This is a genomic window from Bradyrhizobium sp. SRS-191, assembly GCF_024586915.1.
Lineage (GTDB): Bacteria > Pseudomonadota > Alphaproteobacteria > Rhizobiales > Xanthobacteraceae > Bradyrhizobium.
Genome location: NZ_JANBVS010000027.1, coordinates 1 through 56,062, shown reverse-complemented (window position 1 = coordinate 56,062; position 56,062 = coordinate 1). Strand labels below are relative to the sequence as shown.

The window sequence follows — 56,062 nt, the reverse complement described above, 5'->3', positions numbered from 1 at the left end:
CGAGCGACATGAGTTCGAAGGGGGCGGGCCACAAGGCCGAGCTGAGGCAGGCGCTGCGCGTCGGCGTGATCGGAGCCGGCGTGATGGGCAGCAATCATGCCCGCGTGCTGGCCGGACTGCCGGACGTGCACCTCGTCGGCGTGGTCGATCCGCTGCCGGCGCATCGCAGCCGCGTCACCGAACTTGCGAACTGCCCGACCTTCGAGAGCCTCGATCAGCTCGCCGCCGAGGGCGTCGACGCCGTGACGATCGCGGCACCCACCCATCTGCATCACGAGCTCGCGCTCGCCTGCATCGCGCGCAAGGTGCATCTGCTCGTCGAGAAGCCGATCGCCTCCACGGTGGAGGAGGGCAAGGAGATCGTCGCGGCCGCGCATCGCGCCGGCGTCACCCTGATGATCGGCCATGTCGAGCGCTTCAATCCGGCCGTGGCCGCGATCAAGAAGGCGATCGCCGGCGAGGACCTTCTGTCGATCGCGATCACCCGCGTCGGCCCGTTCCCGCCGCGCATGTCCAATGTCGGTGTGGTCATCGATCTCGCCGTGCACGACATCGACCTGATCCGCTGGTTCACCGAGTCCGACATCATCGAGGTGCAGCCGCAGCTGTCGAGCGCGGTGGCCGAGCGCGAGGACATCGCGCTGTTGCAGTTCCGCACCGCCTCCGGCGTGCTCGCCCACATCAACACCAACTGGCTGACGCCGTTCAAGGCGCGCAACGTCACGGTGGCGACGCGCGGCAAGTACATCATGGGCGACCTGCTCACCCGCCAGGTCACCGAATGCTTCGGCTTCAAGCCTGACGGCAGCTACTCGATGCGCCATCTCCCCGTCGGCCACGACGAGCCGCTGCGCGCCGAGCTGATCGCGTTCCTGCACGCGGTGCGCTCGGGCACGTCGCCCGCCGTCACCGGCGACGAGGGCGTCGCGAGTCTCGCGATCGCCACGCAGTGCCTGGAGACCTCCAGCCATCGCCCGGCCGAGGCCGCCACCAAGCGCCGCGCCGCTGCCGGCTAGTCGCATCCCTGCTTTCCCCCATTCCCGTCTTTCGAAAAGTCGTCAGAGCTCATGAACCAGCATTTGCGTCGTCAGCCCATTCCGTTCATCGACACCGCCGCGCAGCGCCAGCGGCTCGGCAAGTCCCTCGATGAGGCCGTCGCCCGCGTGCTCGCGCACTGTCAGTTTCTCGGTGGTCCCGAGGTCATCCAGCTCGAGAAGGAGCTGGCCGAGTTCTGCGGCGCCAAATATGCAGTGAGCTGCTCCAGCGGCACCGACGCACTGCTGATGGTGCTGATGGCGCAGGGCATCGGCCCGGGCGACGCCTTGCTGTGCCCGTCCTTCACCTTCTGCGCGACCGGCGAGTCGGTCGCGCTGACCGGCGCCACGCCCGTCTTCGTCGACGTGCTGGAGGACACCTTCAACATCGATCCGGCCTCGCTCCGCCGCGGCATCGCCACCGCGAAGCGGCTCGGCCTGAAGCCGAAGGCGGTGATTCCGGTCGATCTGTTCGGTCAGGCCGCGGACCATGATGCGGTCGCCGCGATCGCTGCGGACGAGGGGATGTTCGTACTCGACGACGCAGCCCAAGGCTTTGGCGCCAGCTACAAGGGCCGTCGCATCGGCACCTTCGGGCTCGCGACCGCCACCAGCTTCTATCCGGCCAAGCCGCTCGGGTGCTTCGGCGACGGCGGCGCCATCCTCACCGACGATGCCGGCTTGGTCGAGCGCCTGCGCAGCGTGCGCGCCCATGGCGGCGGCAGCGACAAATACGACAACGTCCGCCTCGGCCTGACCGCGCGGCTCGACACCATTCAGGCCGCGGTTCTGATCGAGAAGCTCAGGATCTTCGAGGACGAGATTCGTGCGCGCAACGAGGTGGCGGAGCGCTACACCGCGGCGCTGGCCGACATCGTCAAGGTGCCGCGCCTCGTCGAGGGCTGCACCTCGGTCTGGGCGCAATACACCATCCGCCTGCCGCGCGGCGTCGACCGCGACACCTTCGCCGCCGCGCTGAAGGCGCAGGGCATCCCGACCGCGATCTACTATCCGAAGTCGATGCACCAGCAGACGGCGTATCGCATCTTCCCAAGCGCCGATGGCGGCCTGCCGGTGAGCGAGCAGCTCTCGGCGGATGTCATCAGCCTGCCGATGCACGCGTATCTGGATGAAGCGACGCAGGCCCGCATCATCGAGGTGGTGCGCGGCGCGCTGGCGGCGTAAGGCTCTACGCATTGCTCGGCTGATTGCTCACTCGGCCGCTCGTCTCGCTCGCGCTGTGACGAAGGCGTAGCTATACGTGATCGCCCCGCTGCGCGCCCCAACTAACAGTGTCGTCCCGGCGAACGCCGGGACCCATACCTCCAGGGAGCGAATTGAGGCACGCTGGTCATTGGCCTTTTGCCCAATACGTCCGCCGCAGCGTATGGATCCCGGATCGGCGCCACGCTACGCTTCGCGCGTCGTGGCTTGTCCGGGACGACAGCGGTGGGTGTGCTTGCGACAGTCCGTAGGTGGGCAAAGGCTCGCACACCCGCGTGCTTGTTTCGCTGATCCATCGCGCGCCGTGCCCACCATTGCCACCGCCGATGCGGATGCACGGTGGGCACGCGACCGCCCTGCGGGCGGCTGCTTTGCCCACCCTACGGCAGCGTGGATCTCTTTCCGATTTACATTTCAAACAGCAAACGACATGGGAACGCGTTCTCGCGGCATGTGACGCCCGAGGTCTGCGATCAGTCCACCCTCGCCAACAGTGCAGAGGGCGCAGGGAATGCCGGGTGAAGGCCTCACCCATGGCCCGCCTGCGGAAGAAATGCAGGCGGCAGGTACCACAGGTTCAGCCGACATTCCGGCATTCCCTGCGCGATGGGTTTACGGCTGCTCCGCGATCTCCCCGGTGCACCGGCTTGTTGGCCACCGTATCGCGACAATGCGCTTGCGCGCATTGCGCGGACCTCAGCTTCGGGAGGCCAGGACCACGCGACTTGACCGTCCGTGACAGCCCGTTCGTCCGCACGCCACGAGGACATGCTGCGAGCTCTCCCGGCCATCGCATCCCCGCCTCGCGTGTCGTGACGATCGCGCGCAACGCCCCTTCTGCATGAGGCGGGATGGCGAGAGATAATCACTTGTTCTGCAAAATAGCAAGATGATTATTTTTATCGGAATTAAGACCACGTCCGCCCGCTTGCTACGGGCTTGCGTCATCCCGGGGAACGCCGGGGGAACGCCGGGACCTATACCGCGTGGGGGCCCATGGTCCCGAATCAGCGCCCGCCGCCGCTTCGCGCCGGCAGGCTCGTCCGCGGTGACAGCGGTGGGGCCGTTCTCGCGTGCCTTGTCGGCGAGGACGATCGGCATCAGCTGAACGCCCATTTCAAAATGCAAAGTTGCGTCTTGATTTTGCAGGCGCATCGTGACCATGCAGCCATTGGCTCGCGTGAAAGTTGTGTGACAGGCCGAAGAAACAAAGGAAAATAATGGCTTACTTGAGGACACAATTCCCCGGTACAACCAAGGGGCATCATTTACAAAACCAGATCCGCTCACGATAGTCGCTGCCCGGCAGAAGCCAGACCTTAGGCACACGAATGAATCTCGTCCTCCAATACGAAAGTTCCGCCCTCGCGGCTCCTCAGAGCTTCAGGGACGCTATGCAGACCGCGGCCAACATTCTGGATGCGGAAGTCCTCGACAACATCACAGTCACGCTTCTTGTCGGGTACGGCGATTGGAACAACGGGGCGGTGAAAACCAAAACGGGCCAAGCGCTCGGCGGATCCTTGAACGACCTTTTCGTTTATTATCCGGATCTGAGGTCGGCGCTCGCAGCCCACGAGACCTCGTCGCTCGATCAGTCGGTCGTGAACGCACTGCCGAACACATCGACCATCGATAATAGCTATGCTTTTGGCGTAAGCCCCGCGGTTGCGAAAGCCTTGGGTCTGATGTCGCCAACGACCTCCGAGATCGACGGAGCCGTCGGCTTTGACCCGTCGATTCCGACCAATCTGCTGGTCGGCGCCGCTCTGCACGAGTTCACCCATGCGATGGGACGGGAGCCCGTTTCCGGCGTATCCGGTGTCGGCGCCGCAAGGGCCGCAGGCACATTTGATTTCGTACGTTACACGAGTGCGGGCAACCACCTGTACACGACCGGCGACACGGCGGTCCCGGCCTATTTCTCGGTCGACGGCGGCACCACGAAGCTGGCCGATTTCGGTCAGACCTCCGATCCAAGCGATTTTCTGAATAGCGGCGTGCAGGGGGCGAACGATCCCTTCAACGAGTTTGGCAATACGAAGACAATCCAGTCGCTCACAACGGTCGACAGGCAAGTGCTCGATGCCATCGGCTTCAACACGACGCCCGCTATCCTTCAGACCGATGGATCCACCAGCCTTGCTCAAGGTGGCAACCACTACCTGCTGATCAATGGCAACACCGGGCTCGAGTTCGGGCTCATGTACGGCGGCGGTCTGGTGACTGCGGGTCAGTTCGGCAGCATCAGTCCGATCGGTGCCGTTCAGACCGCGAACGGCTACGACGTGGCCTGGAAGATTCCCGGCACCAACCAGTTCACGTTCTGGTCGACGGATGTCAACGGCAACTACAACTCGAACCTTTCGGGCTTGGTGTCGGGCAACAGTTTCGCAGCCGAGCAGTTCGAGACCGTCTTCGGCCAGGACCTGAACGGCGACGGCACAGTCGGCGTCACGTCATCGCTGATCCAGACCGCGGGATCAACCAGCCTGCTGGCCATCGCGGACAATTACTATATCTACACAAATGGTTCGGGGCCCGAGCTGAAATACGGCGGTGCTCCGGTGGTTGCCGGCGAGTTCGGCAACATCAATCCCGTTGGGGCGATCGCGACCTCCAACGGCTATGAGATCGTCTGGCAGATTCCCGGCACCACGCAGTTCACATTCTGGACGGTCGACACGAACGGCAACTACGCCGGAAACATCACGGGCCTGGTGCACGGGACCGACTTCCTGGTCGAGTCGGCGGAATCTGCGTTCGGCCGGGACCTGAATGGCGATGGCAGCATTGGTGTCACGGCGTCGGTCATTCAGACCAATGTCACGACAAGCCTGCTGGCGATCGCCGACAACTACTACATGTACATCAACGGATCAGGGCCCGAGTTGAAATATTCCGGCGCTCCCGTGGTCGTCGGCGAGTTCGGCAGTATTGCGCCAGTTGGAGCGATTCAGACCGCGACCGGGTACGACATTGCCTGGAAGATCCCGGGCACCAGCGAGTTCACGTTCTGGTCGACGGACAGCAACGGCAACTATACCGGCAATTTGACGGGCCTCGTGTCCGGGACGAGCGCCGCCGCCGAACAATTCGAGACGATCTTCCACCAGGACCTCAACGGCGACGGCGTGATCGGCGTGCCGAGCAGTTCTGGCGTCGCAAGCTCGGCGACCTTCACGCTTGTTGCAGCGACATCGGCGGACGTGACGATCGAAGGAACGACTCCGGTTACGCCGTCTGCGTTGAGCGCTGTTATCGTCGCAAGCGGCAACGCGGGGGCCGATCAGATCGAGCTTCACGGCGTCGATTTCAGCAAGGCTCACGCCACCTTCGACAATGCCTCCGGGACGCTTTCCGTGACCGACGGCTCAATCACGGCGTCTCTCCATATCCTCGGCCAGTACTCGCAGGACAGCTTCCATTTCGCGAGTGACGGCAACGGCGGGACGCTGATCTCTGTCGCGCCATCTCCAGGGCAGGGAGCCGCAAGTCAGGTCGCCAACTCGACCGCGCACGACACGTTCGTGTTCGCCCCGAATTTTGGTCAGGTCATCCTCGCGAACTTTGCGCCCGCGACGGATACTCTTCAATTCAGCAAGACCGTATTTTCGGACGTCACCGCGCTGCTGGCGGCAACGCATGATGATGCATCCGGCAACGCCGTGGTGACGGACGCCGCGCACGATACGATCACGCTGCAGCATGTCACGACCGCGCAGTTGCTCGCGCACCAGAGCGACTTTTATTTTGCATAGATGTCGGGCGCATCTCGCCACGCTCGCGCTTCTCATCATTGCCGCAAGCCCTGTGCGCGTGGAGACCACACCCGTGCAATGCACGCTCGTCGTCGATGGGACGTCCTATATCGACGGTGTCTGCGAATTCACGCGTGACAACCACGAGGGCTCGTTCTCGATCTACGGCGAGCAATATTGGGCGATGGTCGATGTTGGACGCGGTTATTGCGCTCCGCTCATCGACTTTCCATATCGGTCTAAATCAAATCATCGACCGTGATGCGCAGCACGTCGGCGATCTTCTTCAACGTCGCTGCGGTGCCGGGCTTCTGGCCGCTTTCGATCTCGGATAAAAATGCCTGGGAAATGCCCGCGGCATCGGCAAGCGCTGCTTGCGTCAGATCCCGTTTCTTGCGCCAGAAGGCGAGGGGAGTCTTTGCGGCCAGGAGTTCGTCGGCCTCGGCCGAGGTCAGCATCTCCTCCTCGCCGCTCTCGATCTCACGGAGCACGCGCCGCGCCGACAGACTGTCGCGGAGGTCTTCGAGTTCCTCGATCATGCGGTCGTAGTCGGCCTCCGGAACGATCACGATCCCGTCGCCATTGGGAGCTTTGGTTCTGACGTGGGTCATTGGGCTCTCTCAGCTATAGACGTCGCCGCGCGGGCCGACGTTGAGGACGTTGATCGTGTCGGTTGTCTCGGTGAACACGACCCTGAAATCTCCTACGCGCAGGCGCAGCGCATCGACACCAGTCAGCTGTTTCACATTGTTCGCTTGGGTTGTGGGATCGTGGGCGTATTGCTCGATCTTCTCCCGGATCAACGCAGCGCGGTTCGCGTGCTGGCGCAAAGCGCGAAGTGCTTTTCTGCTGTAGATCACAGCCTTCATGTCCGATAATCGCACTTTGCGATAAATGCGTCAATCGCAAACGGCGATGCCCTTGCGGCGGCCTCGCTTAGGCCACCGGGATTTCAGCATCAGCCGTCGGCACCCGTCGTTGTGACGGATTTGACCACGTTCTCTTCGTTTTTGAACGCTGCGGTTCGGCACACACTGCTTCAACATGGGCTCTTCATGCTCTAGAAGCCCCCCATGCTCGGACGTATCTTCACCGTCGGCGGCTATACGCTGCTGTCGCGACTCACCGGTTTTGCCCGTGACATCATGCTGGCGGCGATTCTTGGCGCCGGGCCGATCGCCGATGCGTTCTTCATTGCGTTCCGGCTGCCGAACCATTTCCGGGCGATCTTTGCGGAAGGCGCGTTCAACGCGGCCTTTGTTCCCGCCTACGCGCATGTGCATGGCGAGAAGGGCCCGGCCTCCGCGAGCCTGTTTGCGGACCGCATCTTCACGCTGCTGTTGGCCTCGCAGGTCGTTCTGCTGATTCTGGCCTGGGTGTTCATGCCGCAGGCGATGACGATCCTGGCGCCGGGCTTCACAGATGATCCGGCGCAGCGCGAGATGGCGATCACGCTGACGCGGATCACCTTTCCGTATCTGCTGCTGATCACGCTGGTGACGCTGTACGGTGGCATGCTCAACGTGATGCAGCGCTTCGCGAGCGCCGCGGCGGCCTCGATCTTCCTCAATCTCGCGATGATGGTGACGCTCGCGCTCGCGGCGTTCTTTCCGAACGCCGGACATGCCGCGGCGTGGGGCGTGCTGATCTCCGGCTTCCTGCAATATGTCCTGCTCGCCGGTGATCTCGCGCGTCACGGCGGCCTGCCGCGGTTTGCGCCGCTCAAGCTCGACGACGACATCCGCGCCTTCTTCAAGGCGCTGGGGCCCGCGACGTTGGGATCGATGGGCACCCAGGTCGCGATGTTCGCCGACACGATCATCGCGACGTTTCTCCCCGCGGGTGCGATCTCGGCGCTGTATTATGCCGACCGTCTCAATCAGCTGCCGATCGGCGTGATCGGCATCGCCATCGGCACCGTACTGCTGCCGGAGATGTCGCGGCGGCTGACGGCAGGCGACCACCAGGGCGCGATGGAGCAGCAGCGTCGGGCCTTCGAGTTCACCTTGCTGTTCTCGGTGCCGTTCGTCGCCGCCTTCCTTGCCGTGCCCGACGTCATCACGCGGGCGATGTTCGCGCGCGGCGCCTTCACCAAGGGTGATGCGGCGGCCGCCGGCGCGACGCTCGCGGCCTACGCCGTCGGGCTCATTCCGTTCGTGATGATCCGCAGCGCCGTCTCGACCTTCTACGCCCGCAAGGACACGGCGACACCGGTGAAGGCCTCGCTGACCGGGCTGGCCGTGAACGTCGTGCTGAAGGTGCTGCTGATGGGCTCGCTGGCGCAGGTCGGCCTCGCGCTGGCCACCGCCGTCGGCGCCTGGATCAATCTGCTGCTGGTGCTCGGCTTCGCCGTGCACAAGCGCTACCTCGTCGTCGATCGCCGTCTCACATTGTCATTGTTGAAGTTCGCCGCGACCGGCGTGCTGCTCGCTGCGGCACTCTGGCTGACGGTTTTCGTGGTTTCGCCGCATTTCGCCGCGCTCGGCCGCTTGCGGGACGAGGCGATGCTGGGCCTGCTGATCATGATCGGCGCGGTGATCTATGCGGCGGCCATTCTCGGGCTGTTCGGCCTGCGCTGGCTCAAGGCGCTCGTGCGCCGCTGAGGCCGGCGCGTTGCATGAGACGCGACTGCGCGAACTGATGAGATCATGCGTGCGCGTCTGTTATGCCTTGCGCCACCAGGGCACCGCGAATATTGTCGCGCGCGGGGAGATCATTCGTGGCGCGACGGCGGCAAACTGCAAACTGGGCGCGGAGGGCGGTCGGCATTCTGGCCGCCTATCTGATCGCGTTGCAGATGGTGCTCGCTGGCGCAATGTCGGCGCAGATGGCGGCCGCAGCCGCCAACGATCTCGGCGTGATCTGCACCGACGCTGATGGCACCGTCCACGGCACCAGCGCGCCGGACTCCGCCGTTCTGCACAAGGACTTCTGCGCGGTCTGCGCCTTCTCCGCCCATGCCGCGCCGGTGCCGACACCGGTCGTCGCCATGCTCGTGCGCAGCGCCGGCGAACTGCGGCTTGCGAGCTTCGCCGCCTGGGCTGCGCGCGATTCCCGCCTCCGTGAACCCCGTCTGTCGCAAGGACCTCCCGCGTACGCCTGATCGAAGTTTGTCGTCAGCTTTCGTTCGTCCAGAGGTTCATCATGTCCCGTTCCGTAACCGCGCTTTGCGCGGCGACGTGCCTTGTCACGTTGTCGTCTCCCTGTTTCTCCCAAGCCCGCGCTCCAAGCAATCTGCCGACGGTCACCGTCGATCCGGCCAGGCCCGCAGCGGCGCGTCCGGCGAGGCCCGCCGGCAACGATCAGTCCGCGCGGAGGGCGCGCGCTGCCCGATCAACAGCCGCACCGCAGACGGCCGCCACGGCCCCTGTCGGTCCGGCCCCGAGCCGGACCGCGCCGAACACGCAAACGGCGACCCAGCGCATCCAGCAGACGCCGGGCGCCGTTGCCGTCGTGCCGGACACCGCGTTCAAGAACGGCTCGGCACAGACCATCAAGGACATGCTCGACTACGTGCCCGGCGTGTTCGCGCAGCCGAAATGGGGCGACGACACCAGGCTGTCGATTCGCGGCTCCGGCCTGTCGCGCAACTTCCATCTGCGCGGCACCCAGCTCTATCTCGACGGCATTCCGATCAACACCGCCGACGGCTATGGCGATTTCCAGGAGATCGATCCGACCGCCTACCGCTATGTCGAAGTCTACAAGGGCGCCAATGCGCTGCGCTATGGCGCCAACTCGCTGGGGGGCGCCGTCAACTTCGTCACGCCGACCGGCCGCGATGCCTCCGCGTTCGAGAGCCGGCTGGATGGCGGCGCCTTCGGCTTCCTGCGCGGCCAGGCCTCGACCGGCGGCGCTTACGGCGCGGCCGATTACTTCGTGACCGGCTCGGCGTCGCGCGTCGACGGCTATCGCGATCACAGCTGGGGACAGTCCGAGCGCGGCAGCGCCAATCTCGGCTACCAGGTCTCGCCTGACTTCGAGACCCGCTTCTATCTCAACGCCAATACGGTGCGGCAGCGCATCCCCGGCGAGGTCAGCAAGACCAGCGCGCTCAACTCGCCGCAGGCCGCGGCGGCCAACAACGTGCTGAACGACTGGCAGCGCAACATCGACACGGTGCGAATCGCCAACAAGTCGACGCTTCATCTCGACAACACCGATGTCGAGTTCGGCGTGTTCGCGGTCGACCGCCATCTGATGCATCCGATCTTCCAGTGGCTCGACTATCGCTATCACGACTATGGCGGCTTCGTGCGCGCCGTCGACGATCGCGAGCTCGGCGGCCATCGCAACCGCTTCACCGTCGGGCTCAACATCCAGAACGGCACGACGGACGCGAACCAGTTCGTCAACACCGGCGGCAACAAGGGCATGCAGATGTCCTCGCTGACGCAGAATCCGGAGAACTACACGCTCTATGCCGAGAATGCCTGGTACGCGGTGCCGAGCGTCTCGCTGATCGCCGGCGCGCAGTTTCTGCACGCGGTGCGCAGCCAGCAGGTCAATTTCACGCTCAACGGCGACGCGGCCGGCACCGCCACCTATGATCTCGCCAGCCCGAAGGTGGGCGTGCTCTGGGACGTCGATCCGGCCTGGCAGGTGTTCGCCAACATCTCGCGCAGCGGCGAGGCGCCGAGCTTCGGCGAAGGCAGGGGCGCGCTCGTCCGCTTCTACGACATCAAGGCGCAGACCGCGACGACCTACGAGATCGGCACCCGCGGCCGGCGGCCTGATGTCACCTGGGACTTCGCGCTCTACCACGCCGACATCCGCAACGAGCTGCAATGCTTCTACTCGTCGTTCGGCAATTGCAACGTCACCAATGCCGACAAGACCATGCACCAGGGCGTCGAGGCGGGCCTCGGCTTGAGCCTGCTGAAGGGGCTCGCGGTGAAGAGCGATGCGCCCGACCGCGTCTGGCTGAATGTCGCCTATACCTATAACGACTTCCGCTACAGCAACGATGCGACCTGGGGCAACAACCGCCTGCCTGGCGCGCCGCCGCACTTTTTGCGCGCGGAGCTGCTGTACAAGCATCCGGCGGGCTTTGCCGTCGGTCCCAACGTCGAGTGGGTGCCGCAATCCTATTTCGTCGACAGCGCCAATACGCTCAGCACGGACTCCTATCTGCTGTGGGGCCTGAAGGCGACCTATGACGACGGCCGGAATTTCTCCGCCTATCTCGAAGGCCGCAATCTCGCCAACAAGGCCTATATCGCGACCACCAGCATCATCGATCGGGCAACGCCGACCTCGACCTTGTTCAATCCCGGCAACGGCCGCGGCGTCTATGCCGGCCTTCGTTACAAGCTGTGAGGAACTGCATCATGCACGCTCACACCACCCAGATCACTCAAAGGACTGCGCTCGTGAAATCGATCCTGATCGGCCTCGCCGCTCTCTCCGCCGCCGTCGTCAGTGTCCCGGCGCAGGCCCACGTCGTGCTCGACAAAGCGGAGGCGCGCATCGGCAAGACCTTCAAGTCCGTGCTCGCCGTGCCGCATGGCTGCGAGGGCGCAGCGACCGTGCGTCTGACGGTACAGGTTCCCGAAGGCTTGATCGCGGTCAAGCCGATGCCGAAGCCGGGCTGGAGCATCGACGTCAAGAAGGGCGCTTACGCGCGGGTCTACAATTTCTTTCATGGCGCCCAGCTCAGCGAAGGCGTCAAGGAGATCAGCTGGAGCGGCCGTCTGGAGGACGGCTTCTACGACGAGTTCACCTTGACGGGATTCGTCGCCGACACGTTCAAGCCGGGCGATGTCCTGTCCATTCCCGTGGTCCAGGACTGTGAGAAGGGCACGGCGAAATGGGTCGAGATCGCGGCTCCCGGCCAGGATCCGCATGCGCTGAAATATCCCGCGCCGCTGCTGCGGCTGACGTCCGCCGAAGCGCCGCCGCGCGGTGTCGCGAAGGGCGACATCATTGTGTCATCAGGCTGGAGCCGCGCCACGCCCGGCGGCGCCAAGGTCGGTGCCGGCTATGTCACGGTCTCCAATACGGGGCGCGAGCCGGATCGGCTGGTGTCAGCCAGCGCTGATATCGCCGAGACGGTCGAGATCCATGAGATGTCGACCCGCGACGGCGTCATGGTGATGCGGCCGATCGAGGAGGGGCTTGCGCTGCCGCCGGGACAGACGGTCACGCTGACATCCGGCGGCATGCATCTGATGCTCACCGGCCTAAAGGCGCCGCTGGTCGAAGGCAAGTCGGTGGTGGTGACCTTGCAGTTCGAGCGCGCCGGCAAGATGGCCGTGCTGCTCGACGTGCTTGGCGTCGGCGCGCAGGCGCCTGGGCAGCAGGACGCCGCCAAGGCAGAGCACGCGCATCATTGACGGCGGACGAGGGCGGCTCGGCGGATGCGGGCTCCGAGCGGCCTGATTGCAGCGCAGCATGGTCCGATGCAGCGCTGGCCGAGAGTTGACCGGTCGTGTTCCCCTGCGGCGGAGTTGCCGTTTGCGCGAGGCCTCGTTCCGCTGCAATATGGCGCCAACATCGCCAAAACGAAGCGGGACGAGAAACCAGATGGCAGCTCCAATCAAGTTCGGTATGGGACAAAGCGTTCTCCGGAAAGAGGATGACGCGCTGATTCGCGGCAAGGGCCGCTATACCGACGATCTCGCGCCATCGGCCGCCCTGCATGCGCTGGTGCTGCGCTCGCCGCAGGCGCATGCCAAGTTCACCATCGATGTCGCCCAGGCGCGGCTGCTGCCGGGCGTGGCGTTGATTCTGACCGCCGAGGACACCGCGGAACTCGGTGGTCTTCCGTGCCTGTTCAACCTCGAGACCGATCCGTTCACCGCGCCGCCCTATCCGATCCTCGCCAAGGACGAGGTGCGTCATGTCGGCGACGCCGTGGCGTTCGTCGTTGCCGACACGCTCGATCATGCGCGCGACGCGCTCGAGGCAATCAAGGTCGAATGGACGACGCTGCCGGCCGTCACCGGCGTCGTCAATGCGATCAAGCCGGGCGCGCCGCAGGTGTGGTCCGATCACAAGGACAACGTGCTGTTCGACGTGTCGATCGGCGACAAGTCTGCGACCGAGGCGGCGTTTGCGAAAGCGCATGCGGTCGCCGAGATCCGCATCGTCAATCCGCGTGTGGTCGCGAGCTTCATGGAGACGCGCGCCGCGGTCTGCGAATACGACACCAAGCGCGATCATCTGACGTTGACGGCGGGCAGCCAGGGCAGCCACCGCCTGCGCGACATCCTCTGCCAGAACGTCCTGAAGATCCCGACCGACAAGATGCGGGTGATCTGCCCCGATGTCGGCGGCGGCTTCGGCACCAAACTGTTTCCGTACCGGGAATACGCGCTGGTCGCGGTCGCCGCGCAGCGGCTGCGCAAGTCGGTGCGCTGGGCCGCCGACCGCTCCGAGCATTTCATGGGCGATGCGCAGGGCCGCGACAACGTCACGACAGCGCGGATGGCGCTCGCCGAGGACGGCAAGTTCCTCGCGATGGATGTCGATCTGATGGGCGACATGGGCGCCTATCTCTCGACCTTTGCGCCCTATATCCCGCATGGCGGCGCCGGCATGCTGCCGGGCCTCTACGACATCCAGGCCTTCCACTGCCGGGTCCGCACGATCTTCACCCACACCGTGCCGGTCGATGCGTATCGCGGCGCCGGCCGTCCCGAGGCGGCCTATGTGGTCGAGCGTCTGGTCGATGCCTGCGCGCGCAAGCTCGACATGTCGGTCGATGCGATCAGGCGCAAGAACTTCATCCCGCCGCGCGCGCTGCCCTACAAGACCGCGACCGGCAAGGTCTATGATTCCGGCGACTTCAACGCGCATCTCAAGCGCGCGATGGAGATCGCCGAGTGGAAGGATTTTTCCAAGCGCGCCAAGGCGGCCAAGAAGAACGGGCTGGTCCGCGGCATCGGCCTTGCGAGCTATGTCGAGGTCTGCGGCACGATGGGCGAGGAGACCGCCCATGTGAAGCTCGATCCCAACGGCGACGTCACGATCCTGATCGGCACGCAGTCGAGCGGGCAGGGCCATCAGACGGCTTACGCGCAGATCGTCGCCGAGCAGTTCGGCCTGCCGCCGGAGCGCGTCCATATCCACCAGGGCGACACGGCGCAGGTTCCGACGGGCCTCGGCACCGGCGGCTCGGCCTCGATCCCGTCGGGCGGCGTCAGCGTGCAGCGCGCCACCCATGAGCTCGGCGACAAGCTCAAGCAGATCGCGGCCGAAGCCCTCGAAGCGGGCTTGGGCGATCTCGAGATCGCCGACGGCGTGATCCGCGTCGCCGGCACCGACCGCGCGATCAGCTTCGCCGATCTTGCCAAGCGGCCGGGCGTCGATCCCGCCAAGCTCAACGGCAGCGCCACCTTTGCCAGCGCCGACGGCACCTATCCGAACGGCACGCACGTCGCGGAGATCGAGCTCGATCCGGCGACCGGCATCATCAGAATCGTCAACTACGTGATCGTCGACGATTTCGGCGTGACGCTGAATCCGCTGCTGCTCGCCGGCCAGGTGCATGGCGGCGCGGTGCAGGGCATCGGCCAGGCGCTGATGGAGCAGGTGGTCTACAGCAACTCCGATGCTCAGTTGGTGACGGGAAGCTACATGGACTACGCGTTGCCGCGCGCGGCCGATGCGCCGACCTTCACCTTCGAGACCCACAACGTGCCCTGCAAGACCAACCCGATGGGCGTGAAGGGCGCGGGCGAGGCGGGCGCGATCGGCTCCTGTCCGGCCATTGTCAACGCCATCGTCGAAGCACTTTGGCGTGAGTACAAAATTGATCACATCGACATGCCGGCGACGCCGGAGCGCGTCTGGATCGCGATCCGGGAGCAGCACCGCCGTCACAGTCTCTGAGTACCTTATCCCCGAACTCTCCGAGAACCGCCTCAATTCCGGAATAACCCGCCGGGACAGGGGTTGACCAACCAGGCGCGACCCGTCCAGGTGGGCTGGACGCGATTGTGACAACAAAGGAGCGAATTGATGAAGCGGACTGTCGTGGTAGCAGCAGCGTTGCTGCTAGGGGCCGGCGCCGTGATGGCACAGGACAATCTGGTCAAGCAGAGCCAGGACACCATGAAGGCGAACGCAAAGAACCTCGGCGGTGTCCTGATCGCCATGGTCAAGGGCGAGAAGCCGTATGACCAGGCCGCCGTCAATGCTGCTCTGGCACAGCTCGACGAGACCGCCAAGAAGCTGCCGACGATGTATCCGGCGAGCATGAAGGGCGCGAAGTTCGAGGGCGACTACAGCGCCTCGCCGAAGATCTGGGAAGATCAGGCCGGCTTCAAGGCCAAGATCGACAGCTTCGCCAAGGTCGTCACCGAGGCCAAGGCCAAGATCAAGGATCTCGACAGCCTGAAGGCGACAGCGCCTGCGATCGGCAAGGAATGCGGCGGCTGCCACGAGACCTTCCGTCTCAAGAACAGCTGATCTGACGCAAGTTTGAGGGGGCGGACGCGGGCTGCGCGTTCGCCCCCTCTTTGTTTGTCCGGCGTCGGCGTCCTATTCTCGTGGGCGCATCTCGATCGCAATCCCTTCCCCCGCAGTGACGGAGCCACCATGCTACGCCGCCTCCTGCTTGCTCTGTGTGTGCTCGGCGTCGCCGGTCTCGCGGTATTCTGGTGGTTGACACAGCCCTCGACGATCACGCTCGCGGCGGCGACGCGTGCGCCCGATCTCGCCAACGGGCAGGAGATGTTCAACATCGGCGGCTGCTCGTCATGCCATGCGGTGCCGAACCAGCAGGACCGGCTGAAGCTCGGGGGCGGCCTGCCGCTGGAATCGCCGTTCGGGACGTTCTATGCGCCCAACATCTCGCCGGATCCGAACGATGGTATCGGGCGCTGGAGCGAGGCCGAATTCGTGAACGCCGTCGTGCGCGGCGTGTCGCCCGGCGGCAGTCACTACTATCCGGCGTTTCCTTATACCTCCTACGCCGCAGCGAAAGTCGACGACGTCAGGGATCTGTTCGCCTACATGAAGACGCTGCCGCCGGTGAGCGGCGCCTCGCGCCCGCACGATCTGCCATTCCCGTTCAACATTCGCCGCACCGTCGGGGTCTGGAAGCTGCTCTTCTTCGACGACAAGCCGTTCGTCGCGGATAGCTCGCGCTCCGCCGACTGGAATCGCGGCGCCTACCTGGTCACCACGTTCGGCCATTGCGCCGAATGCCACAGCCCGCGCAACCCGCTCGGCGGCATCAAGACGGCCCAGCGGCTGGCAGGCGGTCCTGATCCGGAAGGCCATGGCTTCGTGCCGAACATCACCCAGAAGGGGCTCGCGGACTGGAGCGAGAGCGATATCAGCTATTTCCTGGAGACGGGACAGTTGCCGGACGGGGACAGCGCCGGTGGCTCGATGGCGCGGGTGATCCGCAACACCTCGCAGCTGACGGCTGAGGATCGCAAGGCGATGGCGGTCTATCTGAAATCGCTGCCGCCGGTCGAAGGCCCGCCGAAACCCAAAAAACCGGCGAGCTGAGCCGGCGAGCTGATGCGGACTAGATCGGCTTGAAGCTGCCATCGCTCTGGATCACCACCAGCGACACCGGCGGCGGGTTGTCCTTGCGCGCGCTGCCGAAGCTGACGACGAGGCCGCCGATATCGAACTGGCCGACCTCGTTGATGATCCGCAACAGCTCGGCGCGGGTCGGGTTCGGTCCGGTCATCGCCAGAGCACGCGCCACCACGCGGCCAGTGATGTAACCCTCCAGCCCGATGAAGTCGGGCGTCTGGCTCGGATCGAGCGCCTTCATCGCCGCCTGGTAGTCGGCCACCACGCGGCGATCGGTGTCCCACGGGAACGGCACCACTTCGGACACGATGACACCGCGCCCCTCAGAGCCGAGCTCCTTGGCGAGCGCATTGCCGCCGACGAACGACACCGCCGAGAAGGTCGGGTTGAAGCCCGAGCGATGGGCCATCTTGATGAACTCGGCGCATGGCCCGTAGGTGCCGACCAGGATGACGGCTTCCGGCTCGGCGCGCCGGATGACCTTGAGTGCGGCGCCGACGGCGCGGGTGTTGCGCTCGAACGTGCCTTCGGCGGCGAGCTCCAGGCCGCGGCGATCGAGATGGGTCTTCACGCCGGCCAGCACGTCGCGACCGAAGGCGTCGTCCTGATAGAAGATCGCGATGCGGGTGAGACGCAGCTCCTCGGTGAGGTGCTTGATCGTGGCTTCCGCCTCCGCCGCGTAGCTGGCGCGGATGTTGACGATGTTCTGAAATTCGGGAGCGCGCAGGAATTCGGCGCCGGACACCGGGCCGATGAAGGGCACGTCGTTCGAGGCCGCGATCGGCGCGGTCGCCATCGCGGTCGGCGTGCCGACGGCGCCGATCAGCGCGAACACCTTGTCCTCGTAGATCAGCTTGATCGTCTCCACGACCGAGCGGTCGGGATCGTAGCCGTCGTTGCGGCTCGCGAGCTTCAGCCTGCGGCCATAGACGCCGCCCTTGGCATTGAGCTCGCTGAAGGCTGCGAGCAGGCCCTGCCGCGCCGCCTGGCCCAGCGCCGCCGACGGGCCTTCCAGCGCCGCCACCTGACCGAACAGGATCGAGTCGTTGGTGACACCAAGCTCGTCGGCCATTGCCGAGGCGAGCGGAACGCCGCATGCCAGCAGGACGAGAACGATGGAATTTCGGAAACTTGCAAGCCAGCTCATAGCGATCTTCGTTGCACCGGTACGCTTGATGACAACTCAGCCTACATGCGTTGAATGAAGACCTCGCTAAAGAGGTACCTCCCGCTTGATCGCGTTTTAGGCGGCCTGGAAAAGTCAGTCGTTAACCAAGCCGGGGTTTCTGGTACTCCACCACTGATCATCTTTGACCGTCTTTAACTTAGCCCGTTGACCATCAGGCCACGCGTAGTGAGGGGCAGCCGTTTGGCGGGGGCCATATTGCAGGTTGAAGAGTACAGCGCACCGACGCTGCAGGAACAGGACAGTGCTCGCATCGGTAGCGGGCGCGAGAGGCTGCGCGCGTCACTATCGCGATACCGTCTCTATCGACCTGCGATCATCGCCGCATGCGTGGGCGTCGTTCTGTCGATTGCCGGAACGGTTGCCGTCGGACGCTGGGAAAACCGGCTGGCGCGAAGTGATTTCGAGGGAATTGCCGAGGCGCAGGCCATCCTGGTTCAGAATGGCGTCAACGAATATGTCAGCCGCTTGACCGCGCTGCGCACCCGTTTCGAATCCGCCAACGACGATATCACACGTAGTGAGTACCAGACGTTCAGCGCGCGCCTGTTCGAGGCGCATCGCGGCATGCTGCGTCTCGCCTGGCTGCCGCGCATCAAGCGCAAGGAACGGGGCGAGTACGAAGCCGCCGCAATCACCGACGGCGTTCCCGCCTTCCGTATCAAGTCGTATCCCGACGGCACGGTCGCGCCGGAGAGCGACGAGTACTACCCGGTCTACTTCTCCACCGAGGCGAAGACCTCGCCGGTGTACGGCCTCGACTATTGGAGCATTCCCGATCATCGCGCCGTGCTGGAGCAGTCGCGCGACTACGACATGATCGGCGCGCTGCGCACGCGGCAGAACCTGATCAATCAGAACGAGCGCAACAATGCCGTGATGATCGGCATCCCCGTCTATGCCAAGGGGACGTCGCGCACCACGGTCGCCGACCGCCGCCGCAATCTCTCCGGCTTCATCGTCGGCGTGTTCGATCTGCCGATGCTGCTGCAGTCGGTGCGGGCCAACAATCCGAACAGTCCCGCGCTGCAGATCAACCTGCTGCCGCCCGAGCGCGTGATCAATGCCTCCGGCGTGGATCCGCAGCGCTGGCCGGCCGATCCCAACATCTGGTCGACCACCTTGCGCATCGGCGATGCCGACTGGGTATTCCAGGCCGCGCCCGCCGGCGGACTCATGGCCAGTCATAACCGCGCTTTGGCGCTGTACGCGGCGGGCATGGCCACGACGATCTTCCTTGCCGTGTATCTCGCGCTGTCGAGCCGCAACGCCCTGCAGCTGGCGCTCGCCAATCGTCGCGTGCTCGAGTTGGCGCAGACCGATGCGCTGACGGGCCTCGCGAACCGCGCCTTCTTTCTTGAGGAGATGGAGCGCATCAACGACGAGAAGAACGGGCGCTTCACCGTCTTCCTGCTCGACCTCGACCGCTTCAAGAACGTCAACGACTCGCTCGGCCACGGCGCGGGCGACGAGCTGCTCGTGCAGGTCGCGCAGCGCCTGCGCTCGCAGCTGCGCGACGAGGACGTACTGGCCCGGCTCGGCGGCGACGAGTTCGCCCTGATCCAGGCCGGCTTCACCGACCAGCGCGCGGCCGCGATCGAGCTCGCGCAGCGCATCACCCGGCTGATCGCCGAGCCCTTCCAGATCGCCGGCCAGCGCGTCGAGATCGGCACCAGCATCGGCATCTCGCTGGCGCCGCAGCACGGCCGCGATCAAGAGCATCTGCTCAAGAAGGCCGACCTTGCGCTGTACCGCTCGAAGTCCGCCGGCCGCAGCTGCTACACGATGTATGACGATGCGATGTCGGCCGAGCTGGAAGCGCGCAACACGCTGGAAGGCGATCTGCGCGACGCCATCGCGCAGTGCCAGTTCGAGGTGCACTATCAGCCGTTCTACGACGCGGACACCCGCGAGCGCCGCGGCGTCGAGGCGCTGGTGCGCTGGCGCCATCCCGTGAAGGGGTTGGTGCCGCCGGACAAGTTCATCCCGTTGGCGGAATCGACCGGCCTGATCGTGCCGCTCGGCGAGTGGATCATCGGCCGCGCCTGCGACGATGCGACGGCATGGCCTGATGACGTCAAGGTCGCGGTCAACCTCTCGCCGGTCCAGTTCAAGCAGGCGGAACTGTTCGACGTCATCCAGTCGGCGCTCGCAAGGTCGGGCCTCGATCCGAAACGGCTCGAGATCGAGATCACCGAGTCGGTCCTGCTGGAGCGTGCCGCGGAGAACGAGAGCTTCATCGACCGGCTCAAGGGGCTCGGCATCTCGCTGGCGCTCGACGATTTCGGCACCGGCTATTCGTCACTGCGCTCGCTGACGGCATTCCCGTTCAACAAGATCAAGATCGACAAGTCCTTCGTCGCCAATCTCAGCGTGCGCGATGAAAGTGCGGCGGTCATCTCGTCGGTGGTGACACTGGCGCGCGGGCTCGGCATCCAGATCACGGCCGAAGGCGTCGAAACCGAAGAGCAGCTGTCGCAGTTGCGCGCGCTCGGCGTCAACTTCGCGCAGGGTTATCTGCTGGGACGGCCGATGCCGGTCGAACAGCTCGAGCAGCACCTCGACATTTCGCGCAAGGCGTCGCTGCCTGACGAGGACGCGCAGCCGGAGGCCGAGGCGTCCGAGAGCGACGAGCCGCGTCCGGGCGCGGTGGTCGCGCTCATTCCGCGGTCCGGGGCGCTGCTATCCCTCGCATCCAACGGCTGAGCGGCGAGGCCGGTTCGGCGTCGCCCTCCAACGGCATCTGCGGCAGGCCCAGCATGGCCGCCTCGCGCGCGGCGCTCGGCGTGATGCCGTAGGCGGTCTTGAACAGCCGCGTGAAATGCGCGTCGGTGCCGAGCTGCCAGCGACGCGCTACCTCGCTGATGCGCAGGGAGCGCGAGCTGCTGCCGGCCAGATCGAAGAATGCGCGGTGCAGGCGGCGGCTGCGGATGTAGTCGGCAATGCCGCCGATCGGTGCGAACAGCCGATAGAGCGACGCCCGCGACATCCCGAAATGCAGCGCCACGGCGTCGGCGCTGAGCTCGGGACTGGCCAGCTGGGATTCGATGTATTGCCGGATGCGCAGCAGCGAGGCATCGGCCGTCACGCTGCGATCGGCATCGCGCCGCTCGAGCTCGCCGCGCAGGCAGGCCGAGATCAGCGAGATCGTGCCGTCGACCACGGCCTGGCACTCGTCGAAGCTCATGCGCGGCGCGCAATCGAGCAGTGCGCCGAAATGCCGCGCCAGCAGTGGCGCCATCGCTCCGCTGCGCGGCAAGACCAGCCCGTGCAGATCATCGACCTGCAGCAGGCGCGCGTCGAACATCGGGCGAGGAACGACCATCGTGATGTTCTCGAATGCGCTCGCACGCGTCTCGAGTGTCTGGGCCAGATCCAGCACGCAGAGATCGCCGGCTTCGACCTTGATCGGCCGCTGGCCGGCGACACCCTCGTAGCCGCCCCTCACATAGAGCTGCAGGATGATGTGGTCGACGCCGCTGCGCGCGATCGTCTCGGCGGAACGCCGGAAGCGCTGGCCGCTGGCGCGCGCCGAGCCGAGCAGCACCGACCCCAGCGCGTAGGACAGGACGTCGGCCGCGAACGGAGTCGGCTCGCCTGCTGCGAGCTCGTCGACGTCGAAGAACGTCGAGGTCGCTTCCCGCCAGGCTGCGATGTTGGTTGCGGTGTCCATCTGCTCGGCCGAGAAACCATAGCTCGGCAGCAGGGACGAAACGGCTTTCATCTCACTCTTCACACGACGTCGCCGACTTGATTGAGCTTTCGTCTCAACTTCTTGATCAACCGTATCCGACGGCCCGTTCGCCTTGACCCGATGCTGCGCGTACCGGTTAAAGGAGGCCTAACGCCAAGTTGCCCTGACGGAAAGCCGGGCCGTTCGATGGTCCCCACATTGCCCCCTCGCGATCGAAAGGTCCGGCTTTCCGAACTGCCCGCAAGGCTTCCATCCGGCATGCGGCGGGGCCGCTCTCCGGCTTTCATGACGAAATCATGCTTGTGCCATTTTGAGGATTTCGGCGCTCGTCGGTTACGACGGGCGCCTTTCTCCACGGGCGCGGCCCGCGCGTTCAGCTCGCGCCGAAGGCCTTGAAGGTGATGATGGTGTGGGTGTCCTGGATGCCCGGCAGGACCTGGACCTTCTCGTTGACGAAGTGGCCGATGTCGGTCTCGTTGTCGACGTAGAACTTCACCAGCAGGTCGTAATTGCCGGCGGTCGAATAGATCTCCGAGGCGATCTCGGCCTCGGCCAGTGCATTGGCCACGACATAGGACTGGCCGAGCTTGCACTTGATCTGGACGAAGAAGGGAACCATTGCGGGCGGTCTCCGGAAGACGTTTGAGGCCTCAATATAGCGTTTTCCTGCGAAGTCGATACGCTTTCTCCGGCGGTCGGGGCTGCTTGCCGGGCGCGGCCGGCCCGCGCTAGGAGTAGGGAATGAGCACCCCCGTCGCACTTACCATCGCCGGCTCGGATTCCTCCGGGGGAGCCGGCATTCAGGCCGATCTGAAGACTTTCGCCGCGCTGTCGGTTTACGGAGCCTCGGTGCTGACCGCGCTGACGGCCCAGAACACGACCGGCGTGACCGGGGTGCACCTGGTGCCGCCGGATTTCGTGACGGCCCAGATCGACGCGGTGTTCGACGATCTCGCCGTCGGCGCAGTCAAGATCGGGATGGTGGCGCAGGCGCCGATCGCCGAGGCGATCGCGGCGAGCCTCGATCGGTGGAAGCCGGCGCATGTCGTGCTCGATCCGGTGATGGTCGCGACATCTGGCGCCCGGCTGCTGCCGGAGGACGCCATCGACGCGCTGCGCCGCCGGCTCATTCCGCAGGCCGCGCTGATCACGCCGAACCTGCCGGAGGCGGCCGCGCTGCTCGGCGAGCCGATCGCCGACACCGACGAAGCGATTGCGGCGCAGGGCCGGCGCCTGCTCGCGCTCGGCTGTCCGACGGTGCTGATCAAGGGCGGCCACGGGCAGGGCGCCGAGAGCACCGATTACCTGATCACCTCAGCGAGCTGCATCGCGCTGCCGGCGCCGCGCGTGGCGACGCAGAACACGCACGGCACCGGGTGCTCGCTGTCGTCGGCGGTCGCCGCCGGCTTGGCAAAGAGCGAAGGCCTCGAGACGGCCGTGCGCAACGCCAAGGCCTTCATCTCCGGCGCGATTGCGGCGGCCGATCGCTTCACGGTCGGGCACGGCCACGGGCCGGTGCATCATCTCTATCGGTTCTATTGAGGTCACACGGTTTTGAGGCCGCAGGCTGCGGTCGATCCGCGTGATGGCGGTCGGTCATGCTAGAGCATGATCCGGAAAAGTGGAAACCGGTTTTCCGAGAAGATCATGCTCAAACAAAGAGATGAGGTCATGATGCGTTTCCGCTGAAACGCATCATGATCCAGGTGGAGACGGGCCGTCGGTCATCACGGACGGCGCTTGGTATCAGGGGATGACTTGATGAGGACAGGTATCGTCGCGGCTCTGGCTGTTGCGCTTGCCGGTATCTTTGCGACGCCCGCGCTGGCGGAGCGCGCTTATTCGGCGGACGAGGAGCGCAACAAGAAGATCGTGCTCGACTTCTATGAGCAGGGCCTCAACCGGAAGGACTTCGCTGCAGCCTCGAAATATCTCGGCAAATACATTCAGCACAATCCGAGTGCCGAAGACGGTCCGGAGGGCTTCCGCAAGTTCATCGAATTCCTGAAGGCGAAGTATCCGCAGTCGCACAGCGAGATCACCAAGGTGCTGGTCGACGGCGACTTCGTCATCCTGCGCGTGCATGCCGTTCGCGAGCCCGGCACCCGCGGCAATGCGATCGTCGATATCTTCCGGCTGAAGGACGGCAGGATCGAGGAGCATTGGGATTCGGTGCAGCCGATCCCCGAGCAGTCGGCGAACACCAACGGCATGTTCTGAAGCCGCGCGGCCGCTCACTTCTGCTGAGCGGCCTCGATCTCGCGCGGATGGCCGTTGCTGATGCGCGCCCGATATTCGCCCGGCGATTCGCCGAACCAGCGATTGGACGCGCGGAAGAACGTGCTTTGATCGGCATAGCCGAGCAGATAGCCGATGTCGGCCAGCGTCATGCGGGAGTCGGCGAGATGACGCTGGGCGAGTTCGCGCCTGGTATCGTCGACGAGATCGCTGAAAGAGATGCCCTCGTCGGCGAGCCGGCGCTGGAAGGTGCGATCGCTCAAGCCCAGCGCGGCGGCGATGGCCGAACGCAGCGGGCTGCCGTCGGGCAGCAGCCTGGCGATGGCAGTCCGGGCGCGATAGGCGGTATCGGTCTTGACCAGGCGCTCCAGCGCCTCGTCGGCGATGCGATCATGGATCGGCATCAGCTCGGGCGCTGACGTCGTCAGCTTGCAGGCGAGATCTTCCTCCGAGACCAGGAAGCCGTTGAACGGCGCATCGAATTCGAGCGGTGACTGGAACGCCTTGTTGTAGGCCGCGATCGACAGTGGCACGGAATGCGAGAAGCGCGCCGCGAGCGGCGTCAGGGGGCGGTCGAGCATCCAGCGGCACAGATTGAGCAGATTGATGATGCCGTAGTCGTAGCGCTGCCGCGGGATCGGGCATTCGCCGCCATAGACGTCGGTGCGCACCCAGCGGCCGCCCTGGCCGTCCTCCAGCGTGATCGCGACGGCGTCGCTGACCAGGCACATGTAGCGGATCAGGCGCATCAGCCCCGTCTGCAGATCCGGGCTCGACATCATGGCGTAGCCCGCGACGCCATAATTGTGCGGACGGGGTGCTGCGACATTGACGAGGCCGATATCGGGATTGCCCGAGCGTTCGGCCGCCAGCACCCACAGCCGGCTCAACGCCTCAGTGGGCCAGCGGTGATCGCAATCCTCGAGATCCGCGACGGACAGGCCGACCTCGGCGAACAGCGCGGCCGCATCGAGCCCCTGCTCATTCAACGTGCTCGCGACGCCACGCATCCAGGCTGACGATGTGGATCGAAGCTGCTGAGCCATCCCCTCGGCTTACTCCATGGCCTTCCGAAGCCAGTGCTTTGGCATCCTCGGATCATTGTGCAGGTGCACATGAGACTGCATAGCACCTGGAATTGGCGATCGCGATACGAAATTTGTCGGAGCGATCGTGCGGCTGGCGCAGGAGACAATCATGCCCGTTCTGAAAACCAACGACGGCACAGAGATTTACTACAAGGATTGGGGCTCCGGTCAGCCGATCGTGTTCAGCCATGGCTGGCCGCTGTCATCCGACGATTGGGATGCGCAGATGATGTTCTTCCTCAATCACGGCTTCCGCGTCATCGCCCATGATCGCCGCGGCCACGGCCGCTCGGCCCAGGTCTCCGACGGCCACGACATGGACCACTATGCCGACGACCTCGCGGCGCTGACCGCGCATCTCGACCTCAAGAACGCTGTGCATGTCGGCCATTCGACGGGCGGTGGCGAGGTCGTGCACTATCTCGCGCGTCACGGCGAGAGCCGCGCTGCCAAGGCCGCAATCATCGCCGCAGTGCCGCCGCTGATGCTGCAGACCGCCGCCAATCCCGGCGGCCTGCCCAAGTCGGTATTCGACGACTTCCAGACCCAGACCGCGACCCGCCGTGCCGAGTTCTATCGCGAGATCGCGGCCGGCCCGTTCTACGGCTTCAACAAGCCTGGCGCCAAGCCGTCCGAGGCCGTGATCCAGAACTGGTGGCGGCAGGGCATGATGGGCAGCGCGAAGGCGCATTATGACGGCGTCGTCGCGTTCTCGCAGACCGACTTCACCGAGGACCTGAAGAAGATCACGCTGCCGGTGCTGGTGATGCACAGCGAGGACGATCAGATCGTCCCTTACGCCGACTCCGCGCCGCTGTCGGCCAAGCTGCTGAAGAACGGCACGCTCAAGACCTACAAGGGCTTCCCGCACGGCATGCCGACCACCGAGGCCGCGACCATCAACGCCGACCTCCTGGCCTTCATCAAGGGCTGACGCCCTCCGCATCACACACCTGTCACGGAGATATCCATGTCCAAGCTCGAAATGCTCACGCCGCAGAACTGCGCCGTGGCTCTGATCGACTATCAACCGGCGATGTATCAGGGTGTGCAGTCGCACGACCGTCTCGGCGTCTTCAACAACATCCAGATCGTCGCCAAGGCGGCGAAACTGTTCAAGCTGCCGACCGTGATCACGACCGTCGCCAAGGATTCGTTCTCCGGCCCGTTCATGCCTGAGATCACCGATCTGTTTCCGGAGCACGACATCGTCGACCGCACGGCGATGAACTCCTGGCTCGACGCCGGCTTCCGCAAGCAGGTGGCCGCCACCGGCCGCAAGAAGTTCATCATCGCAGGACTGTGGACCGAGGCCTGCGTGCTATTCCCCACGCTCGACATGCTGCGCGAGGGCTATGAGATCTACATCCCGGCCGATGCCTGCGGCGATCTGTCGCTCGAGGCGCACAACCGCGCGATGGATCGCGCGGTGCAGGCCGGCGCGGTGCCGATCACCTCGTGCCAGTTCGCCTTCGAACTGCAGCAGGACTGGGCGCGCGCCGAGACCTACGACGGAATGATGGAGATCCTCAAGGCGCATTCGCCCTACGGCATCCAGATCCGCTTCTCGAAGTGGGCGCTCGGCGAGCATGCCTCCGAGGGCGGCGCGAAGTAATCGGGGCGCACCATGAAGATCTATCTGTTCTCGCTCGGGGCAGGGCTGCTGGTCGGCGTGATCTACAGCCTGCTTCAGGTCCGCTCGCCGGCGCCGCCTCTGGTGGCGCTGGTCGGCCTGCTCGGCATCCTCGTCGGAGAGCAGGTGATCCCCGTGGGCAGGCAACTCCTGGATGGCAGCAGCATCGCGGCTGCCTGGCAGAAGGCGGCCTGCGCCACGCACATCTTCGGCCTGCTGCCCGGCCATCACGGCCGGGCAGACACCACCAACCACGCTGCGCCAGACGAGAAGGCTTCATGAGCGACCATCCCGATCTCATCCTGCATCGCGGCCTGTTCACGACGCTCGACCGCTCCAACCCGCAGGCCAACGCGGTCGCGATCAAGGACGGCGTGTTCACGGCCGTCGGCCACGAGCAGGACGTCATGAAACTCGCCGGCCCCGCGACGAAGGTGATCGATCTGAAAGGCCGGCGCGTGCTGCCTGGGTTGATCGACAATCACCTGCACATCATCCGCGGTGGGCTCAACTTCAACATGGAGCTGCGCTGGGACGGCGTGCGCTCGCTGGCCGACGCCATGGCGATGCTGAAGGCGCAGGTCGCGATCACGCCGCCGCCGCAATGGGTGCGCGTGGTCGGCGGCTTCACCGAGCATCAGTTCGCCGAGAAGCGGCTGCCGACGATCGACGAGCTCAACGCGGTGGCGCCGGATACGCCGGTATTCCTGCTGCATCTCTACGATCGTGCCATCCTCAACGGCGCCGCGCTGCGCGCCGTCGGCTACGACAAGGACACGCCGCAGCCGCCCGGCGGCGAGATCATGCGCGATATCAGGGGCAATCCCACGGGCCTTCTTCTGGCCAAACCGAATGCGGCCATTCTCTACGCTACCTTGGCCAAGGGCCCGAAGCTGCCGTTCGACTATCAGCTCAACTCGACGCGGCACTTCATGCGCGAGCTCAACCGGCTCGGCGTCACCGGCGCGATCGACGCCGGCGGCGGCTTCCAGAACTATCCCGACGATTATGCCGTGATCCAGAAGCTGTCGGATGATGGCCAGCTCACCATCCGGCTCGCCTACAATCTGTTCACGCAGAAGCCGAAGGGCGAGAAGGACGACTTCCTGCGCTGGACACAAAGCTCGGCCTACAAGCAGGGCAACGATTATTTCCGGCACAACGGCGCCGGCGAGATGCTGGTATTCTCGGCCGCCGATTTCGAGGATTTCCGCGTGCCGCGGCCGGATATGCCGGCCGAAATGGAAGGCGAGCTCGAGGACGTCGTGCGCATCCTCGTGCAGAACAAATGGCCGTGGCGGATGCACGCGACCTATGACGAGACCATCTCGCGCGCGCTCGACGTGTTCGAGAAGGTCAACCAGGACACGCCGCTCGACGGCCTCAAATGGTTCTTCGACCATGCCGAGACCATCTCGGACCAGTCGATCGACCGCATCGCGGCGCTCGGCGGCGGCATCGCCGTGCAGCACCGCATGGCTTATCAGGGCGAGTACTTCGTCGAGCGCTACGGCCATGGCGCGGCGGAGGCGACGCCGCCGGTGAAGAAGATTCTGGACAAGGGCGTCAAGGTCTCCGCGGGCACCGATGCGACGCGGGTCGCGTCCTACAATCCCTGGGTCTCGCTGTCGTGGCTGGTCACCGGCCGCACGGTCGGCGGCTTGCGGCTGTACCCGCAGCGCAACTGTCTCGATCGCGAGACCGCGTTGCGGATGTGGACCGAGAACGTCACCTGGTTCTCCAATGAAGAGGGCAGGAAGGGCCGCATCGAAGTCGGTCAGTTCGCCGATCTCATCGTGCCGGATCGCGACTTCTTCTCCTGCGCCGAGGCCGAGATCGCCGACATCACGAGCCACCTCACCATGGTCGGCGGCCGCGTCGTCTACGCGGCCTCCGACTTCAAGACACTCGACGATGCCGCACCGCCGCCGGCCATGCCCGACTGGTCGCCGGTGCGCCGCTTCGGCGGCTACGGTGCGTGGCTTGCGAAGGATGACACCGGCGCTGTGCGCGCCCAGGCGATGCAGATGTGCGGCTGCGCCAATGCCTGCGGCATGCACGGTCATGACCATGCGCGGTCGTGGTCGAGCCAGCTGCCGGTCGCCGATCTCAAGAGCTTCTGGGGCGCGCTCGGCTGCGCCTGCTGGGCGGTCTGAGATGGCGGCGATGTCCGACACGCCCCGGCCGATCGCTGCGGTGCTCGATTGGCCGTGGCTCTGGCCCGCAGCGCGGTTCGCGCTGATCTCGGCCTATCTGATAGGCGGCGTCCAGAAGCTCACGGACGTCTCCGGCGCCATCGCTGAACAGGCCCATTTCGGCCTGAAGCCGGCGGCGCTGTGGGCGGTCGCCGCGATTGCGGTCGAGCTGATCGGTTCGGTGCTGGTCGTGGTCAACCGGTTCGTCTGGCTCGGCGCCGGCGGGCTCGGCGTGCTGACATTCGTCGCCATGCTGACCGCCAATGATTTCTGGCACTTGGAGGGCCATGACCGGTTCATGGCGCTCAACGCCTTCTTCGAGCATCTCGGCCTGATCGCAGGCCTCGTGCTCGTCTCCATCATGTCCCGGCGCGCCCGCCGTGCCTGATCCCAGCTCCTATTTGTCCGAGGTCACCATGGTCCGCTCCCGTCATCTGCTCGGCGCACTTGTCGCCACCGCGCTGCTCGCCGCTCCCGCGCTCGCCAAGGACGTTGCGCCGCTCGTCGGCGTCGGCGCGCAATACGACACGACGCATGTCTATGTCGCGCCCGACGATGTCGAGAAGTTCACCGCGAGCTTCCTCGCCACCTTCGGCGGCCAGAGCACCAAGCAGGTGGTCGCGACGGTGACGCCGACGCCGAGCAGCACGACCTCGCAGCTGTTGCAGACGCCGGTCGGCACCGTGTCGCTGTTCGGCTTCAAGACTGGCATCCCTTATCCGTTCGGCGCTGAGCGCACCGGCTATCTCGTCACCGACCTGGACGCGGCAATCAAGGCGGCGAAGGCCGCCGGCGCCGATGTCGTCGTGGCGCCGTTTCCCGATCCGATCGGCCGCGATGCCGTGATCCAGTGGCCGGGCGGCGTCAAAATGCAGCTCTACTGGCATACGACCAAGCCGTCCTATGCGGCGTTCGAAACCGTTCCGGAGAACCGCGTCTATGTCTCGCCCGATCGCGCCGAGGCGTTCACGCGCGCCTTCCTGCGCTTTGCGAAGGGCAAGGTCGTCTCCGACGAGGCGAAGGCGCCCGGCGTCGAGATCGGCCGTCCCAATGATCATTACCGGCGCATCCGCATCGAGTCAGTGTTCGGCCGCATGACCGTGCTCGTCACCGATGGCCATCTGCCGTATCCGTTCGGCCGCGAGATGACCGGCTATGAGGTCGCCGATCTCAAGGCCACGCTCGAAAAGGCCAAAGGATCGGGGGCCATTGTGCTGGTGGAGCCGTTCACGGCCGACAAGCGCGACCAGGCGCTGGTGCAGTTTCCCGGCGGCTATGTCGCGGAGATCCACGCGCTGGTAAAGTAGCTGGATGGGGATGCGCGTGGGAATCTCTCAGGCACTGACGAGGACGATGGCGGCCGCCGCTGCGATGATCGCTGCGTCGTGCGGCCTCGCCGTTGCCGAGGACGCTCGTCCCGCCATCCGCACCAACCGCTGGCAGGAAGATTGGTCCGTCCTCGCGAACCCGGCGCTGCGCACCGGGCCGTTTGATCCGATCAAGTACATCCCGCTGCAACCGGGCTTGCCGCAGAGTTACGTCTCATTCGGCATGACCCTGCGCGAGCGGTTCGAGAGCCTGGATGCGGCGAGCTTCGGCATCGGCGGCGCCAAGCCGGATTCTCACGTGCTGCAGCGCCTGCAGATTCATGCCGACGCGCATTTCGACGAGCACTGGCAGGCGTTCGTGCAGCTCGAAGACGACCGCGCGTTCGGTAAGGCCAACATCACCTCGGTCGACCAGGACCCGCTCGATCTCCGGCTCGCGTTCCTGGCCTACGTCAATGCGACCGAGCAGGGCACGTTCAAGGCCCGTGTCGGCCGGCAGGATTTCGACTTCGACCTGCAGCGCTTCGTCTCGTCGCGTGATGGCCCGAACGTGCGGCAATCCTTCGATGCGCTCTGGGGTGACTGGGAGAGCGGTCCCTGGCGCTTCATTGGCTTCGTCAGCCAGCCCGTGCAGTACAATCTGGTGCGTCCGTTCGACGATATTTCGAACGGCAAGCTCCTGTTCCATACCTTCCGCGTTGAGCGCCAGGTGCTCGGCACCAACGAGCTGTCGGCGTATTATTCCTACTATCAGCGCGACAATGCGCGCTTCCTCGATGCCGCAGGCCTCGAACAGCGGCACGTGCTCGACCTCCGCTTCGCCGGCAAGCTCGCCGGCTTCGACTGGGATCTCGAGGCGATGGGGCAGGCGGGCTCGGTCGGCGCCAAGCAGATCCGTGCCTGGGGCGCCGGCGCCCGGGCCGGCTATACGTTCACCGATGTCGCCTGGCAGCCGCGCATCGGCCTCCAGCTCGACGTCGCCTCCGGCGACCGCCATCCCGGCGACGGCAAGATCGAGACGTTCAATCCGCTGTTCCCGAACGGCTATTATTTCTCGCTGGCCGGCTTCACCGGCTACACCAACCTGATCCACCTCAAGCCATCCTTGACCGTGAAGCCCACGGCCGCGCTGTCCTTCATGGCCGCAATCGGCCTGCAATGGCGCGCGACGACGGCGGACGCGATCTACGTCCAGCCCAACGTCGCGGTGGCCGGCACGGCCGGGCAGGGCAGCCTCTGGTCCGGCGTCTATGGACAGCTGCGCGCCGACTACCGCTTCAACGCCAATCTCACCGGCGCGCTCGAGGCCGTGCACTATGAGATCGGCGACACGCTGCGCCGCGCCGGCGGGCACGATTCGAACTACATCGGCATCGAGCTGAAATACGCGCTCTGACCCACGAAGGCAGGAACCCCATGGCGACCACCGACTCGCGCATCGTCCCGCTGCTGCTCAGCGTCAATGCCGGCTACGTCGACACCGCCGGCTTCCTGGCGCTGCAGGGCCTGTTCACGGCGCATGTCACCGGCAACTTCGTGACGTTTGGCGCGGCGCTGGCGCTCGGCACCTCCGGGGCCATCGCCAAGCTGCTGGCGCTGCCGGTGTTCTGCGTCGTCGTGATCGCGACGCGGCTGACCGGTACGCTGCTGTCACGCAAATGGTCGCGCGCCTTCGAGATCCTGATTGCTGTCAAGCTGGTGCTGCTCATCCTCGGCGCCGCCCTCGCGATCCATTTCGGTCCGTTCCACAACGGCGACAGCCATGAGGCGATCCTCACCGGCATGGTGCTGGTCGCGGCGATGGCGATTCAGAACGCCGTTCATCGCATCCATCTGCCGACCGCGCCGCCCTCGACGCTGATGACCGGCACGACCACCCAGGTGATGATCGACATCGCCGACAAGATCTATCTCGGCGACAAGGGCCAGGCGCCACCGCCGGGACGGCTGGTGCAGATGGCGGTGAACGTCGCGGCGTTTGCGTTGGGCTGCGGCGCGGCCGCGCTGCTGTTTACCCGGCTCGGCAGCTGGTGCTTCGTGATTCCGCCTGTCGTCGCCGCGTCGACCCTCGTCGCGCGCATCGCCGGTCCGCAGCCTGGGCGCTGAGTTCCCCGGATCGGGGGTAGTCATCTGATCGTGCCTACGATCAGATGACGGAAATTTTAGGTGCGGCTCACGAAAAGTTATCGATCCCAAAGCGGGCTCACGGGCTTGCTTGTTCAGAAGGATCGTCTATTTCAGAACGAAACAGTATCGTTCTTTTCGGAGAGCCGTATGGCTGTGCAGTCGTCGTCCACCACCGAGCCCACACCCCCATCCAAGCCAGCCGATCAGACCGTTCCGGCGCGCGAGCGCGCGCTCAAGCAATGGCGCGGCGATGCCGTGAAAGAGCTCCGCCGCGAGACCGACCGCGACACGCAGCAGCCGGACGAGCCGCCTCCCGCGCAAGAGGGACAAAGCGAGCAGGGCGACAAGCCGCGGAGGGGGCTGCTGCGGCGGCACCCTGCAGGGGCGGCGCTCGGGCTGGTTCTGTTGCTTGCCGCGGCCGCTGGCGGCTACGTCTATTACGACGCCGCCAGCCACTTCGAGAGCACCGACGACGCCTTCATCGCCGCGCGCCAGTTCTCGATCGCGCCGAAAGTGTCGGGCTACATCACCTCGGTTCCGGTCACCGACAACCAGCATGTCAAGGCCGGCGACGTCATCGCGCGCATCGACGACCGCGACTACAAGACGGCGCTGGCGCAGGCCGAGGCGCAGGTCAGGTCCGCGGAGGCGGCGATCCATAACATCGACGCCCAGATCGCGGTCCAGCAGGCGCAGATCACCGCGGGCCAGGCCCAGGTCGAACAGTCCCAGGCCGGGGAGACGTTCGCCGAGCAGCAGGCCAAGCGCTATCAGGACCTCGCCCGCACCGGCTCCGGCACGGTGCAGAGCGAGCAGCAATATACGTCGCAGCTCCAGCAGGCGAAGGCGGCGCTGACCTCCTCGCAGGCCAATCTGCAGGTCGCGCAGCGTCAGCTGGAGTCACTGAAGGCGCAGCGCGAGAGCGCCGACGCCAATCTGGCCCAGGCGCAGGCGCAACGCGATCAGGCGCAGCTCAATCTGTCCTACACGACGGTGACCGCGGCGCAGCCCGGCCGCGTCGTCAATCTCAGCGCCGCTGACGGCCAGTTCGCAGCTCAGGGCACGGCGCTGTCGATGTTCGTGCCCGATGAGGTCTGGGTCACGGCCAATTTCAAGGAGACCCAGCTCGACCAGATGCGCCCCGGCCAGCCGGTGAGCCTTGAGATCGACGCCTATCCGGAGCGCGAGATCCGCGGCCATGTCGCCAGCGTCCAGTCCGGCTCGGGCCCGGCGTTCTCGCTGCTGCCGCCGCAGAACGCGACCGGCAACTACGTCAAGATCGTGCAGCGCGTACCGGTGAAGATCGAGATGGATGATCCGCCGACCGACGTCGCGCTCGGGCCGGGCATGTCGGTGGTGCCGAAGGTGCGCGTCGATCCCAAGCCGTCGCTCTACGAGCGGCTGAAGGCTGTGCTGTGAGAAGGCTGATGCGATGAGCAAGGCTGCTGCTCTCTCCGCGCCGCGCGCCGGCAGTCCGTGGATCATCGCGGTGCTGGTTGCGCTCGCGACCTTCATGGAGGTGCTCGACACCACCATCGCCAACGTCGCGCTGCCCTATATCGCGGGCGGCATGGGCGTCAGCCAGGACGAATCCTCCTGGGTGGTGACGACCTATCTGGTCTCCAACGCGATCATCCTGACGGCGTCGAGCTATCTCGCCAAGCGCTTCGGCCGCAAGGCGTTCTTCATCATGTGCCTCGGGCTGTTCACCACGAGCTCGGTGCTGTGCGGCTTCGCCTGGAATCTGCAGGTGCTCTTGCTGTTCCGCATCCTGCAGGGGCTCGGCGGCGGCGGCATGGTGCCGGTGGCGCAGTCGATCCTCGCCGACTCCTTCCCGCCGGAAAAGCGCGGCCAGGCGTTCGCGCTGTTCGGCGTCGCGGTCGTCGTCGCGCCCGTGGTCGGTCCGACGCTCGGCGGCTATCTCTCCGACAACGCCTCCTGGCACTGGTGCTTCCTGATCAACGGCCCCGTCGGCGTCGCGGCGATGCTGCTGATCTGGCTGATCCTGAAGGAGCCGGAGGAGGTGACGGAGCAGCGGCGCAAGCAGGCGCATGGCTTCGACGTCATTGGTTTCGTGCTGGTCGCGACGTTCCTCGGCGCGCTCGAGTTGATGCTCGACCGCGGCCTGGAGGACGACTGGTTCGACTCGCGCTTCATCGTGATCACCGCAGCGGTCTGCGTTTCGGCTTTCGTCGCCATGATCCCGTGGGAGATGAACCAGAAGAACCCGACTGTGGATGTGCGCATGCTGGCCTCGCGCCAGTTCGGCGCCTGCTTCCTGGTGATGCTGGCGACCGGCGCGATCCTGCTCGGCACCACGCAGATGCTGCCGCAGATGGTGCAGCAGGATTTCGGCTACACCGCCACCTGGGCCGGCCTCGTGCTGTCGCCGGGCGGCCTGGTCACCATGGCCATGATGTTCGTGGTCGGAAAGCTATCGGGCAAGGTGCAGCCGAAATACATGATCATGACGGGCGCCGCCGTCGTCGCCTTCGCGATGTACGACCTCACCCGGGTCTATGCCAATGTCGACTTCTGGTTCTTCGCGGAGTCCAGGATGCTGATCGGCATCGGCCTGCCGCTGATCTTCCTGTCGATCACGACAGCGTCCTACAACGGCATTCCGCCTGAACGAACCGACCAGGCCTCGGCCCTGATCAATGCCGCGCGCAACACCGGCGGCTCGATCGGCGTGTCGCTCGCCGCCAACATCCTGGCGCACCGCGGCCAGTTCCACCAGAACCGTCTCGTCGAGAACACCATTCCGTCGAACCCGGCCTATCAGGATACGCTGAACCAGGTGACCAACTACTTCGCCGCCCATGGCAGCTCGATGGTGCAGGCCAAGCAGCAGGCGCTCGCCTGGATCGGCCAGACCGTCCAGGCGCAGTCGTCGCTGCTGGCCTATGTCGACGTCTACTGGGCCCTGATGCTGATCTCGCTGTCAGCCATCCCGCTGGCTTTGACGCTGCGCAAGGTGAAGCTCGGCGGCGGCGCGGCGATGGCGCATTGAGGAGGAACTGGTTTCTCCGCCGTCATTCCGGGGCGATGCGACAGCATCGAACCCGGAATCTCGAGATTCCGGGTTCAGCCCTGGCGGGCTGCCCCGGAATGACGGTGATGAGAACGGGGGCATTTCCGAGAGGCAAGCTCACATCGCCTCGTCAGCAACCCCATTCCGCAGCAAGCCGATGCGGTCGATCTCGACTTCCACCACATCGCCGGGCTTCATCCACAGCGGGGGCGTGCGGCGGGAGCCGACGCCGCCGGGGGTGCCGGTGGCGATGACGTCGCCGGGCTCGAGGCGGGTGAAGGAGGAGCAATATTCGATCTGGCGCGGGATATCGAAGATCATCTGGCTGATCGTCGCCTCCTGGACGACCTCGCCGTTCAACCGCGTCTGCAGCCTGAGCGGGCCGAGATCGTCGATCTCGTCTGATGTGACGAGCCACGGACCGAACGCGCCGGTGTCGGGAAAATTCTTGCCGGGCGTGAACTGATGCGTATGCCGCTGGAAGTCCCGCACGCTGCCCTCATTGTAGCAAGCATAGCCGGCGATGTGCTGGAAGGCCTCAGCTCGCGGGATGTAGCGGCCGGGCTTGCCGATGACGACGGCGAGCTCGCCCTCGAAATCGAGATCGGTCGAGACGCGCGGGCGGATGATGTTGCCGAGATGCCCGGTCTGGCTGTTGGCGAAGCGGCCGAACACCGTGGGGTTCTCGACCTCCGTGCGGCCGGTCTCCTTGCGGTGGGTCTCGTAGTTCAGGCCGATGCAGAGGATCTTGTCGGGGTTCGGAATCACCGGCAGGAAGGTGATGGCCGCCAGCGGATGCCGCCTGGCGCGCGTCGCCGACGCGGCGACGTCCTTGAGCGCATCGGCTGCGATCACCGACTTCAAATCAGCAAAGCGGTCGCGCCAGACGGCGCCGAGATCGGCGATCTCGTCACCTTCGACCAGTCCCCAGGACGGCGTATCGTTGATCGTGAAGCTCGCAAATTTCATCTGATGTCCTCTGGTCAGGTCGAGACCGCCGCGACGGCGGAGGGGGAGGCTGGTTCCTGCGCCGTCCGCGCGAAGCGCGCAATGGTGCGCTCCGGGAAGATCAGGGCGAAGGCGGAGAGGGCGCCGACGATCAGCACGCCGGCGGTGAAGGTCATGGCGTGGGCGTAGCCGAGCGGCGCGTTGGGGCCTGCTTCACCGACGATCCAGCCGGTCAGCGCGTTCGAGATCAGCGCCGACGCGGCGTTGCCCGAATAGATCACGACGATCAGGCGACCGCGCTGCACGGCGGGCGCAATGGCGCCGAGCGCGACCGGGCCGAAGATCGTGGTGAGGCTCGGTGCTGCGAAGGCGATGGCGACGCAGGCGAGTTGCAGCGGACCGGTCGTGACGATGGACAGCAGCAGCGCACAACCGGCGGCGAGCAGGGCGAGGCCGGAGGCATGGCCAAGGCAGGCACGCAGGCTGACGCCACGCCGCTGCAGAAATTGCGTCAGCCAGGAGCCGCCGAGCAGCAGCGGCGACTGGAACAGATAGATCGCTGAAATGATCCAGCCGACGTCGACCTGCTTGTAGCCGAGCCCGAGCTGCAGGTAGGGCGGCAGCCAGGTCGCGGACATGCCGACGATCCAATACGACGCGGTCGACATGATGATGACCCCGATCACGGTGGCATCGCCCCACAGCACCCGCGCGGGCAGCGCCTTGTCCTTTGCAGTCGCGGCCTCCGGCGCATGGGCGGAATAGGGGCCTTCGCCGCCGACGAAGAACCAGCCGACCATCCAGGCGAGCCCGAGCAGGCCGCAGAACAGGAAGCCGGTGCGCCAGCCGTAGTTGACGATCACATAGGTCAGGATCGGACCGCCGGCGAGCAAGCCCACGCTGATCCCCTGCAGCACCACGGCGCTCGGCACGCTGCGTCTGTCCTGCGGAAACCAGTTGTAGCAGGCGTGCAGCGCTGTCGGCAGGCCCGGCCCTTCGCCGGCGCCGAGGATGATGCGGCAGATCACGAGCACCGTGATCGAGCTGGAGAAGAAGATCGGCAGCTGCGTCGCCGACCAGATCCCGGCCATGATCAGCAGCAGCCATTTGACGGGAAAGCGGCCGACCACGAACATGCCGACCGCCATGCCCGACAGCGAGAACAGCAGGAAGAAGCTGCTGCCGATCAGGCCGAAATCCTTCGGGCTCAAGCCGAGCTCCTTCATCATCGGCACGGCCGACAGGCCGAACACCAGCTTGTCGAAGAAGTTCAGCGTCTGGAACAGGAACAGCATCACGAGAACGGCGATGGCGCGTCCTCCCGCTGATCCTGTCGTGGCGTCCGTTGGTGTCGTCATGGCGTTTCCCCGTGTGATATTGTTGTTTTGATTAGTTCAGTCGGTCGTTCAGCTCGCTCAGCAGCGAGGCGAGCTCCGGCGCGTCCTTGGCGAGGCCGTAGACGTAGTGGTCGGGCCGCACCAGCGCGGCGCCGCAGCCGTGGCGCTCGAACCAGCGCGCAACGACGCCGCTCTCCTCCTGCAGGCCGCTGCCGCCGATAGCGACTGTCGTGATCCCGGCCGGCGGGATGGCGGCGCCATCGGCGATATCAGCGCTGCCATTGCAGACGAGGCGCCAGCCGCTGCCCGCGATCGTATCGAGCAGGGCGCGCCCGCTGTCGCGCACGATCCAGGGCTGCGGAAACAGCGTGCCGTTGGCGGCATTCGCCTTCGTCGCCAGCAACCCCGTCGTCAGCGGCGGCACGATCTCCTGGCGGGTGATGGTGCGCGGCGCGCCGCCGCCCTCGGCGAGGATGCGCGCGTCGCGCGCCGCCGCGGCCGCCGGATCCTGCTCGCAGATGACGCGGCCGATCGCCTTGATGCGGGTCGTGAGCTCGCGCACATGGGTGCTGCGCTCCGCCTCGTAGCTGTCGAGCAGCGTGTCAGGCGACTCTGCCCGCAGCACGCGGATGAGCTTCCAGCCGAGATTCGCCGCGTCGCGCAGGCCCTGGCACATGCCCTGGCCGATGAAGGGCGGCTGCTGGTGCGCGGCATCGCCGGCGAGCAGCACGCGGCCCTGCCGCCAGCGGCTCGCCACCAGCGCGTGAAAGCGGTAGCTCGCCGCGCGCCACAGCTCGCCATCATCTGGAGAGAGCCAGGGCGCGAGCAATCGCCAGACCTGCTCCGGCTGTTCCATGGCATGGCGGTCCTCGCCGGGACGCAGCATGATCTCGAAACGCCGATGGTTGCCGGGGCCGATGATGAAGGTGGTCGGCCGCGCCGGATTGCAGAACTGGGCAGCCGTCTTTGGCAGCTTGCCGGCGCCTGTCACGTTGACGCGCAGGTCCACCACCAGCCAGGGCTCGTCGAAGTCCAGATCGTCGAAGTGGATGCCGAGCGTCTGGCGCACGGTGCTGGAGGCGCCGTCGCAGGCGATGACGTAGTCGGCGCTCACCTCGCGCGTGGCGCCGTCCTCGCGCGTCAGCACGGCGGTTGCGCGCTGTGCATCCTGCCGGATGTCGACCAGCGTCGTGCCGAGCTCGACGGTCACCGAGGGACAGCGCGCGACGCGGTCGCGCATCACCTGCTCGACCGGCGGCTGGGTGAACACCATGCTCGGCGTGTAGCCGAGCGGGTAGGGCTCGCCGACCATGTCGATGCGGCGGATCAATTGCCCCTGGGCTCCGAAATGCTCCGAGGCCGGAAACGGCGCGACGTAGCGGCTGACCTCACCGGCGATGCCGAGATTGTCGAAGAGCCGCATGATCTCGTGATCGAGCGCGATCGCGCGCGGCTTGTCGTAGATCTCGCGGGCGCGGTCGATCGCGAGCGTGGCGATGCCCGCGCGGCCGAGCAGGCTCGCGATGACGGCGCCGGTCGGGCCGAAGCCGATGATGACGACCTGATAATGCTCTGATTTGGCGGACATGGATGTCGAAACTCGTGGATGAGAAGGGATCAGGCGAAGCCGACCGCAAGCTGCGCGGCCTTGACGTGATCGGCCTTGGGCGGCGCGATGCCCCATTGATCGGTGCGGCCGGGCGGCCAGACCCAATGCTGGGGGCCGCGCACGACGTAGTCGTCGTCGACCTGCAGCACCTCGGCGGTGTATTCGATGACGGTGCCGACGGGATCGATGAAATAGGCGAACACATTGTCGCCGGGCCCGTGGCGGCCGACGCCCCACGCGATCGGATAGCCGGCGTCGATCATGCGTCCCGCGCCGCGCATCACGCCCTCCCAGGTCGGCATCAGGAAGGCGACGTGGTTGAGACCGTCGACCTTGGCGCTCGCGATCACCACGGCATGGTGGTCGGAATTGCAGCGGACGAAGGCCATCGCGGCCGAACGGTCGGTCAGCTTGAAGCCGAGCGCGCGCTCGTAGAACGCGGCGGTGCGGTCGACATCTCTGCTGTTGAGATTGACGTGAGCGAGCCGCTCCGGCAGCTCCGGCCGCGACGGCCGGGCCTCATGCGGGACGTCGCCATGCACGAAGCGCAACACGCAGCCTTCCGGGCTGCGCAGGCTCATGATCTCGCCGCCATCGGGCGCTGCGTTCGGCGCGGGCGCCGCGATCAACGTTGCACCCGCGCGGATGGCGTTGCGTGAGACCGCGTCGAAATCGGCTGCCTCGGCCAAGCGGAAGGTCACCGCCTTCAGCTCGGTGCTTTCGCTCCGATGCAGCGCGACCACGTGATGATCGCTCCCTGTGGCGCGCAGATAGACCACGCCGTCGGCCGTCGCAACCCGCTCCAGCCCCCAGACCTCGCGATAGAACGCCTCGGACCGCTCGAGATCGGGCGTGCCGAGGTCGACGCTGCGCAGAGCCGTGACCGGAAACCGGGTCATGGACGTGTCCTCCCGCGCGAACACCGTGGGGTGCGCGCCAAGTTTTTTGTGCCGTGGCCGGTGATCCGGCTCGATCTTCATTATTACATAAAAAATCAAAATCAATCAGAATTTATAAATTTTGTGTTTTGAGGCAAAGCTCTATATTTCGAAGCGGAATCGGAGGAGATCGGACGTGGATGCGGTTGTGGAGGCCGAGGGGCAGGGCCCGTCGACCCAGGCGAGCCATGTGTATGACCGGCTGCGCGAGGACCTGCTGTCCGGGCGGCTGGCGCCATCGCGCAAGCTGCAGATGCGCTTCCTGACCGAGGCCTATCAGACCGGGCAGACGCCGCTGCGCGAGGCGCTGAACCGCCTTACGGCCGACGGCCTGGTGGAGGTGCGCGAGCAGCGCGGCTTCTACGTCAAGGACATCAGCCGCGCCGAGCTCGCCGAGCTGACCAAGACGCGCTGCTGGGTCGAGGCGCTGGCGCTGCGCGAGTCGATGAAGGCCAAGACGCCGCAATGGGAGGAGCAGCTGGTGCTGGCGCAGCACCGTCTCAGCCGCGCGCCGCGTTCGCTCAGCGCCACCACCTTCGAGGACAATCCGGAGTGGGAGCGGCTGCACCGCATCTATCACCGTGTCCTGATCGCAAATTGCGGCTCGCAATCGCTCGTCGCGTTCTGCGGCCAGCTCGCCGACCAGCTCTATCGCTACCGCCGGCTCTCGATCCGCAAGGCGTTTCCGTCACGCGCGGTCGGCGACGAGCACGCCGCGATCGTCACTGCCGTGCTGAACGCGGATGTCGAGGGTGCCGTCGCGCTTCTGACTGCGCACTATCAGCGCACCGCCGACGTCATCCTTCAGGACGAGACGATCTTCCCGGAGCTGCGCGTCACCGAGCGGGACTAGCTATGGCTTACGTCGCCGCCGACAAAAAGAAATCCACGCGGCCTTCGACATAGGCCTGTGCTTCCTTCTTAAGCGCGCGCATGTCCTCGCCGAGCAAAGCGCGGAACAGCATCGAGAACACGACGAGATCGATGAAGATCTTCGTGGTCTCCTCGAGCCTGTCGGCAGCGAAGGCGCCCTTGCCGTAAAGACCTTCGGCGCGCGCCAGCTCGCCGATCACATGGCTGACATTCCGCGTGGCGCGCTCACGTGCCGAGTCCTGGATCTCGAGCGTCAGCTCGGGGAAGCGTGGGTTCTCGGCGATCGCGGTGCGCATCAGGCCGATGGTTTCGCCGACGAAGGCGCGCTCGATCAGCGTCATGGCAAGGTTGACGAGGCGAGCACGGAAACTGCGGCCCTGCGGCACCAGGTTCTCATATTGCGTATTGTTCGCCGCCTGGCGGCAGATCACCGCCGCGAACAGGGCCGCCTTGCTGGGAAAGCGCGCGTAGATTGTCGGCTTGCCGGCGCGCGCGGTCTGCGCGATCTCGTCGACGCTCGCGCCCTCGAAGCCCTGAGTGAGGAACACCGTCTTGGCGGCATCCAGGATGCGCTCCTCGACCTCACCGGCACGTTCGAGCGAGGGACGTCCGACCTTGCCGCGCGCCGTCTTGGAAGCAGCCATCCGTTCCGCCATCGCCTTCTGTCGTGCTCCTTGTGAGGGTCCGCCTGTTTGGCACAGCGGCCCGCATTGATCAATCAAGCCGGTCGCCGTTGGTTCGGTGCGTGCGGCGGAATAACGGCTTGCCTCGGGGGTCGTCAGACTCCAGACTGCGCAAAACAACCGGGGGAAACCATGCATCGGAAGTCTGGCTGGGCGCTGCTCGTGTTCGCCGCCTGCCTCGCGGCCACGCCGCTCGCTCACGCCGATACCATTGTCCTGACATCGGAGCTGAAAGCCGCCAACGAAGTGCCGCCGAATGGCAGCACGGCGTCCGGAACTGCGGAGGCGAGCTTCGATACCGCGACCAAGACGCTGACCTGGAAGATCACGTTTTCGGGCCTGAGCGGACCGCCGATCGGCGCGCATTTCCACGGCCCCAGCGAGCCCGGCAAGACCGCCGGCATCGTGCTGCCGTTCAAGAGCCCGGAGCCGCCGATCACCGGCGCGGCTGCGCTCACCGACGCGCAGGCCGCCGATCTCATTGCCGGCAAATGGTACGCAAACATCCACACCCAGGCCAATCCGGGCGGTGAGATCCGCGGGCAGATGGTGAAGCAATAGAGCGCGCGGCTAGGCCGCCAGCTCCGGCTTGGCCACGCGGCCGGTCGCAGCCGCGGCGCGCCGCACGTCGAGGAACTGCTTGAACCGGTCGAGCGACAGCGGCGGCGCGACCAGATAGCCCTGGCCTTCCTCGACGCCGCAGGCGAGCAGCGCGTCGACCTGCTCCTGGTGCTCGATCCCCTCGGCAACGACGGACATGTCGAGCTCGCGCGCCAGTGCCACCAGCATCTGCACCACCACGGCCGCCGACTGGTCGCGCGTGATCGCGTCGACGAAGAACTTGTCGATCTTCAGGATGCGCGCGCCGAGCCGCTGGATGGTGGACAGGCCGCTATGGCCGATGCCGACATCGTCGAGCGCGATGCGGAAGCCGAGATCGCTGAGCTCCTTGACCACGGTGGTTGCCTTGGTGAGGTCGGCCAGCTCCTCGCGTTCGGTGACCTCCAGCACGACCTGGCGCGTCGAGACGGAAGACGATGCGACCACCTTGCGCAGCTCGTCGATGAAGCCGTCGCCGAGCAGATGCCGCGGCGTGATGTTGACCGACATCTTGAACAGCTTGTCCTGCTTCATCTCCGGCTGCAGCTCGCGCAGCGCGGTCTTGAGGATCTGCCAGGTCAGCGTCTCGATGCGGCCGGTGCTCTCGGCGAGGGGGATGAAGCTCATCGGCTGCATGACCCGGCCATCCGGCCGCTCCCAGCGCGCCAGGATCTCGCAGCCGACGATGTCGCCGGTCTTCAGCCGGAAGGTCGGCTGCAGATAGGGCTTGAACTCATGGGCCGCGAGCCCGCGATCGAGCTCGGCGACTGGATCGACCGGCCGGTTCAAGTAGCTCGCCAGCAGCAGGCCGAACAGCCCGCCGAGCACGCCGGCGGCGAGCATGGTCAACAGATAGGCCGTCTCCTGGCGCGCGCTCAGGCTCTGCGGCCGCACATGGATGGTGGCTTGCAGCGGGTAGCGGTCGGACACGGTGGTGAAGGCGACCGACTGCGCCGACGGCTTGGCTGCCGCGCCGGGATGATAGCCGGCGACCTGCTCGCCATCGGGCAGGGTCAAGGTGATGTCGCTCTCGCCGCGCAGGCCGACCGGCATCACGTCGAGCAGATTGCCGTCGATGCGCAGGATGGCCGCCAGCGATCGCGTCGCGTCGATCTCGCGCATCACGGCGAAGGCCGCGCCGGTGAACTGCTCGACCTGGAACAGCCGAAGCTCGCCGTCGGCGGATTTGAACATCTCCTCCTGCCGCGCCCAGCCATTGTCGAATTCGAGCGTCTCGGGATAGGCCGAGCACAGCACCGACCCATCGCGATTGACGGTGCGGATGTCCTTGATGATCGTGCCTTGATAGACGTTCAGGCGCAGCGCCTGCAGCGCGATGGCGCTGCAATCCATCGGTCCCTTGGCGATCAGGCGGTTGAGGATCGCGCCGGCGGAATCGATCGCGGCCTCGGAGCGGCGCAGCGCCACTTTGCTGAGTTCGCTGAGTTGCCGTGTCGTCTGGCCGCCGATCAGTGCGGTCACGGCGAGATCGGCGCCGGCCAGGAAGATCCCGACACAGGCGGCTACGGCTCCGGCACGAAGCATGTGTTTGCGCTGCAATGCCATCGTGTCGTGAACGCCCCCCGTATGACCACGGAGCATCGTTTCGCCGAAGCTTCAACTTTCCGTATATGCGCGTCATCATGCCCAGCGCCGCCGCCACGCCGGTGCGGAAGACCCGAAAGCTGGTTAAGCAGATCTTAAAGCGCTCAGGCCGCCTTGTCCGGCGCTCCACTAGGCACGGCCGCGTCCGCGCGCTCGGCCGACAGCAGCATCAGGGCTGTGAGCGCCGACAGGCTGAGGCTCGCCGACACGATCAGCACGCCGCGGCCGAGCGCGTCGATCAGCAGGCCGAACAGCAGCGGCGAGAAGGCCTGGCAGATCCGCGACGGCGCGCCGATCAGGCCGAGCCGATAGGCGTAGTTGGTCGGGCCGAAGATCGCGAGCGGCAGCGTGCCTCGGGCGATCGTCAGGATGCCATTGCCCGAGCCATGCAGCAGCGCGAAGGCGGCGGCCGCGCCGCCGCCGAACAATCCGATCGTCAGCGCGCCGATCGGATGGGTGATGCAGGCGAGCCGCGCCGAGGCCAGCGGATGGAAGCGGCTGAGGAAGCCCGCCTCGAATACGCGGGCCGCGACCTGTGCCGGCCCGATCATCATGCCGGCGAACAACGCCTGCGCAGGTGTCGCGCCGAACGCCTGCATCAGCCGCGGCAGATGCACCGCCATCGCCGCGGTCACCGTCCAGGCCGCAGCCATCGCGAAGGCGATCAGCACCATCGGGCGGTCGAGCGGGATGTTCGGCTTGGCGGTCTGCGCCTCACCTGCCGCCAATTGCGTCGCGCGCGGCAGCGACAGATTGAGCGGCAGGCCGATGACGAGATGGGCGATCGCCCAGGCGAAGCAGGTCTCGCGCCAGCCGATCGTCGCGAGCCCCCAGGTGCTCAGCGGCCAGCCGACCGTGGAGGCGAAGCCCGCGATCAGGGTGATGCCGGTGATGGAGCCGCGCGCGTCCTTGCCGTAGATGCGCCCGAGTGCGCCGAACGCGGCATCGTAGAGCCCGAGCCCCATGCCGACGCCGAGCCAGAGCCACGCGATCGCCATCACCCATAGCGAATGCGACAGGCCGAGCAGCGCGAGCCCGACTGCCAGAACTAGGTTGGAGGCGCACAGCACCTGCCGGCCGCCGACGCGGTCGATCTGCCGACCGATGCGCGGGCCGAGCAGACCGGAGATGATCAGCGAGGCCGAGAAGGCGGCGAAGAACCAGTTGTCGGAGATGCCGAGGTCGCGCGCGATCGGATCGGCGAGGATCGCCGGCAGATAGTAGCTCGATCCCCAGGCCAGCGTCTGGGCGGTGCCGAGAGCGATGACCACGCCCAGCCGTCGTGCCTGCATTCCCCAAAACCTCTCGTTCGCGCGACGTCAGGAGCAGCCGCAGCCGGTGCGCCCCGCCGCTTTGGCCTTGGCGTCGTCGGCACAGCAACTGTCTACCTCTGCCGGCGCCGGTCCGCCACAGCAGCCGGGCAAGGCTGCAATGCTCCCGACCCCGCCGCGGGTGCAGACTCCGGTCTCCGGCAACTGCAGCTCGACACGCGCGGCCGCCTTCTTGTCGCCGGCGATATCGGCAGTGATCGAGCGCACCTGCTCGTAGCCGGTCATCATCAGGAAGGTCGGCGCGCGGCCATAGCTCTTCATGCCCGCGAGATACAGGCCGGGCTCGTCGGCCTGCGCCAGTTCGCGCGCGCCATGCGGCCGCACCGTGCCGCAGGAATGCTCGTTCGGGTCGATCAGCGGCGCCAGCGCGATCGGTGCTTCGATCGCCGGATCGAGCCGGAGCCGCAGCTCCGACAACAGCGAGAGATCCGGACGGAAGCCGGTCGCGACGATCAGCTCGTCCGCGGTGATGCTGCGATCACCGCTCGTGATGATCTGCAGCCGTCCGTTGTCATCGGCGATGCGGGCGACGTGACATCCGCTCTCGACCCGGATGCGGCCCGAGCGCACCAGCGCCGCGAAGGCCATCCCGAGCTCGCCGCGCGCAGCAAGCTGGTCGGCGCTGCCGCCGCCGAACGACTTGGCGGGATCGTCGGCCCGCAGCAGCCAGATCGCCTGCGTGCCCGGCGCGTCCTGCGCGAGCGCCGCAAGGTCGATCAAGGTGCCGACGGCCGAATGACCGCCGCCGAGCACGGCGACGGTCTTGCCGGCATAGCGGCCGCGCTGGGCGCCGCGTAGGTCGGGCATGCCATAGGCGATGCGCCCCTGATGTTCGCGCTCGCCCAGCGCGGGCAGGCCGTTGCCGCCGGCCGGATTGGGCGAGAACCAGGTGCCGGAGACATCGATCACCGCATCGGCCTGCATTGCCGCGTCGCCCTTGCCGTTACGGGTGCGGATCTCGAACGGTGCCGCGGCGCGTCCCTTCGACTTGGCCTTGTCGAACCCTGCGCGGCTGATCGCGGTGACGCGATGCGAGGTCCTGATGACGTCGCGCAGCGCCGTGCGGGTCGCCAGCGGTGCGAGGTAGGACTCGATCAGCTCGCGGCCGGTCGGATAGACATCGGGATCAGGCGAATTCCAGCCGGTCGAAGCGAGCAGCCGCGCTGCCGCCGTGTCGACATTGTATCTCCACGGCGAGAACAGCTGCACGTGCTGCCACTGCCGCACCGCATGCGCGGCCTCGGGACCTGCCTCCAGCACGATCGGCTTCAAGCCGCGCTCCATCGCATGCGCTGCCGCCGCGAGCCCGACCGGGCCGGCGCCGATGATCGCGACCGTCTTGGCTTCCGTCATGTCTCATCTCCTATATTTCTAGAAGGATCGAATTAAAAGCCAATATCATGCGGCCGTTTGCGCGGCGCCGCAGCCGCGCTCCTCGACGCAGCATTCGGCGACGAGAAAGCCGAGAAGGGAACGCATCACGTCGTATTCCGCATGACAGACCAGGGTCGTGCCCTCGCGCTGCTGCGAGATCAGGCCGACGGCCACCAGCGTCTTGACGTGATGCGACAGGGTGGAGGCGGGGATCTTCAGCCGCTCCTGCAGCTTTCCGACCGCCATCCCGGCATGCCCGGCCCGCACCAGCGCGCGGTAGATCTTCAGGCGGGTGGTGTTGCCGAGGGCTTCCAGGCGGGCGGCGGCGTCATCGAGCTTCATAATGTCGAGGATGGAACGGGGCACGCCGAGAGTCAAACGCTATTTCTAGAATATTGGAAATAGTCGGGGAGGCTGCAGTGTGGGCACGCCGTCGTCCGGCCCTCCGCTATTTGAACCGGTAGCCCGCATGGCAGCCGACGCAGGCCGCCATCGTTTCGCCCAGCGCCTTCAGCGCCGGCTTGAGATCGCCGGTCACGCCTGCGTCCTGTGCCGCGATGGCGAAGCGGCTCGCGGCCTTGTGCATGGCCGTTCCGGCGTCCTGCATGCCCTGCGGCATGAACCCGGCCACCTCGGCCGCGCCATGCAGCCGCAGCGAGGTCATGCCGAGGCGCTGCTCGGCGATGCGGCCTGCCTGGTCCATCTCGCCGGCTGCGAGGGCGTCATTGATCTGCTGCAGCGCCAGCAGATGGTCGCGCATATTGGCGAGCGTGTGCTCGGTCATTTCAGGCGGAAAGGCCACCCGTTCGCGCGCGTCAGCCACTGGCGGACCGTCACTGCCGAGGCCGTGATGGCCGTGATGCTGCGCGCTGGCGATGCCGGCGGCGGCAACGAACGCCAGTGTGGTGGCGGCAAGGCAGGCGCATGAGGTCTTTCCTCCGATCGGTCGTCGCGCGCTGGAGTAGACCGGGCGGCCGGTCAAGGCATATGATCCGGATCATATGCCTTCGACCGACCATCGCGCGGCTGGCGGTTCGTCAAATGGCCTGCCGCAGCTCGATTGGCGAGCCCTCGCACGGTTGTCGCCGCTGCTGGCTGCGCTGCCGGCCGCCGCGCGGCTGCGCACGCGGCGCATCGAGCTGCAACGTCATGGCAGCCTGTTCTGCCGGGGTGATCGGCCTCAGGCGATGTTCTTCGTGCTGGACGGGGAGGTGAGGCTGCTGCGCCGCTCGCGCGTCGGCGACGATGTCATCCTGCAGCGTGCGCGGCAGGGCTTTCTGGCCGAGGCCAGTCTCGACCAGCCGGCCTATCATTGCGATGCGGTGGCCGCCCAGGATTCGACCGTGCTCGCGATCGAGCGCCAAGCCTTCGCGGATGCGCTGCGCCGGCCGGAGATCCGCGACAAATGGAGCGACCACCTCGCGCGCGAGCTGCGCCGGGTCCGCACACAGTCGGAGCGGCTCAGCCTCAAGAGCGCGCGCGAGCGGATCGTGCATTTCATCGAAACGGAGGGGGAGGGCGCCGCCATCGTGCTCGGCCGGACCAAGAAGGATTGGGCTGCCGAACTCGGCATCACCCATGAAGCGCTCTATCGCGCGCTGGCGCGGATGCAGCGGTCCGGCGAGCTCACCGTGCGCGACACCCACCTCCGTTTGCGCTGAGGCGGCGGACGAGGCCGCGACCTCTCAACGACGACACCACCGAACCGGTCCTTGACGCTCGCCACATATATCGATAATTCTCGATATATGGAAAACGAACATGCCGTCCTGGCGCTGGCCGCGCTTGCGCAGTCGACGCGGCTGCAGGCCTTCCGCATCCTGGTGCAGCACGAGCCTGAGGGCCTGCCGGCCGGCGAACTCGCACGCCTGCTCGAAGTGCCGCAGAACACATTGTCATCGCACCTCTCGGTGCTGGCGCGCGCCGGCCTCGTCAGCTCCATCAGGCACAGCCGCTCGATCGTCTACCGGGCTGATCTCACGGCATTCCAGGAGGTCACGCTGTTCCTGCTCCGGGATTGCTGCGGCGGCAGGCCGGAGGTCTGCGCGCCCCTCATTGCAAGTCTCACGCCCTGTTGTCCGCCGAAGCGGAAGGAGAAGAGCCGTGCCTGATCGCAACTACAATGTTCTCTTTCTCTGCACCGGCAACTCCGCACGCTCGGTGCTCGCCGAATCGATCCTGCGCAAGGACGGCGCCGGCCGCTTCCGGTCGTTCTCGGCCGGCAGCGCGCCGAAGGGCGCGGTGCACCCGCTTGCGATCGAGCTGCTCGGACGCATGGACTATCCGGCCGAGGCGCTGCGTTCGAAGAGCTGGAGCGAGTTCGCGGTGGCGGGGGCGCCGGTGATGGATTTCGTCTTCACCGTCTGTGACAACGCCGCCGGCGAGGCCTGCCCGATCTGGCCGGGGCAGCCGATGACGGCGCATTGGGGCATCGAGGATCCGGCGGCGGTGGAAGGCTCGGAGCTGCAACAGCTCGCGGCGTTCACGACCGCCTTCCGCTATCTGAAGAACCGTATCAGCGCCTTCATCAACCTGCCGCTCGATCGCATCGACCGGCTCTCGCTCGGGACGCGGCTGCGTGAGATCGGGGCAGGCGAGGGCGCATCCTCGTTCCGTGGCGACGCGGCCTGATCCCATGACGAACTTCGAGCGCTATCTGACGATCTGGGTTCTGGCGTGCATCGCCGTCGGCATCGCTCTCGGCCACCTGATGCCCGGCGTCTTTGCCGCTGTCGCCGCCGCCGAAATCGCCCGGGTCAATCTGCCGATCGCGGGCCTGATCTGGCTGATGATCATCCCGATGCTGTTGAAGATCGACTTCGCCGCGCTCGGCGGCGTCAAGGAGCATTGGCGCGGAATCGGCGTCACTCTGCTGGTGAACTGGGCGATCAAGCCGTTCTCGATGGCGCTGCTCGGCAGCCTCTTCATCGGACATGTGTTCGCGCCGATGTTGCCGGCAGGGCAGCTATCGTCCTACATCGCCGGCCTGATCCTGCTCGCGGCGGCGCCGTGCACGGCCATGGTGTTCGTGTGGTCCAACCTCTGCGAGGGCGAGCCGCACTACACGCTGAGCCAGGTCGCGCTCAACGACGTCATCATGGTGTTCCTGTTTGCGCCGCTGGTCGGGCTGCTGCTCGGCGTCGCCTCGATCTCGGTGCCCTGGACGACGCTGCTGCTGTCGGTGCTGCTCTATATCGTGGTGCCGGTGATCGTCTCGCAGCTCTGGCGCCGGGCGCTGCTGCGCCTCGAGGGCGACGCCTTCGAGCGGACCTTGCGCGTGTTGCAGCCGGTCTCCCTGATGGCGCTGCTGGCCACGCTGGTGCTGCTGTTCGGCTTTCAGGGCGAACAGATCCTCAAGCAGCCGGTCGTCATTGCGATCCTCGCCGTGCCGATCCTGATCCAGGTCTATCTGAATGCAGGCATCGCCTACTGGCTCAGCCGACGGCTCGGCGTCGCCTGGTGCGTTGCGGCTCCGGCGGCGCTGATCGGCGCCAGCAACTTCTTCGAGCTGGCTGTCGCCGCCGCCATCAGCCTGTTCGGCCTCGAGTCCGGAGCGGCGCTGGCGACCGTCGTCGGCGTGCTGGTCGAAGTCCCGGTGATGCTGTCGGTCGTGCGGATCGTCAAGGCGAGCCGGGATTGGTACGAGGCGGGGCTGGCCGCCTAGACTGCCGTCAGCGCCGCGGCTCGTCCTGATCGTCGTCGTCGCCTTCGCGCTCGCGGCGGGCGGGCTCGTAGCTCAGCATCCGGGCATCGTCGTGGACGTGCACGGCCGGGAGATGCATGACGCCGATGGGGGCGCGGCTCACCGGCACGAGCTCCGGCTCCTGGCTGGCCTGCGCCACCGCGATAATTCCACCGATCCCCGCCAGCAACACCGCCAATGTCAACGTCCTACGCATACCCACACACTCCGAGCTCATCCGTGCCCCGCTCTGCGTCGGGGGCGTGTGGCAGTCTGTTGCATCGAGGCTTACGACAACCTGTCGTGTCGCGTCAGCGATTTGTCAGCTTGTCTGAGGCAGGATGCCGCACAAGCGCGAGTCTCGACATCCGCATCGATCTCAGGCGCAATTTGGACATCGCAAGTCCACACTAAAATCCACGCGGCCTTCTTAGCATTTGCGAATGCTCCGCAATCTACAATCGGCCGGCGAAGGCGCGATCCATGACGAAGAGCTTCGACAATCCCAGCGCCGAGCCCCGGAAAGATCATGCATTTGCCTCAAATAGGACGGTTCATGCGCATCACGACACTGGCGATGCTGATCTCGACGGCGGCGTCGGCGGCGACCGACGCCCGCGAGGACGATCGTGAGCGCCGCGATGCTGTGCGTCATGCGGTGGAGGCGGGCGATGTCCTGCCGCTGTCGCAGATCCTGCCGCGCGTGCGTGGCCGGATCGCGGGCGACGTGACGGGCATCGACATCGAGCGCCAGCGCGGCCGCTGGCGCTATGAGTTTCGGATGATCGGCCGCGACGGCCGCGTGCGCGAGGTCTATGTCGATGCGCGCAGCGGGGAGATCGAGCGGGTCGAGGAAAAGTAGATGCGTGTGCTGCTGGTCGAGGATGATCCGCGGCTGTCGTCCGATCTGTCGCGGACGCTGCAGGCGGCGGGGTATCTGGTCGAGACGTCCGGCGATGGCGAGCAGGCCTGGTTTCTCGGCGACACCGAAGACTATGGCGCCGTCATCCTCGATCTCGGCCTGCCCGGCATGGACGGCCTGTCGGTCCTGAAGCGCTGGCGCGGTGCGGGCCGGCACATGCCGGTGCTGATCCTCACGGCGCGCGCGAGCTGGGCCGAGCGTGTCGACGGCATCGATGCCGGCGCCGACGACTATCTGCCGAAGCCGTTTCGCAACGAGGAGCTGCTGGCGCGGCTCCGGGCCATCGTCAGGCGGTCGTCAGGCCACGCCGCGCCGGTGCTGTCGTCGGGCGACCTGACGCTGGACGAGCGGCAGATGAAGGTCAGCCTGTCCGGGGTGCCGATCGCGCTGTCGCAGCTGGAATACCGGCTGATCGCCTATCTGCTGCGCCAGAGCGGGCGCGTCGTGCCGCAGCACGAGCTGGAGGAGAACGTCTACGGCCTCGGCCATGACCACGACTCCAACGCCCTCGAAGTGCTGATCCGCCGCGTCCGCAAGAAGCTCGGCGCCGACATCATCGAGACCCGCCGCGGCTTTGGCTACATGATCCCGGAGACGGTGGAATGAAGCTCGGCTCGCTGCGGCTGCGGCTGGTGGCGGCGGGCACCATCGCGCTGCTGGTCGCGCTCGGCGTCGCCGGGGCCGGCATGGTCGTGCTGTTCAAGCGCCATGTCGCGCGGACGCTCGCATCCGATCTCGATGTGCATCTGCGCCAACTGCTCAATGGGCTCGAGGTCGATGCCGATGGCCGCATCATGGTCGCGCGGCCGCCGGCCGATCCGCGCTTCACCGTGCCGTTGTCGGGCCTTTATTGGCAGATCTCCGATGATAACGGCCAGCTGCTGCGATCGCGCTCCTTGTGGGACACGATCCTGCCGCTGCCGATCGACGAGCCCGGACCGAGCGACGTGCATCAGCACGAGCTGACTGGACCGGTCGGGGCGCGCGTGCTGGTCGCCGAGCGCGGCATCGTGATGAATCCGGGCAGCCAGATCCGTGTCCGCGCGGCCGTCGCCTATGATCTCGACGGCGCCACGAGCGCGGTGCGTGCCTTCGCCAAGGATCTGTCGATTGCGCTCGCCGTGCTCGCCATCATCCTGGCGATCGGCACCACCGTGCAGGTCAGTCTCGGCCTGCGTCCGCTGGCGGTGCTGCGCCGTCGCGTCGCCGAGATTCGCGGCGGTCAGCGCCAGCATTTGCCGGTGGAGGTGCCGACCGAGGTGGCGCCGCTGGTCGAGGAGGTCAACGCGCTGCTCGATGCGCAGAGCCGCGAGATCCTGCGTTCGCGCAGCCGCGCGGCCGATCTCGCTCACGGCTTCAAGACGCCGCTCGCGGCGCTCACGGCCGATGCCGCGCGGCTGAAGGAGCTCGGCCAGCTGGAGCTGGCGCGCAATGTCGAGGACGTTGCCGAGGCGATGAGCCGCCAGGTCGATCGCGAGCTGGCGCTGGCACGGCTGCGCGGCAAGGCGCGCGGCGGGCCGGAGGCCGCGACCGAACTGGCTCCGTTGGTGGATGCGCTGCTCGGCACGCTCGCGCGCACGCCGGCCGCCGCCCATGTCAGCTTCGATGGCGAGGTGCCCGCCGGCTTGCGGGTGGCGATGGATCGCACCGATCTCGCCGAGGTGCTCGGCAATCTCCTCGAGAACGCCGCACGCCATGCGACGAGCACCGTGCGCATCGCCGCGAGCGCGGCTCCTGTGATCGTCACCGTCGAGGACGACGGTCCGGGTATTCCCGACGCAAAGATCGGCCGCGTGCTCGAGCGCGGCGGCCGCCTCGACGAGCAGGGCCCGGGCAGCGGCCTCGGGCTTGCGATCGTGCAGGACGTGCTCGAGGCCTATGGCTGGCGCCTGCAGATCGGGCGCTCCGCGATGGGCGGCGCGAAGATCACGATCGCACCGGCGCTGATCGCCGCGCTGCGCGGCAGCGCATCGCCGGCGCGTGCGCCTGAGACGCCGCGTTCCATCCTGACAGCGGGCTGACGGCCGGCGTCAGCCGCGCGACGCCGCCGATCAGCTATCCCTTCGGCCATGCCCCCTGCGTCCGCCGGCGGATGCCAGGGCCCCCTGTCCGAAGGAAGCTGTTTATGCGTATTCGAAACTCCGCCAAGACCTATGGCTCCGTCGCGATCGGCCTGCACTGGATCGTCGCCATTCTGGTGCCCGCGGCCTGGATCTCCGGTCATCTCGGCGACATGCTGCCGCGAGGCTCCCATGACATCGGCCTGTTCATGCATGCCTCGCTCGGCCTGTCGATGCTCGGCTTCGCGCTGGCGCGCCTCGCCTGGCGCCTCGCCGATCCGCCGCCGGTGCCGGAGGCCACCAGGTTCGGGTCGTGGACCGTCCACGCCGGCGAGATCGTGCATCTCATGATCTACGGCATCATGTTCGCCATTCCGGTCCTCGGCATCCTCACGCAGTTCGCCCGCGGTTATGCGCTTCCCGTGTTCGGGCTGTTCGAGATCGCCTCGCCCTGGGTCGGCGACCGCGGCTTCGCCCACGACATGAAGGAGATGCACGAGGCGCTCGCCAACGGCCTGATGATCCTGATCGGCCTGCATGCGGCCGCAGCCCTGCTGCATCATTATTGGCTGCACGACCGGACCCTGAAACGGATGGTGCCGGGACTGCGGTGATGATTGCTGCGGTAATGATTCATGTCATCGAGACGCTGGCCGAATCCGCCTAAAGGGACTCCATCAGAGATCCAATCGGAGGTCCCATGCCGGCCACGCCTCATGTCGAGAAGCATTTCACCGCCTCCGAGACCGTCCGCGACGTCGTGATCGGCATGGCCGACGGTCTCACCGTGCCGTTCGCGCTCGCCGCGGGCCTGTCGGCGGCGGTCACCACGACCGACGTGATCGTCACCGCCGGCCTCGCGGAAGTCGTGGCCGGCGCGATCGCGATGGGCCTCGGCGGCTATCTCGCCGCCCGCAGCGATGCCGAGCATTACGCCGCCGAGGAGAGGCGCGAGCACGACGAGATCGACCGTCTTCGCGGCCGTGAAATCGAGGAGGTGGCGGAGATCTTTCGCGGCTACGGTCTCGAAGGCCAGGCCTTGACGACGGTGGTCGAGGCCATCGCGGCCGACCGCAGGCGCTGGGTCGATTTCATGATGCGCTTCGAGCTCGGCCTCGAACGGCCCGACCCGAAGCGCGCCCCGGTCAGCGCCGTGACCATCGGCGGATCCTATGTGATCGGCGGCCTGATTCCGCTGGTGCCCTACATCCTGGTCCACGACATCGCGCCGGCCATGCGCATCTCGGTGGTTGCGACCGGCGTCGCGCTGCTGATCTTCGGCGCCATCAAGGGGCACTTCACCGGCGTCAACAAGATCAAGTCCGCCTTGCAGACCGCGCTCGTCGGCGGCCTCGCCGCCGGCGCGGCATTCTGGCTGGCGCATCTGTTCGGATAGGGCGCCCCAACAAGCAACAACAACAGGTGTCGTCCCTGCGAACGCAGGGACCCATACCGCGTGATGTCTGAAACAGGCATGCCGCAAGTCCCGCGCAAGGCAACCCGGCCCTGTGGCTATGGGCCCCCGCGTTCGCGGGGCGACAGCTGTGGGGGGCGTTGCCTTCGACACCCTGCTTCGTTCGAGATCCGCTGCATCGAAGCCCACGAAAAATCCAATGGTTGCCCATTCGAATAGGAGGTCCGCTCAATCACGCAGTCATGAGGCGGATGTGTCGGGATCGTCCACCTGAAGCACAAGGACGAGCCAGATGATGGCCCGCACCACGATCATCGCGGCGGCAAACATGCTGAGAAAGAGCAGGGCCACACCGGGCGAGTCCCACTTCGGAAAGCGCTCGAAGACGCCGATATCCCGGTAGCGAATGAGCTCACTGACATTCATCGTGAGGATCGAGAGCAGGAGCGTGGTCAACAGGATCACGCCCGGCGCGGAGCGACGGAAGACGAACAGCGCGAAGCTGGGGGTCAGGAGAGGGGTGCCGAAGAGAACCACGAGCCACACGCCCGCGTAGAACCCATGATTGAAATCATTCGTTGTCAGCGCACCTCTGTGGAAGGTGAGGATGATGCAAAGCAGGTTGGCGACGGCCCCGAGCGCCGCCGCTGCGGTCACTGCTTTGCGGCGCATGGCAGTCCAGAGGACTTCGTCGGTCATCTCCCATCTCCGCTTTGGGATATTCGCCTGGGGGTTCGAAGCGACACGTGCTCGGGGCCCGCGCCGCTGTCCGCCTGATCTTCGTCCGCGCGGGCGGGTATCGCCATGGCACGTTCGTGCCATGGGCTGACGGCAGGTCCGATCGGCTGATGGAGCTCCGCGCCAAGGCGACGGCTGCCTCAGACCCTTTCGAATTCGGCATCCTCGTGCCAAGATGGGCCATGATGCGCGCGCTTCTCGTCATGGCTTCGATCACCGTGCTGGCAACCGTTCCAGCCGCGGCTCAGCAGTTCGATGGCAGAGATCCTGTTTGCCTGCAGATATGGGAGTGGGGCGGCTCCACCACGATCTCGTGCCAGTACAGGTCGTGGGACGCGTGCAAGGTGGCGGCTGCAAGCCTTTCAGCCATGTGCCTGCTTAACCCTTATGGGCAAAGCCCGCCGGAACGAAGCCGTCGTTCGCCGCACCGTTAGGTGCCGTAGGGCCGGCAAAGAGGCGCACGCGGCACCGCCGCGTCGCATCGTGCCCGCGCGGACGACGATGGTAGGCAGCCGACCCTCTCTCCGCGCGTCATTCCGAGGCATCGCGAAGCGATGAGCCCGGAATGACGTCCGAAGGAGTGTCGGCGAATATTTCTCCGAAAATTAATTTGCTTGCGAATTTTCGGAAATCATGTCTATGGTGCGGCATCCCGTGCTCCTCGAGAGGGACGCTTCGCGATCGTCACGGAACGTTGGGCGCGGGATGCGGTGGCTGCTTGCGTGTCGCAGCGGGACTTGTGCCCGCGGACGAACGGCAGGCTTGCGGACGTGAAGACGCGTGGTCCTGGCGCCCCGATGCTGGCGTCAAGTCCGGGGGCGATGATCTCCGGGCGACAGTGGCTAGGAAGCCGGACACTGGGGAGAGCGCGACATAAGCGTGAAAACCATCGCGCGGGGAATGCCGGGA

53 protein-coding genes are annotated in these 56,062 nt (G+C 66.0%); 35 read left to right on the top strand and 18 right to left on the bottom strand.

Features of this window, described 5'->3' with window-relative positions:
- Nucleotides 1–8 precede the first annotated feature (8 nt).
- The 3 genes from NLR35_RS31665 (at nt 9) to NLR35_RS31655 (ending at nt 6,019) form a co-directional block, all read left to right on the top strand.
- Nucleotides 9–1,016 carry a Gfo/Idh/MocA family protein gene (locus NLR35_RS31665; protein WP_257170469.1) on the top strand — a complete coding sequence of 336 codons (1,008 nt, stop codon included), beginning with the start codon at nt 9–11 and terminating at the stop codon, nt 1,014–1,016.
- Between the two features lie 51 nt (nt 1,017–1,067).
- Nucleotides 1,068–2,219, top strand: a complete 1,152-nt coding sequence (locus NLR35_RS31660) for a DegT/DnrJ/EryC1/StrS aminotransferase family protein (protein ID WP_257170468.1) — start codon at nt 1,068–1,070, stop codon at nt 2,217–2,219.
- Nucleotides 2,220–3,589: 1,370 nt separating this feature from the next.
- Entirely contained in the window at nt 3,590–6,019 is a 2,430-nt protein-coding gene (locus NLR35_RS31655) for an NF038122 family metalloprotease (RefSeq protein ID WP_257170467.1), read from the top strand.
- 239 nt (nt 6,020–6,258) lie between these two features.
- Here NLR35_RS31655 and NLR35_RS31650 read toward each other — a convergent pair whose 3' ends face one another.
- Entirely contained in the window at nt 6,259–6,630 is a 372-nt protein-coding gene (locus NLR35_RS31650; RefSeq protein ID WP_257170466.1) for a helix-turn-helix domain-containing protein, read from the bottom strand.
- A gap of 9 nt (nt 6,631–6,639) precedes the next feature.
- Nucleotides 6,640–6,888 carry a type II toxin-antitoxin system RelE/ParE family toxin gene (locus NLR35_RS31645; RefSeq protein ID WP_257170465.1) on the bottom strand — a complete coding sequence of 83 codons (249 nt, stop codon included), beginning with the start codon at nt 6,886–6,888 and terminating at the stop codon, nt 6,640–6,642.
- Between the two features lie 204 nt (nt 6,889–7,092).
- On the opposite strand from NLR35_RS31645, the gene murJ reads away from it, so the two are divergent.
- The 7 genes from murJ (at nt 7,093) to NLR35_RS31610 (ending at nt 16,483) form a co-directional block, all read left to right on the top strand.
- Nucleotides 7,093–8,622, top strand: a complete 1,530-nt coding sequence (gene murJ, locus NLR35_RS31640; protein WP_257170464.1) for a murein biosynthesis integral membrane protein MurJ — start codon at nt 7,093–7,095, stop codon at nt 8,620–8,622.
- Nucleotides 8,623–8,738: 116 nt separating this feature from the next.
- The gene (locus tag NLR35_RS31635; protein WP_257170463.1) at nt 8,739–9,122 is read left to right on the top strand and encodes a DUF2946 family protein; all 384 of its coding nucleotides are present in this window, start codon (nt 8,739–8,741) and stop codon (nt 9,120–9,122) included.
- 41 nt (nt 9,123–9,163) lie between these two features.
- Nucleotides 9,164–11,338: a TonB-dependent receptor gene (locus tag NLR35_RS31630; RefSeq protein WP_257170462.1), complete on the top strand. Its 2,175-nt coding sequence runs from the start codon at nt 9,164–9,166 to the stop codon at nt 11,336–11,338.
- A gap of 11 nt (nt 11,339–11,349) precedes the next feature.
- Nucleotides 11,350–12,354 (top strand): DUF1775 domain-containing protein, encoded by a 1,005-nt coding sequence (locus tag NLR35_RS31625; RefSeq protein WP_257170461.1) that lies wholly within the window; start codon nt 11,350–11,352, stop codon nt 12,352–12,354.
- Nucleotides 12,355–12,544: 190 nt separating this feature from the next.
- The gene (locus NLR35_RS31620) at nt 12,545–14,854 is read left to right on the top strand and encodes a xanthine dehydrogenase family protein molybdopterin-binding subunit (protein WP_257170460.1); all 2,310 of its coding nucleotides are present in this window, start codon (nt 12,545–12,547) and stop codon (nt 14,852–14,854) included.
- 129 nt (nt 14,855–14,983) lie between these two features.
- Nucleotides 14,984–15,433, top strand: coding sequence for a cytochrome c (locus NLR35_RS31615; RefSeq protein ID WP_257170459.1), 450 nt, complete (start codon nt 14,984–14,986; stop codon nt 15,431–15,433).
- 129 nt (nt 15,434–15,562) lie between these two features.
- The gene (locus tag NLR35_RS31610) at nt 15,563–16,483 is read left to right on the top strand and encodes a cytochrome c (protein ID WP_257170458.1); all 921 of its coding nucleotides are present in this window, start codon (nt 15,563–15,565) and stop codon (nt 16,481–16,483) included.
- A 19-nt stretch (nt 16,484–16,502) separates the two neighbouring features.
- Here NLR35_RS31610 and NLR35_RS31605 read toward each other — a convergent pair whose 3' ends face one another.
- Nucleotides 16,503–17,663: an ABC transporter substrate-binding protein gene (locus tag NLR35_RS31605; protein WP_257170457.1), complete on the bottom strand. Its 1,161-nt coding sequence runs from the start codon at nt 17,661–17,663 to the stop codon at nt 16,503–16,505.
- A 237-nt stretch (nt 17,664–17,900) separates the two neighbouring features.
- On the opposite strand from NLR35_RS31605, the gene NLR35_RS31600 reads away from it, so the two are divergent.
- Nucleotides 17,901–20,408, top strand: a complete 2,508-nt coding sequence (locus tag NLR35_RS31600; RefSeq protein ID WP_257170456.1) for an EAL domain-containing protein — start codon at nt 17,901–17,903, stop codon at nt 20,406–20,408.
- Here the strand turns inward: NLR35_RS31600 and NLR35_RS31595 are convergent.
- Together NLR35_RS31595 and NLR35_RS31590 are read right to left on the bottom strand one after the other, a co-directional pair.
- Complete coding sequence (locus NLR35_RS31595; protein WP_257170455.1) at nt 20,362–21,426, bottom strand: helix-turn-helix domain-containing protein; 1,065 nt, start codon at nt 21,424–21,426, stop codon at nt 20,362–20,364. The genes NLR35_RS31600 and NLR35_RS31595 overlap by 47 nt on opposite strands.
- Nucleotides 21,427–21,769: 343 nt before the next feature.
- Nucleotides 21,770–22,015 (bottom strand): Lrp/AsnC family transcriptional regulator, encoded by a 246-nt coding sequence (locus NLR35_RS31590; RefSeq protein ID WP_006613331.1) that lies wholly within the window; start codon nt 22,013–22,015, stop codon nt 21,770–21,772.
- A gap of 122 nt (nt 22,016–22,137) precedes the next feature.
- Here NLR35_RS31590 and thiD point away from each other — a divergent pair, with 122 nt between their 5' ends.
- Both thiD and NLR35_RS31580 read left to right on the top strand, forming a co-directional pair.
- Nucleotides 22,138–22,938 (top strand): bifunctional hydroxymethylpyrimidine kinase/phosphomethylpyrimidine kinase, encoded by an 801-nt coding sequence (gene thiD, locus NLR35_RS31585; protein WP_257170454.1) that lies wholly within the window; start codon nt 22,138–22,140, stop codon nt 22,936–22,938.
- A 219-nt stretch (nt 22,939–23,157) separates the two neighbouring features.
- Entirely contained in the window at nt 23,158–23,616 is a 459-nt protein-coding gene (locus NLR35_RS31580) for an ester cyclase (RefSeq protein ID WP_257170453.1), read from the top strand.
- A gap of 14 nt (nt 23,617–23,630) precedes the next feature.
- Here the strand turns inward: NLR35_RS31580 and NLR35_RS31575 are convergent, their stop codons facing one another.
- Nucleotides 23,631–24,680: an AraC family transcriptional regulator gene (locus tag NLR35_RS31575; protein ID WP_257170452.1), complete on the bottom strand. Its 1,050-nt coding sequence runs from the start codon at nt 24,678–24,680 to the stop codon at nt 23,631–23,633.
- Between the two features lie 151 nt (nt 24,681–24,831).
- Between NLR35_RS31575 and NLR35_RS31570 the strand changes: the two genes are divergently transcribed.
- From NLR35_RS31570 to NLR35_RS31525, 10 genes are all read left to right on the top strand, one after another.
- Nucleotides 24,832–25,656: an alpha/beta fold hydrolase gene (locus NLR35_RS31570; RefSeq protein WP_257170451.1), complete on the top strand. Its 825-nt coding sequence runs from the start codon at nt 24,832–24,834 to the stop codon at nt 25,654–25,656.
- Nucleotides 25,657–25,692: 36 nt separating this feature from the next.
- Nucleotides 25,693–26,337, top strand: coding sequence for a hydrolase (locus tag NLR35_RS31565; RefSeq protein WP_257170450.1), 645 nt, complete (start codon nt 25,693–25,695; stop codon nt 26,335–26,337).
- A 12-nt stretch (nt 26,338–26,349) separates the two neighbouring features.
- Entirely contained in the window at nt 26,350–26,637 is a 288-nt protein-coding gene (locus tag NLR35_RS31560) for a XapX domain-containing protein (protein WP_257170449.1), read from the top strand.
- The gene (locus NLR35_RS31555) at nt 26,634–28,511 is read left to right on the top strand and encodes an amidohydrolase (protein ID WP_257170448.1); all 1,878 of its coding nucleotides are present in this window, start codon (nt 26,634–26,636) and stop codon (nt 28,509–28,511) included. The genes NLR35_RS31560 and NLR35_RS31555 overlap by 4 nt, the downstream gene beginning before the upstream one ends.
- A gap of 1 nt (nt 28,512) precedes the next feature.
- Entirely contained in the window at nt 28,513–28,938 is a 426-nt protein-coding gene (locus NLR35_RS31550; protein ID WP_257170447.1) for a DoxX family protein, read from the top strand.
- 28 nt (nt 28,939–28,966) lie between these two features.
- Entirely contained in the window at nt 28,967–29,857 is an 891-nt protein-coding gene (locus tag NLR35_RS31545; RefSeq protein ID WP_257170496.1) for a glyoxalase, read from the top strand.
- 4 nt (nt 29,858–29,861) lie between these two features.
- The gene (locus NLR35_RS31540) at nt 29,862–31,274 is read left to right on the top strand and encodes an alginate export family protein (RefSeq protein ID WP_257170446.1); all 1,413 of its coding nucleotides are present in this window, start codon (nt 29,862–29,864) and stop codon (nt 31,272–31,274) included.
- Between the two features lie 20 nt (nt 31,275–31,294).
- Nucleotides 31,295–31,984 (top strand): YoaK family protein, encoded by a 690-nt coding sequence (locus tag NLR35_RS31535; protein ID WP_257170445.1) that lies wholly within the window; start codon nt 31,295–31,297, stop codon nt 31,982–31,984.
- 168 nt (nt 31,985–32,152) lie between these two features.
- Nucleotides 32,153–33,424 carry an HlyD family secretion protein gene (locus tag NLR35_RS31530; RefSeq protein WP_257170444.1) on the top strand — a complete coding sequence of 424 codons (1,272 nt, stop codon included), beginning with the start codon at nt 32,153–32,155 and terminating at the stop codon, nt 33,422–33,424.
- A 13-nt stretch (nt 33,425–33,437) separates the two neighbouring features.
- Nucleotides 33,438–35,018 carry a DHA2 family efflux MFS transporter permease subunit gene (locus NLR35_RS31525; RefSeq protein WP_257170443.1) on the top strand — a complete coding sequence of 527 codons (1,581 nt, stop codon included), beginning with the start codon at nt 33,438–33,440 and terminating at the stop codon, nt 35,016–35,018.
- 138 nt (nt 35,019–35,156) lie between these two features.
- Here NLR35_RS31525 and NLR35_RS31520 read toward each other — a convergent pair whose 3' ends face one another.
- Genes NLR35_RS31520 through NLR35_RS31505 form a run of 4 tightly spaced genes read right to left on the bottom strand, consistent with a single transcriptional unit; the run spans nt 35,157 to nt 39,832 of the window.
- Complete coding sequence (locus NLR35_RS31520; RefSeq protein WP_257170442.1) at nt 35,157–36,008, bottom strand: fumarylacetoacetate hydrolase family protein; 852 nt, start codon at nt 36,006–36,008, stop codon at nt 35,157–35,159.
- Between the two features lie 14 nt (nt 36,009–36,022).
- Nucleotides 36,023–37,345: an MFS transporter gene (locus NLR35_RS31515; RefSeq protein WP_257170441.1), complete on the bottom strand. Its 1,323-nt coding sequence runs from the start codon at nt 37,343–37,345 to the stop codon at nt 36,023–36,025.
- A 31-nt stretch (nt 37,346–37,376) separates the two neighbouring features.
- Nucleotides 37,377–38,912, bottom strand: a complete 1,536-nt coding sequence (locus NLR35_RS31510) for a bifunctional 3-(3-hydroxy-phenyl)propionate/3-hydroxycinnamic acid hydroxylase (protein ID WP_257170440.1) — start codon at nt 38,910–38,912, stop codon at nt 37,377–37,379.
- Between the two features lie 29 nt (nt 38,913–38,941).
- Nucleotides 38,942–39,832, bottom strand: coding sequence for a VOC family protein (locus NLR35_RS31505; protein ID WP_257170439.1), 891 nt, complete (start codon nt 39,830–39,832; stop codon nt 38,942–38,944).
- Nucleotides 39,833–40,007: 175 nt separating this feature from the next.
- On the opposite strand from NLR35_RS31505, the gene NLR35_RS31500 reads away from it, so the two are divergent.
- Complete coding sequence (locus NLR35_RS31500) at nt 40,008–40,724, top strand: GntR family transcriptional regulator (protein ID WP_257170438.1); 717 nt, start codon at nt 40,008–40,010, stop codon at nt 40,722–40,724.
- A 7-nt stretch (nt 40,725–40,731) separates the two neighbouring features.
- On the opposite strand, the gene NLR35_RS31495 is transcribed toward NLR35_RS31500, so the two are convergent.
- A complete protein-coding gene (locus tag NLR35_RS31495) occupies nt 40,732–41,388 on the bottom strand; it encodes a TetR/AcrR family transcriptional regulator (RefSeq protein WP_257170437.1) in 657 nt (218 codons plus the stop codon).
- A gap of 171 nt (nt 41,389–41,559) precedes the next feature.
- Between NLR35_RS31495 and NLR35_RS31490 the strand changes: the two genes are divergently transcribed.
- Nucleotides 41,560–41,988 carry a CHRD domain-containing protein gene (locus NLR35_RS31490; protein ID WP_257170436.1) on the top strand — a complete coding sequence of 143 codons (429 nt, stop codon included), beginning with the start codon at nt 41,560–41,562 and terminating at the stop codon, nt 41,986–41,988.
- A gap of 9 nt (nt 41,989–41,997) precedes the next feature.
- Here the strand turns inward: NLR35_RS31490 and NLR35_RS31485 are convergent, their stop codons facing one another.
- The 5 genes from NLR35_RS31485 to NLR35_RS31465 all read right to left on the bottom strand — a co-directional run bounded on the left by NLR35_RS31485 (nt 41,998) and on the right by NLR35_RS31465 (nt 47,319).
- Entirely contained in the window at nt 41,998–43,572 is a 1,575-nt protein-coding gene (locus tag NLR35_RS31485; protein WP_257170435.1) for an EAL domain-containing protein, read from the bottom strand.
- Between the two features lie 164 nt (nt 43,573–43,736).
- Nucleotides 43,737–44,924 carry an MFS transporter gene (locus tag NLR35_RS31480; protein WP_257170434.1) on the bottom strand — a complete coding sequence of 396 codons (1,188 nt, stop codon included), beginning with the start codon at nt 44,922–44,924 and terminating at the stop codon, nt 43,737–43,739.
- 27 nt (nt 44,925–44,951) lie between these two features.
- Entirely contained in the window at nt 44,952–46,316 is a 1,365-nt protein-coding gene (locus NLR35_RS31475) for an NAD(P)-binding domain-containing protein (RefSeq protein ID WP_257170433.1), read from the bottom strand.
- Nucleotides 46,317–46,361: 45 nt separating this feature from the next.
- Nucleotides 46,362–46,679: a helix-turn-helix transcriptional regulator gene (locus NLR35_RS31470; RefSeq protein WP_257170495.1), complete on the bottom strand. Its 318-nt coding sequence runs from the start codon at nt 46,677–46,679 to the stop codon at nt 46,362–46,364.
- Nucleotides 46,680–46,785: 106 nt separating this feature from the next.
- On the bottom strand, nt 46,786–47,319 hold the full coding sequence (locus tag NLR35_RS31465) for a hypothetical protein (RefSeq protein WP_257170432.1): 534 nt from the start codon (nt 47,317–47,319) through the stop codon (nt 46,786–46,788).
- Nucleotides 47,320–47,338: 19 nt separating this feature from the next.
- Here NLR35_RS31465 and NLR35_RS31460 point away from each other — a divergent pair, with 19 nt between their 5' ends.
- The 4 genes from NLR35_RS31460 (at nt 47,339) to arsB (ending at nt 50,001) form a co-directional block, all read left to right on the top strand.
- A complete protein-coding gene (locus NLR35_RS31460; RefSeq protein ID WP_257170431.1) occupies nt 47,339–47,998 on the top strand; it encodes a Crp/Fnr family transcriptional regulator in 660 nt (219 codons plus the stop codon).
- 87 nt (nt 47,999–48,085) lie between these two features.
- On the top strand, nt 48,086–48,448 hold the full coding sequence (locus NLR35_RS31455; protein WP_257170430.1) for a helix-turn-helix transcriptional regulator: 363 nt from the start codon (nt 48,086–48,088) through the stop codon (nt 48,446–48,448).
- Complete coding sequence (locus tag NLR35_RS31450; RefSeq protein ID WP_257170429.1) at nt 48,441–48,968, top strand: arsenate reductase ArsC; 528 nt, start codon at nt 48,441–48,443, stop codon at nt 48,966–48,968. The genes NLR35_RS31455 and NLR35_RS31450 overlap by 8 nt, the downstream gene beginning before the upstream one ends.
- 4 nt (nt 48,969–48,972) lie before the next feature.
- A complete protein-coding gene (gene arsB / locus NLR35_RS31445; protein WP_257170428.1) occupies nt 48,973–50,001 on the top strand; it encodes an ACR3 family arsenite efflux transporter in 1,029 nt (342 codons plus the stop codon).
- Between the two features lie 7 nt (nt 50,002–50,008).
- Here arsB and NLR35_RS31440 read toward each other — a convergent pair whose 3' ends face one another.
- Complete coding sequence (locus tag NLR35_RS31440) at nt 50,009–50,236, bottom strand: hypothetical protein (RefSeq protein WP_257170427.1); 228 nt, start codon at nt 50,234–50,236, stop codon at nt 50,009–50,011.
- 339 nt (nt 50,237–50,575) lie between these two features.
- On the opposite strand from NLR35_RS31440, the gene NLR35_RS31435 reads away from it, so the two are divergent.
- The 5 genes from NLR35_RS31435 (at nt 50,576) to NLR35_RS31415 (ending at nt 54,397) form a co-directional block, all read left to right on the top strand.
- Nucleotides 50,576–50,881 (top strand): PepSY domain-containing protein, encoded by a 306-nt coding sequence (locus NLR35_RS31435; RefSeq protein ID WP_006609813.1) that lies wholly within the window; start codon nt 50,576–50,578, stop codon nt 50,879–50,881.
- Complete coding sequence (locus tag NLR35_RS31430; protein WP_257170426.1) at nt 50,882–51,547, top strand: response regulator transcription factor; 666 nt, start codon at nt 50,882–50,884, stop codon at nt 51,545–51,547.
- Nucleotides 51,544–52,962: a sensor histidine kinase gene (locus tag NLR35_RS31425; RefSeq protein ID WP_257170425.1), complete on the top strand. Its 1,419-nt coding sequence runs from the start codon at nt 51,544–51,546 to the stop codon at nt 52,960–52,962. The genes NLR35_RS31430 and NLR35_RS31425 overlap by 4 nt, the downstream gene beginning before the upstream one ends.
- Nucleotides 52,963–53,066: 104 nt before the next feature.
- Nucleotides 53,067–53,615, top strand: a complete 549-nt coding sequence (locus tag NLR35_RS31420) for a cytochrome b (protein ID WP_257170423.1) — start codon at nt 53,067–53,069, stop codon at nt 53,613–53,615.
- A gap of 86 nt (nt 53,616–53,701) precedes the next feature.
- Nucleotides 53,702–54,397: a VIT1/CCC1 transporter family protein gene (locus NLR35_RS31415; RefSeq protein ID WP_257170422.1), complete on the top strand. Its 696-nt coding sequence runs from the start codon at nt 53,702–53,704 to the stop codon at nt 54,395–54,397.
- A gap of 258 nt (nt 54,398–54,655) precedes the next feature.
- Here the strand turns inward: NLR35_RS31415 and NLR35_RS31410 are convergent, their stop codons facing one another.
- On the bottom strand, nt 54,656–55,114 hold the full coding sequence (locus NLR35_RS31410) for a hypothetical protein (protein ID WP_257170421.1): 459 nt from the start codon (nt 55,112–55,114) through the stop codon (nt 54,656–54,658).
- 149 nt (nt 55,115–55,263) lie between these two features.
- On the opposite strand from NLR35_RS31410, the gene NLR35_RS31405 reads away from it, so the two are divergent.
- Complete coding sequence (locus NLR35_RS31405) at nt 55,264–55,587, top strand: DUF3551 domain-containing protein (RefSeq protein WP_306577823.1); 324 nt, start codon at nt 55,264–55,266, stop codon at nt 55,585–55,587.
- Nucleotides 55,588–56,062 lie beyond the last annotated feature (475 nt).

Bases quoted from the DNA above. Each gene is read 5' to 3' on its own strand.
- NLR35_RS31535 (WP_257170445.1), top strand. From the start codon at position 31,295: ATGGCGACCACCGACTCGCGCATCGTCCCGCTGCTGCTCAGCGTCAAT.
- NLR35_RS31420 (WP_257170423.1), top strand. From the start codon at position 53,067: ATGCGTATTCGAAACTCCGCCAAGACCTATGGCTCCGTCGCGATCGGC.
- NLR35_RS31560 (WP_257170449.1), top strand. From the start codon at position 26,350: ATGAAGATCTATCTGTTCTCGCTCGGGGCAGGGCTGCTGGTCGGCGTG.
- NLR35_RS31425 (WP_257170425.1), top strand. From the start codon at position 51,544: ATGAAGCTCGGCTCGCTGCGGCTGCGGCTGGTGGCGGCGGGCACCATC.
- NLR35_RS31515 (WP_257170441.1), bottom strand. From the start codon at position 37,345: ATGACGACACCAACGGACGCCACGACAGGATCAGCGGGAGGACGCGCC.
- NLR35_RS31645 (WP_257170465.1), bottom strand. From the start codon at position 6,888: ATGAAGGCTGTGATCTACAGCAGAAAAGCACTTCGCGCTTTGCGCCAG.
- NLR35_RS31470 (WP_257170495.1), bottom strand. From the start codon at position 46,679: ATGAAGCTCGATGACGCCGCCGCCCGCCTGGAAGCCCTCGGCAACACC.
- NLR35_RS31505 (WP_257170439.1), bottom strand. From the start codon at position 39,832: ATGACCCGGTTTCCGGTCACGGCTCTGCGCAGCGTCGACCTCGGCACG.
- NLR35_RS31455 (WP_257170430.1), top strand. From the start codon at position 48,086: ATGGAAAACGAACATGCCGTCCTGGCGCTGGCCGCGCTTGCGCAGTCG.
- NLR35_RS31490 (WP_257170436.1), top strand. From the start codon at position 41,560: ATGCATCGGAAGTCTGGCTGGGCGCTGCTCGTGTTCGCCGCCTGCCTC.
- arsB (WP_257170428.1), top strand. From the start codon at position 48,973: ATGACGAACTTCGAGCGCTATCTGACGATCTGGGTTCTGGCGTGCATC.
- NLR35_RS31665 (WP_257170469.1), top strand. From the start codon at position 9: ATGAGTTCGAAGGGGGCGGGCCACAAGGCCGAGCTGAGGCAGGCGCTG.
- NLR35_RS31510 (WP_257170440.1), bottom strand. From the start codon at position 38,912: ATGTCCGCCAAATCAGAGCATTATCAGGTCGTCATCATCGGCTTCGGC.
- NLR35_RS31520 (WP_257170442.1), bottom strand. From the start codon at position 36,008: ATGAAATTTGCGAGCTTCACGATCAACGATACGCCGTCCTGGGGACTG.
- NLR35_RS31480 (WP_257170434.1), bottom strand. From the start codon at position 44,924: ATGCAGGCACGACGGCTGGGCGTGGTCATCGCTCTCGGCACCGCCCAG.
- NLR35_RS31525 (WP_257170443.1), top strand. From the start codon at position 33,438: ATGAGCAAGGCTGCTGCTCTCTCCGCGCCGCGCGCCGGCAGTCCGTGG.
- NLR35_RS31565 (WP_257170450.1), top strand. From the start codon at position 25,693: ATGTCCAAGCTCGAAATGCTCACGCCGCAGAACTGCGCCGTGGCTCTG.
- NLR35_RS31440 (WP_257170427.1), bottom strand. From the start codon at position 50,236: ATGCGTAGGACGTTGACATTGGCGGTGTTGCTGGCGGGGATCGGTGGA.
- NLR35_RS31405 (WP_306577823.1), top strand. From the start codon at position 55,264: ATGGAGCTCCGCGCCAAGGCGACGGCTGCCTCAGACCCTTTCGAATTC.
- NLR35_RS31605 (WP_257170457.1), bottom strand. From the start codon at position 17,663: ATGAGCTGGCTTGCAAGTTTCCGAAATTCCATCGTTCTCGTCCTGCTG.
- murJ (WP_257170464.1), top strand. From the start codon at position 7,093: ATGCTCGGACGTATCTTCACCGTCGGCGGCTATACGCTGCTGTCGCGA.
- NLR35_RS31485 (WP_257170435.1), bottom strand. From the start codon at position 43,572: ATGCTTCGTGCCGGAGCCGTAGCCGCCTGTGTCGGGATCTTCCTGGCC.
- NLR35_RS31655 (WP_257170467.1), top strand. From the start codon at position 3,590: ATGAATCTCGTCCTCCAATACGAAAGTTCCGCCCTCGCGGCTCCTCAG.
- NLR35_RS31475 (WP_257170433.1), bottom strand. From the start codon at position 46,316: ATGACGGAAGCCAAGACGGTCGCGATCATCGGCGCCGGCCCGGTCGGG.
- NLR35_RS31495 (WP_257170437.1), bottom strand. From the start codon at position 41,388: ATGGCTGCTTCCAAGACGGCGCGCGGCAAGGTCGGACGTCCCTCGCTC.
- NLR35_RS31555 (WP_257170448.1), top strand. From the start codon at position 26,634: ATGAGCGACCATCCCGATCTCATCCTGCATCGCGGCCTGTTCACGACG.
- NLR35_RS31410 (WP_257170421.1), bottom strand. From the start codon at position 55,114: ATGACCGACGAAGTCCTCTGGACTGCCATGCGCCGCAAAGCAGTGACC.
- NLR35_RS31660 (WP_257170468.1), top strand. From the start codon at position 1,068: ATGAACCAGCATTTGCGTCGTCAGCCCATTCCGTTCATCGACACCGCC.
- NLR35_RS31620 (WP_257170460.1), top strand. From the start codon at position 12,545: ATGGCAGCTCCAATCAAGTTCGGTATGGGACAAAGCGTTCTCCGGAAA.
- NLR35_RS31530 (WP_257170444.1), top strand. From the start codon at position 32,153: ATGGCTGTGCAGTCGTCGTCCACCACCGAGCCCACACCCCCATCCAAG.
- NLR35_RS31610 (WP_257170458.1), top strand. From the start codon at position 15,563: ATGCTACGCCGCCTCCTGCTTGCTCTGTGTGTGCTCGGCGTCGCCGGT.
- NLR35_RS31575 (WP_257170452.1), bottom strand. From the start codon at position 24,680: ATGGCTCAGCAGCTTCGATCCACATCGTCAGCCTGGATGCGTGGCGTC.
- NLR35_RS31460 (WP_257170431.1), top strand. From the start codon at position 47,339: ATGCCTTCGACCGACCATCGCGCGGCTGGCGGTTCGTCAAATGGCCTG.
- NLR35_RS31595 (WP_257170455.1), bottom strand. From the start codon at position 21,426: ATGAAAGCCGTTTCGTCCCTGCTGCCGAGCTATGGTTTCTCGGCCGAG.
- NLR35_RS31430 (WP_257170426.1), top strand. From the start codon at position 50,882: ATGCGTGTGCTGCTGGTCGAGGATGATCCGCGGCTGTCGTCCGATCTG.
- NLR35_RS31550 (WP_257170447.1), top strand. From the start codon at position 28,513: ATGGCGGCGATGTCCGACACGCCCCGGCCGATCGCTGCGGTGCTCGAT.
- NLR35_RS31630 (WP_257170462.1), top strand. From the start codon at position 9,164: ATGTCCCGTTCCGTAACCGCGCTTTGCGCGGCGACGTGCCTTGTCACG.
- NLR35_RS31540 (WP_257170446.1), top strand. From the start codon at position 29,862: ATGGGGATGCGCGTGGGAATCTCTCAGGCACTGACGAGGACGATGGCG.
- NLR35_RS31415 (WP_257170422.1), top strand. From the start codon at position 53,702: ATGCCGGCCACGCCTCATGTCGAGAAGCATTTCACCGCCTCCGAGACC.
- NLR35_RS31650 (WP_257170466.1), bottom strand. From the start codon at position 6,630: ATGACCCACGTCAGAACCAAAGCTCCCAATGGCGACGGGATCGTGATC.
- NLR35_RS31590 (WP_006613331.1), bottom strand. From the start codon at position 22,015: ATGGTTCCCTTCTTCGTCCAGATCAAGTGCAAGCTCGGCCAGTCCTAT.
- NLR35_RS31570 (WP_257170451.1), top strand. From the start codon at position 24,832: ATGCCCGTTCTGAAAACCAACGACGGCACAGAGATTTACTACAAGGAT.
- NLR35_RS31580 (WP_257170453.1), top strand. From the start codon at position 23,158: ATGAGGACAGGTATCGTCGCGGCTCTGGCTGTTGCGCTTGCCGGTATC.
- NLR35_RS31545 (WP_257170496.1), top strand. From the start codon at position 28,967: ATGGTCCGCTCCCGTCATCTGCTCGGCGCACTTGTCGCCACCGCGCTG.
- NLR35_RS31625 (WP_257170461.1), top strand. From the start codon at position 11,350: ATGCACGCTCACACCACCCAGATCACTCAAAGGACTGCGCTCGTGAAA.
- NLR35_RS31615 (WP_257170459.1), top strand. From the start codon at position 14,984: ATGAAGCGGACTGTCGTGGTAGCAGCAGCGTTGCTGCTAGGGGCCGGC.
- NLR35_RS31435 (WP_006609813.1), top strand. From the start codon at position 50,576: ATGCGCATCACGACACTGGCGATGCTGATCTCGACGGCGGCGTCGGCG.
- thiD (WP_257170454.1), top strand. From the start codon at position 22,138: ATGAGCACCCCCGTCGCACTTACCATCGCCGGCTCGGATTCCTCCGGG.